The 53,080-nt window shown below is 75.9% G+C and carries 49 protein-coding genes and 1 pseudogene; 28 read left to right on the top strand and 22 right to left on the bottom strand.

Going from position 1 to position 53,080, the window contains the following annotated elements:
* Positions 1–361: 361 nt before the first annotated feature.
* Complete coding sequence (locus ACFVHB_RS30595) at positions 362–679, bottom strand: chaplin (protein WP_380328699.1); 318 nt, start codon at positions 677–679, stop codon at positions 362–364.
* Positions 680–861: 182 nt separating this feature from the next.
* Between ACFVHB_RS30595 and ACFVHB_RS30590 the strand changes: the two genes are divergently transcribed.
* From ACFVHB_RS30590 to yidD, 8 genes are all read left to right on the top strand, one after another.
* Complete coding sequence (locus tag ACFVHB_RS30590) at positions 862–2,310, top strand: PLP-dependent aminotransferase family protein (protein WP_380328697.1); 1,449 nt, start codon at positions 862–864, stop codon at positions 2,308–2,310.
* 298 nt (positions 2,311–2,608) lie between these two features.
* Positions 2,609–3,118, top strand: coding sequence for a hypothetical protein (locus ACFVHB_RS30585; RefSeq protein WP_380328695.1), 510 nt, complete (start codon positions 2,609–2,611; stop codon positions 3,116–3,118).
* 156 nt (positions 3,119–3,274) lie between these two features.
* Positions 3,275–4,189 (top strand): DUF1963 domain-containing protein, encoded by a 915-nt coding sequence (locus tag ACFVHB_RS30580; RefSeq protein ID WP_380328693.1) that lies wholly within the window; start codon positions 3,275–3,277, stop codon positions 4,187–4,189.
* A 236-nt stretch (positions 4,190–4,425) separates the two neighbouring features.
* On the top strand, positions 4,426–5,280 hold the full coding sequence (locus tag ACFVHB_RS30575) for a hypothetical protein (RefSeq protein WP_380328691.1): 855 nt from the start codon (positions 4,426–4,428) through the stop codon (positions 5,278–5,280).
* A 1,119-nt stretch (positions 5,281–6,399) separates the two neighbouring features.
* Positions 6,400–7,809 carry a family 2B encapsulin nanocompartment shell protein gene (locus ACFVHB_RS30570; RefSeq protein WP_380328689.1) on the top strand — a complete coding sequence of 470 codons (1,410 nt, stop codon included), beginning with the start codon at positions 6,400–6,402 and terminating at the stop codon, positions 7,807–7,809.
* Positions 7,810–8,195: 386 nt separating this feature from the next.
* On the top strand, positions 8,196–9,065 hold the full coding sequence (locus tag ACFVHB_RS30565) for a hypothetical protein (RefSeq protein WP_380328687.1): 870 nt from the start codon (positions 8,196–8,198) through the stop codon (positions 9,063–9,065).
* Positions 9,066–9,369: 304 nt separating this feature from the next.
* Complete coding sequence (locus ACFVHB_RS30560) at positions 9,370–10,143, top strand: hypothetical protein (protein ID WP_380328685.1); 774 nt, start codon at positions 9,370–9,372, stop codon at positions 10,141–10,143.
* A gap of 334 nt (positions 10,144–10,477) precedes the next feature.
* Positions 10,478–10,795, top strand: coding sequence for a membrane protein insertion efficiency factor YidD (gene yidD, locus ACFVHB_RS30555; RefSeq protein WP_380328703.1), 318 nt, complete (start codon positions 10,478–10,480; stop codon positions 10,793–10,795).
* Positions 10,796–11,004: 209 nt separating this feature from the next.
* Here yidD and ACFVHB_RS30550 read toward each other — a convergent pair.
* Positions 11,005–11,466 (bottom strand): annotated as a pseudogene (locus tag ACFVHB_RS30550) (glycosyl hydrolase family 18 protein); the annotation flags it as partial.
* Positions 11,467–11,682: 216 nt separating this feature from the next.
* Between ACFVHB_RS30550 and ACFVHB_RS30545 the strand changes: the two are divergent.
* Positions 11,683–12,357 carry a class I SAM-dependent methyltransferase gene (locus ACFVHB_RS30545; protein ID WP_380328683.1) on the top strand — a complete coding sequence of 225 codons (675 nt, stop codon included), beginning with the start codon at positions 11,683–11,685 and terminating at the stop codon, positions 12,355–12,357.
* 176 nt (positions 12,358–12,533) lie between these two features.
* Positions 12,534–13,118: a TerD family protein gene (locus tag ACFVHB_RS30540; protein WP_380328681.1), complete on the top strand. Its 585-nt coding sequence runs from the start codon at positions 12,534–12,536 to the stop codon at positions 13,116–13,118.
* 231 nt (positions 13,119–13,349) lie between these two features.
* Here ACFVHB_RS30540 and ACFVHB_RS30535 read toward each other — a convergent pair whose 3' ends face one another.
* From ACFVHB_RS30535 to ACFVHB_RS30500, 8 genes are all read right to left on the bottom strand, one after another.
* Entirely contained in the window at positions 13,350–13,496 is a 147-nt protein-coding gene (locus tag ACFVHB_RS30535; RefSeq protein WP_380328680.1) for a hypothetical protein, read from the bottom strand.
* A gap of 390 nt (positions 13,497–13,886) precedes the next feature.
* On the bottom strand, positions 13,887–15,251 hold the full coding sequence (locus ACFVHB_RS30530; RefSeq protein WP_380328678.1) for a lytic murein transglycosylase: 1,365 nt from the start codon (positions 15,249–15,251) through the stop codon (positions 13,887–13,889).
* 216 nt (positions 15,252–15,467) lie between these two features.
* A complete protein-coding gene (gene pqqB / locus ACFVHB_RS30525) occupies positions 15,468–16,337 on the bottom strand; it encodes a pyrroloquinoline quinone biosynthesis protein PqqB (RefSeq protein WP_380328701.1) in 870 nt (289 codons plus the stop codon).
* Between the two features lie 35 nt (positions 16,338–16,372).
* Positions 16,373–17,767, bottom strand: coding sequence for a pyrroloquinoline quinone biosynthesis protein PqqE (pqqE, locus tag ACFVHB_RS30520; RefSeq protein ID WP_380328677.1), 1,395 nt, complete (start codon positions 17,765–17,767; stop codon positions 16,373–16,375).
* Positions 17,764–18,453 (bottom strand): pyrroloquinoline-quinone synthase PqqC, encoded by a 690-nt coding sequence (pqqC, locus tag ACFVHB_RS30515; RefSeq protein ID WP_380328675.1) that lies wholly within the window; start codon positions 18,451–18,453, stop codon positions 17,764–17,766. The genes pqqE and pqqC overlap by 4 nt, the downstream gene beginning before the upstream one ends.
* Positions 18,450–18,602 carry a pyrroloquinoline quinone precursor peptide PqqA gene (pqqA, locus tag ACFVHB_RS30510; protein WP_380328673.1) on the bottom strand — a complete coding sequence of 51 codons (153 nt, stop codon included), beginning with the start codon at positions 18,600–18,602 and terminating at the stop codon, positions 18,450–18,452. Before pqqA ends, pqqC begins: the two co-directional genes overlap by 4 nt.
* A 294-nt stretch (positions 18,603–18,896) precedes the next feature.
* Entirely contained in the window at positions 18,897–20,453 is a 1,557-nt protein-coding gene (locus ACFVHB_RS30505; RefSeq protein ID WP_380328671.1) for a PQQ-binding-like beta-propeller repeat protein, read from the bottom strand.
* A 254-nt stretch (positions 20,454–20,707) separates the two neighbouring features.
* The gene (locus ACFVHB_RS30500; protein WP_380328669.1) at positions 20,708–21,388 is read right to left on the bottom strand and encodes a hypothetical protein; all 681 of its coding nucleotides are present in this window, start codon (positions 21,386–21,388) and stop codon (positions 20,708–20,710) included.
* A gap of 531 nt (positions 21,389–21,919) precedes the next feature.
* On the opposite strand from ACFVHB_RS30500, the gene ACFVHB_RS30495 reads away from it, so the two are divergent.
* Both ACFVHB_RS30495 and ACFVHB_RS30490 read left to right on the top strand, forming a co-directional pair.
* Positions 21,920–22,303 carry a hypothetical protein gene (locus ACFVHB_RS30495; protein WP_380328667.1) on the top strand — a complete coding sequence of 128 codons (384 nt, stop codon included), beginning with the start codon at positions 21,920–21,922 and terminating at the stop codon, positions 22,301–22,303.
* Positions 22,304–22,324: 21 nt separating this feature from the next.
* Complete coding sequence (locus ACFVHB_RS30490) at positions 22,325–22,636, top strand: hypothetical protein (RefSeq protein ID WP_380328665.1); 312 nt, start codon at positions 22,325–22,327, stop codon at positions 22,634–22,636.
* 151 nt (positions 22,637–22,787) lie between these two features.
* On the opposite strand, the gene ACFVHB_RS30485 is transcribed toward ACFVHB_RS30490, so the two are convergent.
* Entirely contained in the window at positions 22,788–23,723 is a 936-nt protein-coding gene (locus ACFVHB_RS30485) for an NADP-dependent oxidoreductase (RefSeq protein ID WP_380328663.1), read from the bottom strand.
* Positions 23,724–23,894: 171 nt separating this feature from the next.
* Between ACFVHB_RS30485 and ACFVHB_RS30480 the strand changes: the two genes are divergently transcribed.
* Positions 23,895–24,308: a winged helix-turn-helix transcriptional regulator gene (locus ACFVHB_RS30480; protein ID WP_380328661.1), complete on the top strand. Its 414-nt coding sequence runs from the start codon at positions 23,895–23,897 to the stop codon at positions 24,306–24,308.
* 338 nt (positions 24,309–24,646) lie between these two features.
* Here ACFVHB_RS30480 and ACFVHB_RS30475 read toward each other — a convergent pair whose 3' ends face one another.
* A complete protein-coding gene (locus tag ACFVHB_RS30475) occupies positions 24,647–25,366 on the bottom strand; it encodes a hypothetical protein (protein ID WP_380328659.1) in 720 nt (239 codons plus the stop codon).
* Between the two features lie 119 nt (positions 25,367–25,485).
* A complete protein-coding gene (locus ACFVHB_RS30470) occupies positions 25,486–25,983 on the bottom strand; it encodes a MarR family winged helix-turn-helix transcriptional regulator (RefSeq protein ID WP_380328657.1) in 498 nt (165 codons plus the stop codon).
* Positions 25,984–26,134: 151 nt separating this feature from the next.
* Here ACFVHB_RS30470 and ACFVHB_RS30465 point away from each other — a divergent pair, with 151 nt between their 5' ends.
* The 4 genes from ACFVHB_RS30465 to ACFVHB_RS30450 all read left to right on the top strand — a co-directional run bounded on the left by ACFVHB_RS30465 (position 26,135) and on the right by ACFVHB_RS30450 (position 30,701).
* The gene (locus ACFVHB_RS30465; protein ID WP_380328655.1) at positions 26,135–27,160 is read left to right on the top strand and encodes a DMT family transporter; all 1,026 of its coding nucleotides are present in this window, start codon (positions 26,135–26,137) and stop codon (positions 27,158–27,160) included.
* 346 nt (positions 27,161–27,506) lie between these two features.
* Positions 27,507–29,624, top strand: a complete 2,118-nt coding sequence (gene fusA / locus ACFVHB_RS30460) for an elongation factor G (protein WP_380328653.1) — start codon at positions 27,507–27,509, stop codon at positions 29,622–29,624.
* Between the two features lie 167 nt (positions 29,625–29,791).
* Complete coding sequence (locus ACFVHB_RS30455) at positions 29,792–30,187, top strand: hypothetical protein (RefSeq protein WP_380328651.1); 396 nt, start codon at positions 29,792–29,794, stop codon at positions 30,185–30,187.
* 148 nt (positions 30,188–30,335) lie between these two features.
* The gene (locus tag ACFVHB_RS30450; RefSeq protein WP_380328649.1) at positions 30,336–30,701 is read left to right on the top strand and encodes a hypothetical protein; all 366 of its coding nucleotides are present in this window, start codon (positions 30,336–30,338) and stop codon (positions 30,699–30,701) included.
* A 156-nt stretch (positions 30,702–30,857) separates the two neighbouring features.
* On the opposite strand, the gene ACFVHB_RS30445 is transcribed toward ACFVHB_RS30450, so the two are convergent.
* From ACFVHB_RS30445 to ACFVHB_RS30430, 4 genes are all read right to left on the bottom strand, one after another.
* Positions 30,858–32,417, bottom strand: a complete 1,560-nt coding sequence (locus ACFVHB_RS30445; protein WP_380328647.1) for an alpha/beta hydrolase — start codon at positions 32,415–32,417, stop codon at positions 30,858–30,860.
* A 227-nt stretch (positions 32,418–32,644) separates the two neighbouring features.
* Positions 32,645–33,625, bottom strand: a complete 981-nt coding sequence (locus ACFVHB_RS30440) for a helix-turn-helix domain-containing protein (RefSeq protein WP_380328645.1) — start codon at positions 33,623–33,625, stop codon at positions 32,645–32,647.
* 205 nt (positions 33,626–33,830) lie between these two features.
* Positions 33,831–34,469 (bottom strand): NAD(P)-dependent oxidoreductase, encoded by a 639-nt coding sequence (locus ACFVHB_RS30435; protein WP_380328643.1) that lies wholly within the window; start codon positions 34,467–34,469, stop codon positions 33,831–33,833.
* Positions 34,470–34,566: 97 nt separating this feature from the next.
* Complete coding sequence (locus tag ACFVHB_RS30430) at positions 34,567–35,520, bottom strand: EamA family transporter (protein ID WP_380328641.1); 954 nt, start codon at positions 35,518–35,520, stop codon at positions 34,567–34,569.
* Positions 35,521–35,619: 99 nt separating this feature from the next.
* On the opposite strand from ACFVHB_RS30430, the gene ACFVHB_RS30425 reads away from it, so the two are divergent.
* Positions 35,620–36,123, top strand: a complete 504-nt coding sequence (locus tag ACFVHB_RS30425; protein ID WP_380328639.1) for a MarR family winged helix-turn-helix transcriptional regulator — start codon at positions 35,620–35,622, stop codon at positions 36,121–36,123.
* Positions 36,124–36,219: 96 nt separating this feature from the next.
* On the opposite strand, the gene ACFVHB_RS30420 is transcribed toward ACFVHB_RS30425, so the two are convergent.
* Positions 36,220–37,464 (bottom strand): alpha/beta hydrolase family protein, encoded by a 1,245-nt coding sequence (locus tag ACFVHB_RS30420; protein WP_380328637.1) that lies wholly within the window; start codon positions 37,462–37,464, stop codon positions 36,220–36,222.
* Between the two features lie 127 nt (positions 37,465–37,591).
* Here ACFVHB_RS30420 and ACFVHB_RS30415 point away from each other — a divergent pair, with 127 nt between their 5' ends.
* Entirely contained in the window at positions 37,592–38,557 is a 966-nt protein-coding gene (locus ACFVHB_RS30415; RefSeq protein WP_380328635.1) for an ArsR/SmtB family transcription factor, read from the top strand.
* Positions 38,558–38,588: 31 nt separating this feature from the next.
* On the opposite strand, the gene ACFVHB_RS30410 is transcribed toward ACFVHB_RS30415, so the two are convergent.
* A complete protein-coding gene (locus tag ACFVHB_RS30410) occupies positions 38,589–39,521 on the bottom strand; it encodes a methyltransferase domain-containing protein (RefSeq protein ID WP_380328633.1) in 933 nt (310 codons plus the stop codon).
* A 29-nt stretch (positions 39,522–39,550) separates the two neighbouring features.
* Between ACFVHB_RS30410 and ACFVHB_RS30405 the strand changes: the two genes are divergently transcribed.
* Together ACFVHB_RS30405 and ACFVHB_RS30400 are read left to right on the top strand one after the other, a co-directional pair.
* Positions 39,551–41,035, top strand: coding sequence for a PLP-dependent aminotransferase family protein (locus ACFVHB_RS30405; protein ID WP_380328631.1), 1,485 nt, complete (start codon positions 39,551–39,553; stop codon positions 41,033–41,035).
* A gap of 136 nt (positions 41,036–41,171) precedes the next feature.
* Positions 41,172–42,356, top strand: a complete 1,185-nt coding sequence (locus tag ACFVHB_RS30400) for a glycoside hydrolase family 3 N-terminal domain-containing protein (protein WP_380328629.1) — start codon at positions 41,172–41,174, stop codon at positions 42,354–42,356.
* Positions 42,357–42,642: 286 nt separating this feature from the next.
* Here ACFVHB_RS30400 and ACFVHB_RS30395 read toward each other — a convergent pair whose 3' ends face one another.
* Positions 42,643–43,386 carry a polysaccharide deacetylase family protein gene (locus ACFVHB_RS30395; RefSeq protein ID WP_380328627.1) on the bottom strand — a complete coding sequence of 248 codons (744 nt, stop codon included), beginning with the start codon at positions 43,384–43,386 and terminating at the stop codon, positions 42,643–42,645.
* 237 nt (positions 43,387–43,623) lie between these two features.
* Here ACFVHB_RS30395 and ACFVHB_RS30390 point away from each other — a divergent pair, with 237 nt between their 5' ends.
* Entirely contained in the window at positions 43,624–44,067 is a 444-nt protein-coding gene (locus tag ACFVHB_RS30390; protein WP_380328625.1) for a hypothetical protein, read from the top strand.
* Positions 44,068–44,126: 59 nt separating this feature from the next.
* Here ACFVHB_RS30390 and ACFVHB_RS30385 read toward each other — a convergent pair whose 3' ends face one another.
* Complete coding sequence (locus ACFVHB_RS30385) at positions 44,127–44,618, bottom strand: hypothetical protein (RefSeq protein ID WP_380328623.1); 492 nt, start codon at positions 44,616–44,618, stop codon at positions 44,127–44,129.
* 5 nt (positions 44,619–44,623) lie between these two features.
* On the opposite strand from ACFVHB_RS30385, the gene ACFVHB_RS30380 reads away from it, so the two are divergent.
* From ACFVHB_RS30380 to ACFVHB_RS30370, 3 genes are all read left to right on the top strand, one after another.
* Positions 44,624–44,812, top strand: coding sequence for a hypothetical protein (locus tag ACFVHB_RS30380; protein WP_380328621.1), 189 nt, complete (start codon positions 44,624–44,626; stop codon positions 44,810–44,812).
* A 196-nt stretch (positions 44,813–45,008) separates the two neighbouring features.
* Positions 45,009–45,383, top strand: a complete 375-nt coding sequence (locus ACFVHB_RS30375; protein ID WP_380328619.1) for an ArsR/SmtB family transcription factor — start codon at positions 45,009–45,011, stop codon at positions 45,381–45,383.
* An 80-nt stretch (positions 45,384–45,463) separates the two neighbouring features.
* Entirely contained in the window at positions 45,464–45,595 is a 132-nt protein-coding gene (locus tag ACFVHB_RS30370; protein ID WP_380328617.1) for a DUF6126 family protein, read from the top strand.
* On the opposite strand, the gene ACFVHB_RS30365 is transcribed toward ACFVHB_RS30370, so the two are convergent.
* Positions 45,573–48,182 carry a cytochrome P450 gene (locus ACFVHB_RS30365; protein ID WP_380328616.1) on the bottom strand — a complete coding sequence of 870 codons (2,610 nt, stop codon included), beginning with the start codon at positions 48,180–48,182 and terminating at the stop codon, positions 45,573–45,575. The genes ACFVHB_RS30370 and ACFVHB_RS30365 overlap by 23 nt on opposite strands.
* A 429-nt stretch (positions 48,183–48,611) precedes the next feature.
* On the opposite strand from ACFVHB_RS30365, the gene ACFVHB_RS30360 reads away from it, so the two are divergent.
* The 3 genes from ACFVHB_RS30360 to ACFVHB_RS30350 all read left to right on the top strand — a co-directional run bounded on the left by ACFVHB_RS30360 (position 48,612) and on the right by ACFVHB_RS30350 (position 52,906).
* Complete coding sequence (locus ACFVHB_RS30360) at positions 48,612–49,388, top strand: sigma 54 modulation/S30EA ribosomal C-terminal domain-containing protein (RefSeq protein ID WP_380328615.1); 777 nt, start codon at positions 48,612–48,614, stop codon at positions 49,386–49,388.
* A 167-nt stretch (positions 49,389–49,555) separates the two neighbouring features.
* On the top strand, positions 49,556–49,990 hold the full coding sequence (locus tag ACFVHB_RS30355; RefSeq protein WP_380328613.1) for a hypothetical protein: 435 nt from the start codon (positions 49,556–49,558) through the stop codon (positions 49,988–49,990).
* Between the two features lie 753 nt (positions 49,991–50,743).
* Positions 50,744–52,906, top strand: a complete 2,163-nt coding sequence (locus ACFVHB_RS30350; protein ID WP_380328612.1) for an RICIN domain-containing protein — start codon at positions 50,744–50,746, stop codon at positions 52,904–52,906.
* The last annotated feature ends 174 nt before the right edge of the window (positions 52,907–53,080 follow it).

The following is a 53,080-nucleotide window of genomic DNA, read 5'->3' as shown; positions in this document are numbered from 1 at the left end:
CCGGCTGTAAGGATCAAGGAAATGGGCGGTTTTGAAGGCAAATGCCCGTTTTTTCAAGATCGAAGACGGTGGGGAAGTGGCCCGCGCCACAGCATCGGTGCTGTGAGGCCGGGCACATCGTCGACGGCGGGTGACGGTCGGTCGGCGGCGTGTGCGGGGTGGGTGGGGTGGCGGGCGGCCTCGCGGTGGCCCGCGCCACAGCCCTCACCCGACGCGGCCCGCATCCTCACCCACCGTGTGCGGAACGGCCGGGCCGTGGCAGCGGAAAGGGCTGCGACCCCGGCCGGAAGCCGGGGTCGCAGCCCTTCCGCGATGCGCTGAGTATCGGACGGGGAGGTGCGCGAGGAACGCGCGGGCGCGGTCAGCCCAGGAGGGAGATGCTGTTGCCGCAGATGTTGATCTGCGCGTTGATCGGGATCTGGATCTGGTTGCCGGAGAGCACGCCCGGGGAGCCGGTCACGATGCCGCTCGCATAGGCGTTGCCGGTGTTGATGCAGACGGTGCCGGCGCCGTCGGCGAGGAGCGCCGCGTCGCCGGGGGCGGCCACGAAGGCCGCGGGCGCGCTGTGGGCCGAGGAGGCGGAGGAGCCGCAGTCGGCCGCGAGGGCGGGACCGGCGGCGATGACGGCCAGCGCGGCGCTGAGGCCGGCGGCGATCAGGTACTTCCTGGTGTTGGTCATGCCGGAAGGAATAGCCAGCCGACACGCAGGACACGACACAATCCGACCGAACTACCACTCGAACGCAGGCACGATCGCCCCCCGATGCAGCAGCCCCGCCACCCGGGCGGCGTACGACGGCACCCACCGGTCCCGGGGCCGCCGCCGGAACGGGCGGCCGTCCGACGATAAAGTTCGTGACCATGACGGAGACCCCGGCCGGCACCGCCACCACCACGACGTCCGGAAGCGACCTGCACCTCGAGCTGCCCACCACCGGGGGCCGTCGTGCGGCGCTGATGGCGGCCCTGCGAGAGGCGATCCGCAGCGGCCGCCTCGCGCCCGGCACCCGGCTGCCGCCCTACCGCACCCTCGCCGCCGACCTCGGCATCGCCCGGAACACGGCCGCCGACGCCTACGCCGAGCTGGTCGCCGAGGGCTGGCTCACCGCACGGCAGGGGTCGGGCACCACCGTGGCGGACCGCGCCGCGCCGGTCGCGCCCACCCGCGCCCGCCGGGCGGCGCCGCCGCGCCGGCCCGCGCACGACCTGCGGCAGGGGCAGCCCGACGCCTCCTCCTTCCCGCGGGTCGGCTGGCTGGCCGCCGGCCGCCGGGCCCTCACCGCCGCACCCAGTGAGGCGTTCGGGCCGGGCGATCCGCAGGGCCGGCGCGAGCTGCGCGCCGTGCTCGCCGACTACCTGGCCCGCGCCCGCGGCGTGCGCACCGACCCGGAGCGGATCGTCATCTGCTCCGGGTTCGCCCACGCGCTGCGGCTGCTGTTCGACGGGGCGTCCGCCGTCCTGCCCGCCCGCGACAGCGGCCCGCTGGCCGTGGAGGCGTACGGGCTGGCCTTCCACCGCGGGCTGCTGGCCCGCGCCGGCGTGACCACCGTGCCGCTGCCGCTGGACGAGGACGGCGCCCAGGTCGGCAGACTGTCCGGGCACCCGGACGTCCGGACGGCGCTGCTCACCCCCGCCCACCAGTTCCCGACCGGCGGGCCGCTGCACGCCGCCCGGCGCGCGGCGGTGATCGACTGGGCGCGGGGGAACGGCGGGCTGGTGCTGGAGGACGACTACGACGGGGAGTTCCGCTACGACCGCCAGCCGATCGGGGCGGTCCAGGGGCTCGACCCGGAGCGGGTGGTCTACCTCGGGACGGTCAGCAAGAGCCTCTCGCCGGCGCTGCGCATCGGCTGGATGGTGCTGCCGGACGACCTGGTGGACCGGGTGCTGGCGGCCAAGGGCGAGCGCGAGGGCTGGTCCAGCGCGCTCGACCAGCTGACGCTCGCCGAGTTCATCGACTCGGGCGGCTACGACAAGCACGTCCGGCGGATGCGCCGCCGCTACCGGGAGCGCCGCGACCACCTGGTGGAGGCCCTGGCCGCGCGGGCGCCGCACATCGAGGTGTCCGGCATCGCGGCCGGTCTGCACGCGGTGCTCCGGCTCGCGCCGGGCACCGAGCGGTCGGTGCTCAAGGCGGCCGCGTACCGGGGGCTGGCCGTGGACGGGCTGGCGGACTACCGGCACCCGCAGACGGGACCGGACGCGATGCCGCCGACGGACGGTCTGGTGGTCGGGTACGCCACCCCGCCGGACCACGCCTACCAGGCGGCGGTCACCGCCCTCTGCGACATCCTCCCGCCGTCGGCCTGAGGGCCGGGGGGCGACCGCTCGCGGCGGCGGGGCGGCGGGGCGGCGGGCGCGGCGGCGAGGGCGCGCCCGAGGGGCCGGGGGCCGGCCGGCCGGTGGGCCGGCGGGCCGGACGGACGCGAAAGGGCGCCGTCCGGAGAGCGCCGGCCGGAGGGTAAGGGAGACCGCCGCGTCCCGGGGCGGTCCGGGGGAGGCCGAGCGTAGGCAATGACCCGCCGCGTCCGCTCCGCTGTCATGTGCCGGTACGGGCCGGGGCGGAGCGCGGCCTCCGAGGCGGCGGCGGCTCCTACGCTTCCTGGTCATGCGCAGAACACATGTGAGCCGCTTCGGCCTTAGCGCGATCCTGGCCCTCGTCGTCGGTCTGCTCCTCTCGGCCGCTCCCGCCCACGCCGACACCCCGCTGCTCGCCGTCAGCGCCGACAGGGCGACGGCGACGCCGGGCTCCTCGGTCACCCTGACCCTGACCCTGACCAACCCGCACGACACGCCCGTGCAGTTCGTCTACCAGTCCATCCAGCCGACCTACGGCACCACCCAGACCGCCGGGCTGAAGTACGCGTTCTCCGCCTGCGGCGGCAACGTCAGCGGCTGCGACACCGGTGCGACCAGCGGCCTGGTCCACCACACCGTGCCCGTCGCGGCCGGTGCCACCACCACCGTGACGCTCACCTACGACATCGCCGCCGACTCGGCCTGCGGCTCCGGCGCGCGGATCGACTTCTACACCTACGTCTACGACGAGTACCAGGCCGGCGCGGCCACCGACTCCGGCATCTTCGACGTCCCCGGCAGCGAGGTCACCTGCTCCTGAGCCGTCAATCCGGCTCCTGAACCGTCCCCCCGCCCGGAAGGCAGCCGGGAAACCCGCTGCCGCCCCCCGAATCCCCGTCAGGTGCCGGCCGCCCCCGTACCGGCACCTGACGGGCCGTCCGCGTGACTGTCGGTGCCGGATGGCAGGCTTGGCCCCATGGCCGAACCGCTGACCACCGACGCGCCCGGGCCCGCTCCCGCGAGCGGGTCCGCAAGCGCACCCGAAAGCGCACCCGACGCCCCCGCCCGGGCGTGGATCGCCACGACGAGCGAGACCGCCGGCGAAGTCGGGCTCCCGATGCCCTACGCCGTGCACGCGGCGATCCGTGCCCGGGCCGACGCGGAGACCGCGCCGCTCGTCGACGCGTTGCTCCGCCCCTCGCTCGCCCTCGAACCACTTCTCCCCGACGCGGACGCCGGCGCCGCCCCCGACGGCCCCGCCGCCGCCCCGTCGGCCGGGCGGCTGGGCGGCCTGCCCGCGCTGCCCGAGGGCACCGAGTGGCCGGAGTTCGCCGGCCGCCCGATGCAGTTCGTCGCCCAGCTCGACTGCGCCGGACTGGCGGAGGCCTTCCGCACCACCGGCGACGGCGGCGACTGGCCGTTGCCCGGCGAGGGTCTGCTGCTCTTCTTCCACGACGAGTGGATCTCCGACTTCAGCGGCCGTGGCTGCCGCGTCCTGCACGTCCCCGCCGGCGCGCCGCTCCGGCCCGCGCCGGAGACCGAGCTGAGCACGCCCGTCGTTCCGGCCGTCCCGGTCCGCGCCCGGTGGCAGCTCTCGGCGCCGTCGTACCAGGACCGGGAGCTGGAGAACGTCTTCCCGGACGACTTCATGATCGCCCTCGACCTCGCCTCGGACTTCCGCGAGCTCCTGCCCGATCCGGACGTCCGGGTGCTGGGCTGGTGCGACACCGACTCCGGGCGGCCCGCCGGCCACCGCCCGCTGCTCCAGATCGAGAACCGGGCGCTGGACGTGGACTGGGGCGAGTGCGTCAACGTCTCCTTCTGGATCACCGATGAGGATCTGGCGGCGGGCCGCTTCGACGAGGTCCGGCAGGGCTTCGAGGTGGCCTGAGCGGTGGTCCGGAGGCCGCGCGGGGCCTCGGGGCCCCGCTCCGTCCGGGCGGGGGCGGGGAGCCCGAACTAGTCTGCTAGGAGGGAGGCGGACCCAGGTCGCGGGGCGGTGAGGCGGACGTGGCAGCAGCAGAGGAAGCAGACGCACCGGACACACCGGACGCGCCGGATGAACCGGACGAACCGGAACCCCCGGTGGCGGAACTGCTGCGCTCACTCCGGGCCCATCCCTCCCGGATGCCGGAAGAGCTCGCCGTCTTCGGCGTCCGCCACCGCGGGCCGCGCGCCGCCCGCCGGGTCGCCGCGCTGCGGGCGGCGCACCCGGACGCGCCGCCGGGCGAGCTGGTCCGGCGGGTCGTCGACCGTGCGCGGCGGGTGAGCCAGAGCGAGGGCGCCTTCATCGGCGGACCGTTCCTCTGGATGGCCCCGTTCGCGTTCTGCACCGCCCTGCTCACCCAGGGGCAGCTGATGCTCGAACTCGCCGCCCTCGCCGGAAAGGACCCGACCGCCCCCGCCCGGACGGCCGAGCTGCTGGTGCTCCAGGGCGCCTACCCGGACCTCGCCGCCGCCGAGCGAGCGCTCGCGGCCGGCCCGCCCGCCCCCGAGGGCGGCGGTCGGTGGCGCGGGTTCATGTCACTCGTCTGGCGGATGGCCCGGCTGCTCGGTCTGACCACGGAGGACGAGGAACCGCCGCCCTCGCGCTGGCGGACGGCCGCCGAGTGGGGGTTGGTCGTCCTGGTCTTCCTGATCGGGACGATCGCGCCGCTGGTGTGGCTGCCGTACATGGGGTTCTCCTACCACCGGGCCACCAACAAGCTCGCGGCCCGGGCCGTCGCCTTCAACTTCGGCGGCGACCCCTCCGAATGGTCCGAGGCGCACCGTGACCGGACCGACCCGGGCATCGTCGCGGCCGCCGCCCGGGCCGTGTACTCGCTGCTCGTCCCGGTGGCGGCGGTGGTCCTGATCGCGCTCACCGACATCCGGCTGGCGGGGAGCCGCTGGCCGGTGCTCGCGCTCGCCCTGCTCGCGCTCTCCGGTGTGGTCGGCGTGCTCTGGTACCGGCGCCACCGCCGCCACCGGAGCGACGACTGAGCAGGGGGTCGCACCGCCGGACCGGGTGCTGGGAGGCCCGGGGTGATCCTCGGGCGACCATCCCGCCCCCTCCGCGCCCGGGCCGTCGGCCGGTTCGTCGCCGACCGAGGTCAGGCTGCCCCGGGGGCCGTGGGGGCCGTGGGGGCCGTGGGGTGCGGCCGGGGCGGAGGGCGACAGTCGTGCGAACGGGCCGTGAACACAAGAGAGTTGACCGTACGGAGGGGAGGCCGGGGCCCGAAGCTGCGGGCGGTGCCCGGGCACCGGCTGGCCGGGCTGCCGCGGCTCGCCGACGCGCCGGCCGGGCTGCGGCACGAGACCGCGGTGGTCGCCGCCGTCCTGCCCTTCGAGGTCGACGACCACGTGCTGGGGGCTGATCGACTGGCGCCGCGTGCCGGACGACCCGATGTACCGGCTGGCCCTCCCGCACCGGGACATGCTCCCGCCCGAGATCCTCGACCGGATCTCCCGGTTGATCTCCCACGGCGCCCCGCGCGAGCGGTTCGCCGCGGCGGTCGCGGCCGCGCGGCGCGCGCAATCCGCACCCGGGCGGGCAGTTGGAGGAGAACGTCCCGGAGTTGGACGGCCGGCCGGTGCCCGGGCTCCAGCACGAGTACCGGGAGACCGTGCTGCGCTTCCCTCGCCCAGGGCCAGAGCTGCCACGCCTCCTGCGGCTACTGCTCCCGCTGGGCGCGGTCCGGGCGGCGGTGGCCCGGATCCGCTCCACCGGTGCCGTCCGTTCGACGGTCGAACGCGTGTGCCGGAGGCCCGCCGTCCGGGGCCCGGGCCGCGGGTCTTCGCGCAGCTCCGTTCGGATGGAGGGGATCGTTCCAAGGGGCGGGCGATTCGCATGCACAGGAGACTCGAAGCTCCGTCTAGGGACGGTCGCCGGATTCCAATCGCCGCATGCGCGAGATTCACCCTATCGGGGGGCACTCGGCGTTCGGTCGCGGCTGCTCGGCCGTCGGTGATCTAGGGTTCCCGGTGGGCCGTCCGAGAGGGCGGAGAGCAGAGCGCTGCCATCGCCAACACCCCCACCATGACGCCTATCTGACGATCCGACACAGCTCGTGTGTCGGGCACTTCGGCGTGACCTGACCAGATGAGAAGGAGACCCTGCCGATGCCGGTGGACACCAGCCCGGAGACACAGCAGGTTCAGCAGCAGTCCAGCCTCACCACAGCCGCTGCCCGCAATCTCGCCACCACGACCAAGTCCGCGCCGCAGATGCAGGAGATCACCTCCCGCTGGCTGCTCAAGGTGCTGCCCTGGGTGCAGGCCGCCGGTGGCGCCTACCGCGTGAACCGCCGCCTCACCTACACCGTGGGCGACGGCCGGATCGAGTTCATCAAGACCGGTTCGGAGGTCCGGGTCATCCCTCGCGAGCTGGGTGAACTCGCCCTGCTGCGCGGCTTCGACGACGACGACGTGCTGATCGCCCTGGCCGACCGCTGCGAGCAGCGGGACTTCGGCCCGGGGGAGGTCCTGGCCGAGCGCGGCGAGGCCGCCGACCGGATCTTCCTGATCGCCCACGGTAAGATCAACCAGATCGGCACCGGCAAGTACGGTGACGAGACCGTGGTCGGCGTCCTCGGTGACGGCGACCGCTTCGGCGAGCAGGCGGTGCTCGACGCCGACGCCGTCTGGGAGTTCACCGCCAAGACCGCCACCGCCGGTACCGTGCTCTCGCTGCCGCGTCGCGAGTTCCAGGCCATCCGGGACGGCTCCGCCGCCCTCCAGGACCACATCCGCGAGTTCCTCGCGCTGCCGCTCCAGCGACAGAACGAGCGCGGTGAGGCCGAGATCGCCATGTCGGCCGGCCACCGGGGCGAGTACGAGCTGCCCGGCGCCTTCGTGGACTACGAGTTGAAGCCGCGCGAGTACGAGCTGAGCGTCGCCCAGACCGTGCTCAAGGTGCACACCCGGGTCGCCGACCTCTACAACCAGCCGATGAACCAGACCGAGCACCAGCTCCGGCTGACCATCGAGGCGCTGCGCGAGCGCCAGGAGTACGAGCTCATCAACAACCCGGAGTTCGGCCTGCTCAACAACGCCGACTTCGACCAGCGCATCCAGACCCACTCCGGCCCGCCCACCCCGGACGACCTGGACGAGCTGCTCAACCGGCGCCGCGACCCCGACTACCTGCTCGCCCACCCGCGCACCATCGCGGCCATCGGCCGCGAGCTGAACGCGCGCGGGCTCTACCCCCACCATGTCGACCTCGGCGGGCAGCAGGTGCCGGCCTGGCGCGGGGTGCCGATCCTGCCGTGCAGCAAGATCCCGATCACCAAGGAGAACACCAGCTCCATCCTGGTGATCCGGACCGGCGAGGACAACCAGGGCGTCATCGGCCTGCACCAGACCGGGATCCCGGACGAGTACCAGCCGAGCCTCTCGGTCCGCTTCATGGGCATCAACGAGAAGGCGATCATCTCCTACCTGGTCAGCGCCTACTACTCGGCCGCGATCCTGGTGCCGGACGCGGTCGGCGTCCTGGAGAACGTCGAGATCGCGCACGGCCGCCACTGACGGTCGCGTCCGGTCGTCGGCGGGCGATGCCGTCGGCCGGGGCCGGGGCGCACCCGGCACAACCGAGGGCGGTCCGGCCGTAACCCGGCCCACCGCAAGATCGTTTCACCTGATGTCGGACGGCCCGCCCTTCGAGGCGGGCCGTCCGGTGTCGGCCCTCCCGCGCCGACCGATCCCCTGACGACGATCCCGACGATCTGACCATCCGACGAGTCGACAGGTCGACGAGTCGATGAACGGGTGAGCCGATGAATCGGCGAGCCGACGACGCGGCTGACCGACGACGCGACGATGTGACGATCCCGACGATGCGAGAGGTGCATGGAGCCCGTGTTGCAGCGACAGCGGCCCCAGCAGCCGCCACGGATACCGGCGGGCGGGCAGCCGTGACCGCAGACCTGATCAGGGTGACCGGCGAGGACGGCGGCGCCGCGCGCGGCCGGCGGGCCCGGCTGGCCGGTGCGGCGGCCGGAGTGGCCGCGCTCTGCGCGCTGCTCAGCGGCGCGGCCGGTGCCAGGGCCGCGGAACACGGCGGCGGGGGCAAGCCGCACGGCCCGGTGGTGGAGACCTGTGTCGACACGGAGACGGACGTCTCGGTCTCGGTGGGCAAGGGGGGCGTGGACGTCGAGGTCGACGTCGAGGTGGGGGTCGGCGTGACGGTCGACCTGTCCGGCGTGCTGAACCCCAAGCCCGGCGACAAGCCCGGGGACGGCCACGGTGGGAAGCCCGGGGAGAAGCCCCGGCCCGAGCCGCACCCGCACCCCAAGCCCGGGCACCCGCACGAGCACCACCACCCGTGCCCGAAGCCCACTCCGACGCCCACCTGCCCACCCACACCCACCCCGACCCCGACGCCGAAACCCACCCCCGCGCCCACCCCGCCACCGGCTCCCGCGCCGGCACCGCCGGCCGCGCCCACCCCGACGCCACGGCCCACCCCGCCGCCCGCGTCCCCCCGGCCGACGCCGCGACCCGCGCCGAAGCCGACCGCGCAGCCGGTCGTCCCGCCGCCCGCCCCCGAGCCGCCGGCTCCGTCGGCCACGCCCGGCCCGCCGGCTCCCAGTCCGGTCCGGCCGAGGCCGGTGGCCAAGCCGGTCAGGCTCCCGCAGGCCGCGCCGGCACCCGAACCGGAGCGCCACCACGGCACCTCGCCGACCAGGACGATGCTGCTGGTCACGGTTCCCGCCGTGCTCGCCGCGGCGGCCCTGCGTCCGCGCGGCGGTCGAGGTGGCCGCGGCGGCGCCGGCCGGTCCTGACGGCCTCGACCGCGGCGCTCCGCCACGGCGGATCGTTTCGCCGCCCGAGTACCCGGCCCGGTCCGAGCACCCGCCCGGTCCGAGGTCCCGGTCCGGTCCGGGTACCAGCCCGGTCGCCGTCCCTGATCCGGTCCGCGGCCCGGTCCCGGGCGATGAACCCGGCGCCGGACCGGAACCCGCCCCCCCCCGATCAGGAAGCCGCCCTGCCCCGGAACCGCCGGGCCCGGACAGCCCGGGCCCCGGCGGGTCCGGCGCCGAGCGGTCCCTCCGACACCCAACAACCAAGTAGCAGAAGGGAGTTCCCATGTCCGAATGGTTGGCGCTGGCCATCGCCATGTCGGCGGCCTGCGCCGTCGTGGTGGCGGTGGTGCTGCTGAGGCACCGCCGGGCCAGCGAGGACGAGGACACCGACGAGACGCCCGACGTCATCGAGTACATGACGATGATGATCGGCGTGGTCTACGCGATCGTGCTCGGCCTCGCCATCGCCGGCGTCTGGGAGGCGCGCGGCGCGGCCCAGGACGACGTGCTGCGCGAGGCACAGGCGCTGCACGAGGTGAGCGAGCGCGCCCAGGTCTACCCGGTCGAGTTCCGCGACAAGGTCCGGGCCGATGTGGACGCCTACGTCTCGTACGTGGTCGACGTCGAGTGGGCGTACATGCGCGAGCACGGCGAGATCTCCGAGAAGGGCACCGAGCTGCTGGGGAAGTTGCGCGAGGACGTCGCGACCCGTACCCCGGCCGGCGACCTGGAGGCCCAGGCCTACCAGCCGATCATGGACCGGATCAGCACCACCGACGAGGCCCGCAACGCCCGCGGCCAGAACGCCGGGCCGACCATGCCGGGCGTGGTCTGGTTCGGCCTGATCGTCGGCGCCCTGGTGACCGTGGGCATGGTGTTCGCGCTCCAGATCCGGCGCTCGACCCGGGAGTTGTTGCTCGCGGGGGCGTTCAGTGCGCTGATCGCGTTCCTGCTCTTCCTGATCTGGGACTTCGACGACCCGTTCGGCCGGAGCGTCTCGGTCACCACCCAGCCGTTCACCGACCTGTTCCCCAGCCTCGGCGGTGGTCAGGACTGACCGTCCGCGGGGGTGTCCGCAGGGGCCGTGACCTTCGATAATCTGATCGAGCCGTCGGGGGCCGGCCCCGTCGGCCGTCGTACCGAAGGGACCGTGAACCGTGGTCTTCCCGCCGCCCCAGCCACCCGCCGCCCATCCGCCGTCACGGCCCGCGCGGGCCTGGTGGTGGCTGCCGGAGAAGGAACGCCGGCGGCGGCAGCTGCGGCGCAAGGAGTGGCTGGCCCACAAGCGGCGGAACCGCAAGAAGAAGGACCGCGACTGGTCGGACGGGTGTGACGCCTGCGACTGCTGCGGCGACGTCGCCGACCCCTGCCTGATCGCGCTCGTCCCGGTGATGACGGTCGCCGGCGTCCGGTTCGCCCTGGGCGGCGGCCGCCGGGCGGGGCGCGGCGCGGCCGACCCGGCGGCGCCGGCTCCGGGCGGCTTCGCGGCCGGCGTGCTGTACGGCGCGGTGCGGTACTACCGGACCGAGATCAGCCCGAAGCGCCCGGCCTGCTGCCCGTACACGCCGAGCTGTTCGACGTACGCCGTCCAGGCGCTGCACCGGCACGGTGCGGTGCGGGGCGCGCGGCTGACGGCCGGCCGGCTGCTGCGCTGCCGCCCGGGTGCGGCCCGCCGCGGCAACGGGGTGGACCCGGTGCCGGAGCGCTGACGGCGGACCCGAGGACGTCGGGTGGCCGGCGTCCCGACGCGGCGACCGGGGGCCGCACGGATCACCGCGATCCGTGCGGCCCCCGCGCTGCGGGCGGTGCCTCGGCGCAGGCCGCTGTCCAGCGCGTCGAGCAGGGTGCCGGAGGCGTCGTCGTTCTCCAGCGAGAAGGCGAACATCCCGGCCGGGCCCCTGTTCCTGGCGTACGCCCCGCGCGCCCGGACGGCCTGCGGGGTGTCACCCGTCCAGAAGTCGGTGCCGTCGTAGCTCCACGAGCTCTCGGTGACCTGGTCCCAGTGGGTGTTGGCGGCGGTGGGGTTGAGCTCCTTCCAGGCCGCCAGGCCGGCCTCGGCGCTGAGCGGCCTGGCCGGGGTCGGGCCGGTCGCGCCCTGGTAGCGGCCGAAGTCGGTGCCGGCCGGGACGCCCGTCCAGCCGCGCCAGTAGAACGGGACGCCCAGCACCAGCCTGGCGGTGGGGAACCCGCCCGCGATCCCGTACTCGGGCAGGCCGGTGGTGTACGCGGTGAGCGTGGTGTCCACGTTGTACTTGCGGGTGCCCGGGGTGCCCGGGGTGCCCGGGGTGCCCGGGGTGATCGGCGTGGTCGGGTGCTCCGGGCTGTCGTGCAGCGGGTCCTGGTGGTTGGTCGGGCCCTTGGCGTCCCAGGCGCCGTGCATGTCGTAGGTCATGACGTCGGCGTAGTCCAGGTACGCGCCGATCCGGTCGGTCTCCAGCTGCGCGATCTTCCTGGCCGCTCGGCAGCGCCGCGGACTGGACCGATATTCGCCGTCAAGGGGTCCGCCCGTCGGCCGGCCGGGAGTCGCCGCGCCGGTACGGTGGCGTGCGGGGCGGCCCGCCGGACGGTGCGGTCCGCCCGGACGGAGGAGGAGCGGATGGACCACCAGGACTGGGACGAGCGCTATGCCGCGAGCGAGCTGGTCTGGGGTGCCGAGCCGAACCGCTGGGTGGTCCGGGAGCTCGCCGGCCTCACCCCCGGCCGGGCCCTGGACCTTGCCGCCGGAGAGGGTCGTCACGCCATCTGGCTGGCCCGGCAGGGCTGGCGGGTCACCGGCCTCGACTTCTCCGCCGTCGCCCTCCGGCGCGCCGCCCGGCTCGCGGCCGGGCTGCCCGCCGACGTGGCCGGCCGGCTCACCTGGCGCCAGGACGACGCCCGCACCTTCACCGCCCCGCCCGAGGGCTACGACCTCGTCGTCGTCGCCTACCTCCAGCTCCCCGCCGACGACCGGCGGGCCGCGCTGCGCCGGGCCGCCGCCGCACTCGCCCCCGGCGGCACCCTGCTGGTGGTCGGCCACGACACCACCAACTTGACGGAGGGCGTCGGCGGCCCGCAGGACCCGCGCGTCCTGTTCACCCCGGACGACGTCCTCGCCGACCTCGCCGACCTCATCGACCCCGCCGGCGCCGCCTTGCACGCCGTGCGCGCCGAGCGGGTCCGCCGGCCGGTCGGCGTGGAGGCCGGCCACCGCCGCGCCACCGAGGAGGCCGGGGGCGGTGGAGGCCGGACCGAGGCGGTCGACGCGCTGGTGCGGCTGGAGCGGGCCGGCTGACGCGACCCTCCTCCGTGTGCTCGGATGATGTGGTGTCGATCCTGTGAACGGGGTACGGGGTCTTCCAGGAACGGGCGTCGCGTGCGGAGGAGTCGACTGCCGGGGTGACCGCTACGAGGCCACCTCTACAGTGCTGTAGATTCAAGCGCGCAGGTGCAGGAACGAGGAGGGCACGAATGAGCGTTTCGCTGGCCAAGGGTCAGAAACTGAGCCTGGAGAAGCCGGGCGGCGGGCGGTTGGGCCTGGTCCGGATGGGCCTCGGCTGGCGGGCGGCGCAGAAGAAGGGGTTCTTCGCCAAGCTGCTGGCCTCGCAGGAGATCGACCTGGACGCCTCGGCGGTGATGTTCGCCGAGGGCAAGCCGGTCGACGTGGTCTTCTTCCAGCACCTGCAGAGCAACGACGGCTCGGTCCGGCACAGCGGCGACAACCTGACCGGCGGAGCCGGCGACGCCACCGACGACGAGTCGATCACGGTGGACCTCACCCGGGTGCCGGCCGAGGTCGACCAGATCGTCTTCACCGTCAACTCCTTCACCGGCCAGACCTTCCAGGAGGTCGAGAACGCCTTCTGCCGCCTGGTCGACGAGCAGACCGGCGCCGAGCTGGCCCGCTACACGCTCACCGGCGGCGGCCCGTACACCGCGCAGATCATGGCCAAGGTGCAGCGCACCGCCGGAGGCTGGCAGATGGCCGCGATCGGCCAGCCGGCCAGCGGCCGGACCTTCCAGGACCTCATGCCGGAGCTCGTCAAGCACCTCTGACGGCCCACCACCGGCCCGGCACCGCCCCACCGCCCCACCGCCCGCCGGGTACGGCCGCGGCCCCGGATCAGCGGCGCGGGGCCCGTCCGATCTCCCCCGGACGGACCCCGCGCCCGCCCCGGCCCCGCCATACACCTCCGGTCCCACCCCCGGGCCGGCCCCTCGGCCGTCCCCGGCCGCGCCAGACGCGTTCGCGGTCGCCCGTTTCTTCCCGGTCCCGGCCTCGAACGATCAGGTGAGCGCCACCGCCAGGACGCTCTCGGGGAGCGCGACGCAGACCTGGCCCCCCGGGGTGACCGCGAGGTCGCGCACCGGGCGACCGAGGCGCAGGTCCGCGTGCTCGGCGGTGACGGGACCGTGCAGGCGGAGGCGGATCAACCCGTCGGACCAGGCGGCGGCGGTGAGCAGGCCCTTCGGTGTGCCGGCGGATGGCCCAGTTGTTCAGGAGCTCGTCGGCGAAGCCGGCCAGCGACGCGGCACAGGCGGGGCGCGCGGGGGTCAGTCGAGCAGGGCCCGGCCCGCCGGGCGGCGGCCCGCCTGCAGCGGCGGGACGTGCGCGGTGGCGGCGCGTTCGGCCTCCGGTTCGGACGGCTGCCGGTAGGTGGGGTTGTGCCAGAACCGCAGGGCGCGGTCGTGGGTGTCGGTCTGCCAGGCGCCGGCGACGGCGTGCGCGGGGACGCGCCCGGCGGGGTGGAGATTCGGGGAGGGCTGGTGAGCGGGCGGCGGCCGTGGGGATCCGGGAGGTCCGGATCCCCACGGCCGGTGGCCTCAGCGCGCGGAGGGCGAGGGGGCCGCTGCCGACGGGGAGAGGGTCGCCGACGGCGAGGGCGCCGCCGACGGGGTGGCCGAGACGGTGGCGGTGGGCGCCGGGGTCGGGCAGCCGGGGCCGGTCGGCGTGGCGGTGGCGGTGGCGGTGGCGGTGGGCGTGGCGGAGGGGGAAGCCGTCGGGGACGGCGTGGAGGTGGGTACCGGGCAGCCGGTGGGCGTCGCGGTGGGCGTGCCGGTCGGCGTCGCGCTTGGCGTCGTGCTCGGGGTGCCGCTCGGCGTGGCCGTGGGCGTCGGGGTGGCCGAGGGGGACGGCGCGGAGGTGGGGGTCGGCGTCGCACCGGGCGTGCCGCTCGGGGTCGCTGACGGTGTGCCGGAGGGGACCGGCGCGGGCGTCGGTGCGCTCGACGTGGCGGTCGGCGTCGTCGGCGTCGTCGGCGCGGTCGTGGCCGCGGGGGCCGGCCGGTTCGGGGTGGTGGTCGTGGTACCGGAGCCGAAGTGGGCCATCCAGTTCCTGACGGTCCGCAGGTACTCGCCCGAGTTGTTGTAGCCGAGGACGGCGCGGTCCAGCTGGGCCGGGTCGGCGAGGTCGCGGCCGCCCGCGCAGAGGTAGCGGCCGGCGGCCTCCGCGGCGTCGAAGACGTTGTTCGGGTCGGCCTGGCCGTCGCCGTTGGCGTCGACGCCCCAGGAGGCCCAGGTGGAGGGGATGAACTGCATCGGGCCGACCGCCCGGTCCCAGACGCGGTCGCCGTCGTACCGGCCGCCGTCGGTGTCGGCGATCGCGGCGAAGCCCTTGCCGTCCAGCACCGGGCCGAGGATCGGCCGGTACGTCGTCCCGGCGGCGTCCACCGCGCCGCGGCCGGCCTGGCCGGACTCGACCTCGCCGATCGCGGCGAGCAGCTGCCACGGCAGGTGGCAGCCGGGCGAGCGCTGGGCCAGCGCCGTCTCGGCCTTGCGGTAGGCGGCGAAGACGGTCTCGGGCAGGGCGGGCCCGGTGCGGAACGGCCCCGCGGACGGGTCGCCGGGCAGGCCGCCGGCGGGCGGCTGCGGCAGCTGGACGGGGCCGCCGCCGTCCACCGGGGTGCCGGTGGCGCCGGGCGTGTTGGCGAGCGTCGGCTGGGTGCCGCCCGGCAGGGTGACGCCGGGCAGCGTGGCGGGGACGGAGACGGGCACGACCGGGTCGGTGGCCGGTTGCAGCGGGCCGGCCGCCGCGACCTGGGAGAGTCCGAGGCCGGTGACCTGGGAGCCGGTCAGCGCGGCGAGCGCGGTGAACGCGGCGGCCGTGCCGGTGACCCGCTTGCCCAGCCGTATCCGGCGCGTGGTCCGCCCCGCGTCGCGCCGTCCGGCGTTGCCCTGCCCTGCCGTCATGCCGTGCCCCTCCCCGTGACCGTCCCGGACCCTCGGGGAACGGACTGGCCGTCAGCATCGTGCCCGCCGGTGCATGACACGTCCCGTTCCCGGGACGATTAGTATCACGACGATCTGACGGGACGGCGGTGAGCGGTGGGTGTCCCGGGCGCCACGGGTGGAGGAACGCGCAGGTCACGGCGGTCCCGGGGGCCGGCGGTGGGCGGGGTGCGGGCGTCAGAGCGCGATCAGCATGCCGTCCTCGGCGACGGCCGCGCCCGCCGCCGCCAGGGCCCGGGTGAGGGCCTCGGTGCCGGGGGAGCCGGGGTGGGCCAGCGGGTTGGTGTTGTTGAGGTGGGTGTAGAGGTAGCGCGGGCCGGGGTGGCGGGCCAGGTGCGGGAGCGAGTCCCGGACGGCGAGGTGGCCCATGCCGCGGGAGGAGCGGGCACCGCCGGTGTGCCCGGCGAGTTCGTCCTCGGTGCTGAAGGTGCCGTCCAGGATCACCACGTCGGCGCCGGCCACCGCCCGGTCCAGCTCCGGCGTCCACGCGGCCAGCCCGGGCGCGTACACCGCGCTCGCCCGGCCGTCGGCCGTGCTGAACCGGAAGCCGGAGACCCAGTCCGTCCGGCCCTCCCAGCCCTCGCCGGGAAGGTCGGCCGCGTAGCGGGGGAGTTTGCCGCCGAGCGCCAGCGGCTCGGCACGCAGCCCGCCGGCCAGGTCGACGGTGCGGCCCGGGGTGAGGGTCTGCCAGCCGGCCTTGGTGTACGGCGCGAGCAGCGGGCCGGCCGGGAAGGCCGAGTGGAGCGCGTAGCGGACCGGCAGGGTGGCGTGCACGGTGAGCTCGGCGGCCTCCCGCAGGGTCAGCAGGCCCAGGGTGTGGTCGAGTTCCCCGCTGGTCAGCAGGACGCCGCGGAGCGGGGTGTCCCGGGTGCCCGGCGCCGGGGCGAGTTCGGGGGTGGCGAGCAGTTGGCCGCGCAGGTCGGGCGAGGCGTTGACCAGGTACCAGGCGGCGCCGTCCGCGCTGACCGCCAGGCAGTCCTGGGTGCGGGCGGCGCCGGTGCGGCGCGCGGTGGCGCAGCCCGCGCAGCCGCAGTTCCACTGGGGCAGCCCGCCGCCGGCGGCGGTGCCGAGGATCCGGATCTTCAGCGCATCCTCCGTGGGACGGGGGCCGGGTCGTCCACGGGGTGCGGCCCGGTGACCAGGTGGTGGTGCGGGGAGAGCCGGCAGGCCGGGTCGGTGGCGCCGGCGTCGCCGGTGAGCTGGTACGCCTGGCACCGGCAGCCGCCGTGGTCCAGCTCGCGCAGCGCGCAGCCGCGGCAGGGCTCCGGCATCCAGTCGGTGCCCCGGTACCGGTTGAACGCCGGCGAGTCGTGCCAGCTCGCGGCAAGGCCGTCGGTGACCGCGTTCGGCAGCCGCAGGCCGGGCAGTTGGGCCGCGGCCAGGCAGGGCAGCACGGTGCCGTCGGGCGCGACCACCAGTTGGCGCCGCCCCCAGCCGTCCATGCAGGGCTTGGCGGTGCCGCTGTGGTGGTCGGCGGCGACGTGCACGATCTCGATCCGGTCGCCGTGCCGCTCGCGGGCGGCGGCCACGTCCCGTTCGGCCTGCCGGACCTGCGCCTCGCCGGGGGCGAGGTGGGCCCGGTTGCGCCAGGCCCAGCCGTAGTACTGGGTGTGCGCGAGCTCGACCCGGTCGGCGCCCAGCGCGACGGCCAGGTCGGCGAGCGCGCCGAGCCGGGCCACGTTGCCGCGGTGCAGCACGGCGTTGACGGTCAGCGGCAGGCCCGCGCCGGTCAGCAGCGCCGCGGCGGCGAGCTTGCGCTCGTGCGCGGCGAGGCCGGCCACCGTGTCGGCGCGGCGCGGGTCGGCGTCCTGGACGGAGAGCTGGACGTGGTCCAGCCCGGCGTCGGCGAGTTCGGCGACGCGGGCGGCGTCCAGCGGCAGGCCGCTGGTGATCAGGTTGGTGTAGAGGCCCAGCCGGTGGGCGTGGCCGACGACGGCGGCGAGGTCCCGGCGGAGCAGCGGCTCGCCGCCGGTGAGATGCACCTGCAGGACGCCGAGCCCGCGCGCCTGGTCGAGCAGGCGCAGCCACTGGTCGGTGTCCAACTCGTCCCGGTGGCGGGTGAGTTCGAGCGGGTTGGCGCAGTAGGTGCACTGCAGCGGGCAGCGGTGGGTGAGTTCGGCGACCAGGCCGAGCGGTGCGGGCGTGCGGACCGGGGCGCCGGGCAGTCCGGCGGCCGGCCGCGCGAGGGCCGGGGCGCCGGTGCCGTCCAGGGCGAGCAGCCGGCGCCCGGCGAGGTCGGCGAGCAGCTCCCGGACCTGGCCGGCGTCCACCCCGTCGTACTCGGCGGCGAGTTGGGCGGTGATGCCGTCCGCGCCGCGCCGGCCGTCGCAGTGGCGCAGCACGGCGGCCGCCGTGTCGTTGAGCAGCAGGACGCCCTCGGGGTAGAGCAGCGCCGAGCGGTCGCGGACCGGGTCGTGCACCAGCCGCACCCCGCGCCGCAGCCCGGGCACCAGATCGGTCCGGGCGGGGGCGCTCACCGGTCGGCGCCGTAGTCGACGGCGTCCAGCATGGCGCGCAGCACCTCGCACTTGAACGCCAGCGCGTCCAGCGCGGCCTGCTGCTGGGCGGGGGTGACGCAGTGGTCCAGGACGAGTTCGAGGGTGCGGGCGCTGTCCTTGCGGGCGGTGGGGATGCGGTGCTCGAAGTAGGCGTACCCGGCCGGGTCGATCCAGTCGTAGTGGGTGCGCCAGGCGGTGACCCGCTCGGCCATGTGGTCCGGCGAGAACATCTCGGTGAGCGCCGCCGCCACGCCCTCGGTCCACGGCCTGGTCTGGCAGAAGTGCAGGTAGCCGTCGACGGCGAAGCGCACCCCGCGGGCGACGTGCCGCTCGTCGAGGACCTCGGCGCGGTCCAGGCCGACGGCCTCGGCGAGCACCAGCCAGTCCGCCAGCCCGCCCTCGTGGTCGCTCGGCCCGTCCTGGTACGGGAGCCGCTCGACCCAGGCCCGACGGACGTCCGCCAGCGGGCAGTTGGCGATGATGGCGGCGTTCTTGCGGGTCAGGCACAGCTGGTAGTACCACCGGTTGGCGACCCAGCGCCGCAACTCCGGTGGCGTGCAGCCACCGGAGTGCAGGCGCAGGTGGAACGGGTGGGTGTCCCAGTACCGTCCGCGCAGGTCGTACAGCCTGGCCGCGAACCGCTCGCGGGTCAGGGGCTGGGTCACCGAGTGGTCCGCGCGGCGTAGGCGGTGACCTCGGCGCCGGTGCGGTGGCACTCGACCGCGGGTGCGGTCCAGGCCGGCTTGGCGGTGCCGGCACCCGCCGGGCGCGCGGGCGGCGTGGCGGTGGCGGGGCGGGGTGTGGTGGCGTGCATGGGGTCCTCCTCGGTACGAGGCCGGGTTGGGGTGGGGCGGCGCGTGCGGCCCCGTGGGTCAGGACGCTACGAGCCGCCGGGCCCGGCCGCCGGTCCAACCCGCGCGATCCGCGGACAAACGCGCTCGAACGGGTGACGGACGGGGCCGGGCCGTGGACGGGAGCGGGACGGTCAGCTGCCCGCGCGGCGCCGAGGGCCGGACGGGGCCGGGCCGCCGTGGGCCGGAGCGGGACGGTCAACTGCCCGCGCGGCCGAAGGCTGAACGGCGCCGGGCCCTGGGCCGGAGCGGGACGGTCAGCTGCCCGCGCGGCCGAAGGCGATCAGGTGGCCGTCCTTGGTGCCGACGAACACCCGCCCGTTGTCCGTCGCCGGGACGGAGAACCTGCTGACCGTGCCGAGGGGGAAGCTGCGCCGCATCTTGAGCGTGCCGTTGACCGGCACCGGGTCGTAGACCCGCAGTTCGCCGTTCTGCCCGCCCGGGCCGGTGCCGGAGTAGATCAGCCAGACCAGCGCCGAGCCGGAGGCCGTCCCGTCGGAGGTCACCACCGGCGAGCCGGACGCGTAGCCGAAGCCCTCGGCGCTCGTCCCGGCGCTGGTCAGCTGCGGATCGCCGGAGCCGTTCACCGCGTACTTGAGCGCGCGCAGCGACCCGTAGTTCTCGATCAGGTAGACGTAGCCGCCGTCACCGCCCCACACCCCGGGGTGGCCCCAGACGCCCTTGTACGGGCCGGTGGTGCCGACCACGGCGTCGGTGCCGTTCGGGCCCTGGCCCATGCCGCCCAGGTTGTCGCGGTCCAGCAGGAAGATCCGGCCGTCCTTGCCGACCTGCACCAGCAGGCGCGGGTGGGAGGACGTGCCGAAGCCCGCGGGGAGCGCGGCGGGGCCGCCGGAGCCGAGGTCCAGGTCGTTGTGGGCGAGGTCCCGGTTGTTGCTCGGGCTGAAGAAGTCCTTGGGGGCGAGGCTGCCGTCGGCGTTGACGCCGAGCCGGACCACCGAGTCGGCGAAGTGCCCCTGCGGCTTGTTGCCCGGGCCCTTGGGCGGTGAGGACTCCGTGCCCGCGCCGTTGCCGGTGGCGATGAAGATCCGGCCGGCGCCGTCCGAGACCAGGCCGCCGCCGCTCATCCAGACGCCGCCGTTCTGCGACTTCGACCCGGACTCGGTGGACCAGAGGGTGAGCTTGCGGCTGCCGGTGTTGACGCCCGCGACGTGGCCGACGTAGGTGCCGGTTCCGCAGTCCGAGGCGAAGCCGAAGTACACCGCGCCGTCCAGCAGCAGCAGTCCGGCGCGCTGGGCGGAGGTGTCCGGGTTGAACGGGACGCCGGGGCTGTTCACCGGGTCGCCCTGGACGGTCACCGGCCAGCCGCCGCGCTCGGCACCCGAGGCGACGTCCAGGGCGTGCACGGAGAAGTGCGCGCCGCCCTCGGCGGACTTCGCCACCAGGTAGACGGTGCCGGTCGCCTTGTCGTACACGGGCGTCGAGGTGATCCCGGTGCCCGGGGAGAGACAGGCGGTGTTCGACGGCACGGGGGTGCCGAGCGCGCGCTCCCAGAGGATCTTCCCGTCGGTGGCGCTCACGCCGTACACGTGGTTGGTCTCGGAGGCGACCACCACGGTCGAACCGGCCACCAGCGGCTGCGCGTACACCGCGCCGTCGACGGCCGTGGACCAGCGCCGGCCGAAGTCCGCGGCCGAGACCTGCGCCGGGCTCAGGTTCGGCTCGGCCGCGTCCCAGCCGGTGCGCTTGCTGTTGACGGAGACGGTCGGGTTGTCGGCCCGCGCGGGTATCGCGGCGGCCAGCGAGCCGGCAGCGGCCGCCGGGGCGAGCAGCGCGAGCCCGGAGAGCAGGGACACGGCCCTGCGGCGGCCCCTCGGGCGCGGGGGTGGGTGGAGTCGGCTCATTCGATCCGCCTTGGCTGTCGGGGGAGGAGGGGTAGGGCGCTGTGGCGTCATTCTGTGAACGCCCGCGCCGTACCGCATCCGCCCGCCGTGCCCGCCCGGCCCCGTTCACGCCCCGGAGGGAACCGGCTGCGCCGCCCGGCGTCCTCGGGCGGCGCCCGGACGGCTCAGGACCCCCGGGAGCTCAGGGGCTCAGGGGCGCAGGGGGCTCAGGAGGTGAGCGACTTCGCCAGCACCAGGGCGAGCGCGCCCTCGGCCAGCGCCTCCGCCGGGGCGTTGACGCCGTCGTTCGGGCCCCGGTCCTTCCGCACCTCGACGGAGTAGACGTGGCCGTCGGCCAGGAAGTAGACGATCGGCTGGGAGCCGTCCTTGCGCTTCGCCAGCACCGCCTCCTGGCCGACACCCGGCACGGGGGCGACGTCGGCCTGCGGGTCCGCCTTGACGGTGGCGAGGACGGTGGGCTTCACCTCGTGGATCGACGCGTACGACTGGCGCGAGCCCCAGGTGCAGCCCCAGACCGGGCTGCCGTCGCTCGCCGGGTCGGGGTGGGTGCCCGTGAACGGGCCGGTCGTCCCCACGGCGGCGATCACCTGGGGGGAGGTGAGCAGGGTGCAGGCGTCCGCGGGCCGCTTGGCCGGCGCCCCGGTGGGTGCGCCGGTGGGTGCCGCGCCCGACGGGGCCGGGGCGGAGGCCGGGGCCGAACTCGCCGGCGGGGCGGCCGGGGTGGACGCGCCCGCGCCGGCCGTGGCGGCGGTGCCGGCGGGGGAGGAGGCCGCGCTCGACCCGCCCCCGCCGCCGGAGGAACACCCGGCCAGCGCGGCGCCCGCGAGCGCCAGTGCGGGCAGCCAGAGATGCCGACGGCCGGTCCGGAACGGTGACGTGAGCTGCATGGGAACCCCCTCCGCTGGCGTCCGCCGCGGCTGCGTCGGACTGCGACGGGCAGGAGCATAGTGGCCGCGGCTGCCCGTTATCTCCGCTTTCCGCAACGGGAGTTGTACGGTTTCGTCACGGGCGCGACGAGGGTCGGAGGTCCCCGGGACCGCGGCTCGGGTGAGCCGGCGCCACCGGCGCCGAACGGGCGGTCCGGGCACCGGGGTGGTGCGCGCACGCGCGGTCGGGCTCCGGTCGGCGCCGCCGTGGGCCGGCCTGACCTGCCCCGATGCACCGCCGCCCCATACCAGGACGGGTCGCGCGGCGCCCGGCCCTACACCATCGGCTCCCCGGACGGGTGATGTTCGGGTGAAAGTGGTCATGCCAGGAACGGCGGACCGGCATCCTTGGGCCGTGGCCGGGCGCACCGGGGCGTGCCGGCACAGCAGCCGCAGCAGGCGGACCGGGCGGGTCCCAGTGACGAGCGGACCCCACACCAGCGGATCTCCTGACAGGCGGATCTCGCGACCAGGCGGACGGAGGCCCAGACATTGAGCACGAACCTGCCGGAGACCGTGGCGGACGGCCGGGCCGTCCTGCCGGCGCCGTCCCGGGTGGTCGACGACCTCGCGCGTGACCTGACCCAGGCCGCGGCTGCGGTCCGGGCGGTCTCCCGGGGCGCACGCGGCGGCGGGGACGTGGCGGTCGCCGCCTACACCGCGGTGGTCTGCACCGGCCGTTCGACGGCGCGGGCGCTGGAGGAGGCCGCCGCCTGGTGCCGGCAGGCGCCCGAGGCGGAGGTGCACTCACTGGCCTGGGCCCGGGTCCCCGGCCATCGCGACGACGTCTTCGAGTACCGCGTCACGCTCGCCGTCAGCTTCCCCGACCACGAGACCGGCGAGCACGCCGGGGACACCCACCACGCGCCGCGCTGACACCGGGTTAGGATCCCCTTCATGGATTCTGGGGGTACGAACGACATGCGCGACGCGGTACCGGGAGAGCGCCCGGAGGACCAGCCGGGGCAGGGCCCAGCGCGGCACTCGGGGGAGCGTGAACTCTCCACCGGTGTGGCCGTGCTGGCCGCCGTCGTCGCGGCGCTGGGTGCGGCAGCGGTGCTGCTGGCCGTCTTCCACTGGCTGGGCTGGACGGTCCCCGGCCTCGGCTGGCTGCTCGCCAAGGGCGCGGTCAAGCTCTGCGCCGGCGGAGCCTTCGGCCTGGTGGCCGGGCTCGCCTGGCTGCGCCAACGGCGTTCCGGCCGGGAGTAGTTCCAGGAGTGGTTCGCCGGCGGGAGGCCCCGCGGCCGGGGGGGCGTGCCGGAGGGCCGGTGACCGAGGTGGTCACCGGCCCTCGTGGCGACCGGCGGCAGGGGCGGGTCCGGCCGGCCGTGCCACCCGGTGCGCCCGGCGCGCGGGCGGCTCAGGGCACCAGGACCAGCCGTCCGCGCAGGCCGCCACGGTCGAGCCGGCGGTGCGCCTCGGCGGCCCGCTCCAGCGGGTGGGTCGCCGCCACCCGCAGGGTGAGGCACCCGCGGGCGGCGAGACCGGACAGTTCGGCGAGCTGCGGGCCGTCGGCGGCCACCCAGACGGTGGCGACCCGGATGCCGCGCAGGCCCACCGGCGCCCCGCCGGAGACGGCGACGAACGCCCCCCGGTTGCGGACCGCGCCCAGCGCCAGGACGCCCAGCAGGGCCGCGTCCAGCGCGCCGTCCACCCCGCCCGGGACCAGCGCCCGGACGTCGGCGGCCAGGTCGCCGGTGCCGCGCGGGACGAACCACTCGGCTCCCAACTCCCGTACCAGCGCCTCGTCCTCGCGACCGGCCACGGCGACCACCCGCAGCCCGCGCCGTGCGGCCAGCTCGAGCGCGAAGCCGCCCACCCCGCCCGCCGCGCCGGTCACCAGCAGGGTGGCGCCCGCCGGCAGGTCGAGCAGGTCCAGCGCCTGCATCGCGGTCAGCCCGTTCAGCGGCAGCGTCGCCGCCTCGGGTGCCGGCACCCCGGCCGGCGCCGGGGCCAGCGCCGAGGCGTCCAGCACCAGGTATTCGGCGTAGGCGCCCAACGGGACGTCCAGGCGGTCGCGCAGGCCGATCACCCGCTCACCCGGGGCGAAGCCGGCCACCCCGGGACCGACCCGGTCGACCACCCCGGCGACGTCCCAGCCGATCCCGACCACCTCGCGCGGCCGCATCAGCCCGGCCTCCGCCAGGACTCCGGCCCGGGTCACCGCGTCCACCGGGTTCACCCCGGCGGCCTCGACCCGCACCCGCACCTGGCCGGGGCCGGGTACGGGCACCGGGACGTCCACCAGTTCGAGGGCCTCGGGGCCGGCAAAGGCACGGACGACGACGGCACGCATGGGCGCACTCCTTCGGAAGGGCTCGTGAACGGAACGGCTCGCAGCGGAACGGCTCGCGGGCGGAAGGCCCGGCGAGCGGAAGGGCTTGCGAACAGTGCCCACGCTAGGGAGAGTTGCTCTCCAGGAGGAAGTACGCACCGGGAAGTGCGTACCGTACGGGGAGGAGAGCCCATGGCCACCATGACCGCCGCCCAGCGCCGCGCGGCCGAGCGGGCCGGCTTCGACGCCTATCTGGCCGAGTGCCCGGCCCGGCAGCTGCTCGACCGGATCGGTGACAAGTGGGTCAGCCTGGTCGTCAACGCGCTCGCCGACGGCCCGCAGCGCTACAGCGACCTGCGCCGGCGGTTGGCCGGGGTCAGCGAGAAGATGCTCACGCAGACCCTGCGCGCACTGGAACGCGACGGCCTGCTCACCCGCACCGTGACCCCGTCCGTCCCGGCCCGGGTCGACTACGCGCTGACGCCGCTGGGGGCCGGGCTGCTGCCGCTGATGCGGTCGATCAAGACCTGGGCCGAGCAGAACATGCCCGAGGTGCTCGCCGCCCGCGACGCCTACGACACCCGGCAGGCCACACCAACAGGATGACGGACCGTCAGCTCGCCTTCACCGCGTGCCGGGCAGTCGCCGCAGCTCGCCGACCTTCATCAGCCGGGCGAGGACGAGGTGCCCCGGCGCCGTCGTGAACGCCACGGCGGCCAGCGCGCCGGCGGTGGACCACGTTCCGCTTCCCGGCCCGGCGCAGCCGCGCGCTGCGGTCCAGCCCGGCGCTGCGGCCGGACCGGCGGCACGCAGCAGCTCCCGTAGGCGCGGCGCAGGTCTCCGTCGTCGATGCGGCCTCCGAGCCGCCTGCGCGGCAGGGGTGCGGTTCCGCGCCGGCCGCGGCACCGGCGGGAGTCGCGGACGCCCGGGAGCGTCCGGGCGGGTCAGCCGTGGAGTTCGTGGGCGCCGGCGTTCTTGGTGACGGCCTCCCGCAGCGGGTCGAGGCGGTCGACCAGCTTCTGGAAGTCGCCCGTCCGGCCGTCCGACCACTGGCCGACACCCACCACCACCGCGCGTCCGACGGCGCCGAACGACTGGACCTTTCCGCTGTCGGCGGGAAGTGCCGGCAGCCCCCAGCCCAGCGGCGCGTCCTGGGCCGGCACCTGGAACTCGGTGAAGTTCCGCGACAGTTGCATGACCAGGTGCATGGTGTCCACCGGATCCTGCAGGGTCAGGACGGCGAGGCTGAACCGGTTGTCCCGGTCGTCCTTGTAGAGCGCGACCTGCTGGCCGAGGCAGCCCTTGCTCTGCTTGACCAGCGCGCTCAGCCGCGGGCCGACCGAGCCGTCCGGGGTGCAGGAGGTCAGCGCCTTCGCGGTCACCCTGGTGTAGACGGTGCCGGAGGCGCCCTTCACCTCGGCGGGGAAGGCCTGGTCGAGCGGCACCGCCGGGCGGGCCGAGGCGGCGGCCGACGGCGCGGCGGACGCCCGGGCCGGTCCGGCCGCCTTCCCGCCCCCGCCGTCCTCGGCCGGTTCGAGCGTCTTCACCACGCCGAAGGCCACCGCGGCCGCGGCGAGCGAGAGCGCCAGGTTGCGCGGCCACACCGCCTTCTGCTTCGGCGGCGTCGGGCGGTCCGGATCTGGGAGGTTGTCACTGCTGGTCACGACGGAACACTAGCGATCACGTCGGACGAACTGAAGTTCGGCCCGGTGGCGTGCCCGGCGCCCGGCTCCCGCCGGTGCCCCGCCGCGGCCGGGCCGGGCGCGTCCGGCCCGGCCAACGGTCAGCCTCCGGTGGGTGGTTGGGTGTGGTCCAGGCGGTGCTGCCAGGCGGTGAGCAGCGTCTCCAGGGTGGCCGCCTCCTCCGGGGTGAGCAGGTCGAGCAGGCGGTGCTCGTTGCGCATGTGCGCGGTGAACGCCTCGTCGATCAGCCGGCGGCCCGCGTCGGTGAGGGCGACCACGCGGCCGCGGCCGTCGTCCTCACTGCGCCGGCGGGTGACCAGGCCGGCCCGCTCCAGGCGGTCGATCCGCTTGGTCATCGCGCCGGTGGTGACCATCGTGTGGGCGGCCAGCTCGCCGGGGGCCCGCTCGAACGGGGTGCCCGCGCGGCGCAGTGCGGCGAGCACGTCGAACTCGCCCTCGCCGAGGCCGTAGCGCCCGTACACCAGGCAGAGCTCGTCGGTGAGGCGGTCCGCGAGCCGGTGCAGCCGGCCGATCACGGCCTGCGGGGAGACGTCCAGGTCGGGGCGTTCGCGGCGCCACTCGGTCTGGATGGCGGCCACGTGGTCCGTCGGGCCGGGCGCTGGTGCGGCTGGCGGCCCGGCGGTCGGTCCGGTCGCGGGTGCGGTCGTCGGCCCGGCTCCGGTCGGTGGCTGGTGCGGCTCCATGGGGCCATCCTAGCGCGATAGCTTCCGGGGAAGTTATATTGCTTCCGTGGAAGCCAATCTGCGCTGGGTGCTGCTGACCGCCGTCGCGCCGGTGGCCTGGGGTGCCAACTACTACGTCACCCGCGAGTTCCTCGCGGCCGACCGCCCGCTCTGGGGCGCCGCGCTGCGGGCCCTGCCGGCCGGGCTGCTGCTGCTCGCCCTCTGCCGGAGGCGGCCGCACGGCGCCTGGTGGTGGCGCTCGGCGGTGCTCGGGCTGCTCAACACGGGCGTGTTCTTCGTCCTGCTCTACGTCGCCTCCCAGCTGCTCGCGACCAGCGTCGCGTCGACCGTGATGGCGGCCTCCCCGCTGGCGATGATGCTGATCGCCTGGGCGCTGGTGGCCGAGCGTCCCGCCCGCGCCCACCTGGCCGGCGCGGTCGTCGGCCTGGGCGGCGTCGCGTTGATGCTGCTCACCCGGGCCGGCGCGGTGAGCCTGCCCGGGCTGGCCGCCTCGGTCGCGGCGATGCTGGTCTCCTCCTGCGGCTACGTGCTCGCCGGGCGGTGGCGGGACGGCGCCGACGCCCTCGCATCGACCTCCTGGCAGCTGACCGCCGGCGGTCTCCTCCTGCTCCCGCTCGCCGCGGCCGTGGAGGGCGCACCGCCGACGCCCGGGCCCTCCGCGCTGCTCGCCTTCGGTTACGTCACCCTGGTGGCCACCGCGCTGGCCTTCGCCGCCTGGTTCGCGGGCCTGCGGCACCTGCCGGCCGGAACGGTCGGCCTGCTCGGGCTGCTCAACCCGCTGACCGGCGTCCTGCTCGGCACCGCGGTGGCAGGGGAGGAGCTCGGCCCCCTGCAGGTGGCCGGACTGCTCCTGGTGCTGGCCGGCGTCCTGCTCGGCCGCCCGCGCTCGCGGCCGCGCCCGGCCCGGCCGTCCCGCCCGGAGCCCCGGCCCGGCCGTCCCGCCCGGAGCCCCGGCCCGGCCGTCCCGCCCGGAGCCCCGGCCCGGCCGTCCCGCCCGGAGCCCCGGCCGGCCGCCGCACCGACGGCGGGAGGCGGGGAAAACCCGGTGACCGGTGCGGGCCGGCGTGCCTAGACTCGGCTCGCAGCCGCAAGCCGCCACCGTTCGGGGGGCGGTGCCACCGTGACGAGTTGAGGGAGGGTCAGTCGTGCGCTACCGCACCGCTGTCGTCGTTCCCTCCTCGCGGTACGAGGTGATCCTGGTGTCCTCGTGCGTCCGGTGCCCGCTGCGCGGCCGGCACCGGATGCCCGCGACGAACGCCTGACCGGCTGATCACCTGAACCCACCGCCGGGCCGCCCCTGTTGACCCGGGGCGGTCGCCCGGTTCCGTGGCGGCCCCGGGCCGCCCGGCGAGCCGAGGAGGTTCCGTCGCCGCAATCGCGCAGCCCCTTCTCCGGAACACCCCGAAAGGCACCGGGCCGTGCGCACCGACCCCTTCACCACCACCGTCCAGACCATCGCCGCCGTCCGCAACCTCGGCATCCTCGCCCACGTGGACGCGGGCAAGACCACCGTCACCGAGCGGATCCTCTACCTCACCGGTGAGACCCACAAGCGCGGCGAGGTCCACGACGGCACCACCGTCACCGACTTCGACCCGCAGGAGCGCGCCCGCGGCATCACGATCTTCGCCGCGGCCGTCAGCTGCGGCTGGGACGGGCACCGGATCAACCTGATCGACACCCCGGGACACGTGGACTTCGCCGACGAGGTGGAGCGCTCGCTGCGGGTGCTCGACGGCGCGGTGGCGGTCTTCGACGCCGTCGCGGGCGTGGAGCCGCAGAGCGAGTCGGTCTGGCGGCAGGCCGACCGGCACGGCGTGCCCCGGATCGCGTTCGTCAACAAGCTCGACCGGGCCGGCGCCGACCTGGACGCCGCCGTCGACTCCATCCGCGAGCGGCTGCACCCGGCCCCGCTGGCCGTCCAGCTGCCGATCGGGCGCGAGGACGGGTTCACCGGCGTGGTGGACCTGGTGCGGATGCGCGCCCTGACGTGGGTGGACCTCTCCTGGCCGGACGGCTACCGCGAGGGGCCGGTGCCCGAGGAGCTGCGCGAGGAGGCCGAGCGCCGCCGGCACGCGCTGGACGAGGCGGTGGCCGGGCTCCACCCCGGCGCGCTGGAGGAGTTCTGCGCGCAGGGGTCGCTGACCCCGGGCACGCTGGCCGCAGCCCTGCGCGAACTCACCCTCACGGGCGAGGCCGTGGTCGTGCTCTGCGGCTCCGCCTACCGCAACCGGGGCATCGAACCGCTGATGGACGCCGTGGTGGCCTACCTGCCCTCGCCGCTGGACGTGCCCGCCGTGCGCGGCACGCTCGGCGGCGCCGAGCGGGGGCCGGGGGAGGAGCAGGAGCGGGCCGCCGACCCGGCCGGCCCGTTCGCGGCACTGGTCTTCAAGGTGAACGCCACCCCCACCGGTCGGCTCACCAGTCTGCGCGTCTACTCGGGAACACTGCGGAAGGGGGACACGGTGCTGGACGCCGGCACGGGACGCACCGAGCGGATCGCGCGCATCCTGCGGGTGCAGGCCGACCGGCACGCCGAGACCGAGGCGGCGGTGGCCGGGGACATCGTCGCGGTGGTCGGGGTCAAGACCGCCCGCGCGGGCGCCACGCTGTGCGCGCCCGGCGCGCCGCTGGTCCTGGAGCCGGCCGTCCCGGCCGACCCGGTCGTCACGGTGGCCGTGGAGGCCCGGCGGGCCACCGACACCGACCGGCTGGCCGCGGCCCTGGCCCGGCTCGCCGAGGAGGACCCGTCGCTGGTGGTCCGCACCGACCCGGAGACGGGCCAGCGGGTGCTGTCCGGCATGGGCGAGCTGCACCTGGAGGTCGCGGTGGAGAAGATCCGCCGCGAGCAGGGGCTGGAGGTCACCGTCGGACGGCCGCAGGTGGCCTACCGGGAGACCATCGGCGGTGGCGTCTCCGGTCTCGTCCACCGGCACGTCAAACAGGACGGCGGCGCCGGCCAGTTCGCCCACGTCGTCCTCGACGTGGCGCCGCTGGGCGGCGGCGAGGGCGCCGAGGGAGGCGAGGGGATCGAGGGACCGGACGTGGCCGAGGGGTTCGTGTTCCGTTCCACCGTCACCGGTGGACGGGTCCCGAAGGAGTACGTGCAGGCGGTCGAGGCCGGCTGCCGGGACGCCCTCGCCGAGGGCCCGCTGGGCGGCCACCGCGTCACCGGCGTGCTGGTCACGCTGACCGACGGGGCGACCCACCCCAAGGACTCCTCGGACCTCGCCTTCCGCACCGCCGGACGGCTCGCCCTGCGCGAGGCGCTGCGCCGGTGCGACCCGCTGCTCCTGGAGCCGGTCGCCGAGGTGACGGTGACGGTGCCCGAGGACGCGGTCGGCGGCGTGCTCGGTGATCTGGCCGCCCGCCGCGGCCGGGTCCAGGGCTCGGCACCCCGCGGCGGCACCGCGGTGCTGACGGCGACCGTCCCGCTGGCCGAACTCTTCGGCTACGCGACCGGGTTGCGCAGCCGCACCCAGGGCCGGGGCACCTTCACCACCCGGCCCGCCGGCTACGCCCCGGCACCGCGGTAACGGCCTCCGGCCGGGCCTCGCCTCCCCGAGGGGGTGGGGCCCGGCGCGGTCCGCCGTCGCGCATGGTGGTGTTCGTGGACGATGCGGCCTTCGGGGAACGGGAACCGAACGCGGGTTCATGATCGTCTCCGGTTCGGTACGGACGGACGACCGAGCGGGGGCGGGGCATGGCGAAGGCGGCGAGGGTGACGGGCGTGGTGCTCTGTCTGCTGGTGGCGGGCGTCGTCTGGCTGCTCGGCATGATGTCCGGCTTCGAGACCCGCCCGACCCGGGCGTGCGTCACCGAGCTCGAAGGCTGGGACCCGGTGGAGTACCGGGCGCCCGAGCACAAGGACATCCGGATCGAGGAGTCGCTCTTCCCGCCCTCGCACGTCTGCCGCTGGCCGGACGGCCGCTCCGTCGACCTGGTGCCGTGGTGGAACGCCCCGCTGCTGTTCGGCGCGCTGGGCGGGGCGGTCGCGCTGCCGGCGTACCCGCTGGTCCGGCGCGCCGTCGCCCGGCGGCGGGCCGGCCGGCCGGACCACGTCGCTCCGGCGTCGCGTGCCGTCCGCACCGAGCGGTAGCCCGGCCGCCGGACCGACCCCCTCCCGGAGGATCGTCGCCGGTTCCCCCGCCCCGGCACCCTGTCAGTCGTCAGGGACCGCCGGGGCCGGACCCCTCCTACGCTGCTGACCACTGGCCAGCTCAGCCACATCAGAGGGAGATCCACCCATGCGCAAGATCCTCCACGCCGCCGCCGCGCTCGCCCTGGCGGCCGCCGCCGTGACCACCCTGGGCACCACCGGCGCGCAGGCCGCCGACGGCTCCTGGGACGGCTGCCCGTACGGGGCGGTCTGCATCTACGGTGAGGGCGCGCCCACCTCCACCCCGCCGACCGACGTGTTCTGGAGCTACGGCGCCCACAACCTGCAGAACAAGCACGGCTGGCACTGGGTCCTCAACAACCAGTCCGGCGGCGCCCACGCCCACCTGTGCCTCGGCTACAACGGCACCAACTGCAACTACGACATGCCCGCCCAGAACGGCGTCTGGGCCGACCTGGGCCCGGTCAACTCCATCACCCTCGACCGCCCCTGAGGAACCGCCCCGGGGGAACCATCCCCGAAGAACCTCGAACCTGACGGACCGTCACCGAGGAGGCGCCCCTGACCGACCCGCTCCCGAACTCCGCCCGTGGCCGCCGGATGCCCCCCGGCGGCCACGCCGCTGTCCGCCCCGGAAGCACCCCGGGGATCAACTCGCCCGGGGGGACGGGCAGGTGAGGTCCTGCTCGGGTGCCCGGCCGGCCAGCAGGTAGGACTCGACCGCGTCCCGGACGCAGGTGTTCGGCCCGGGGTACTGGCCGTGGTCGCCGTTGCCGGTGACCGTCACCAGGCGGGAGCCGCGCAGCGCGCGGTGGGCGGAGAGCGCGGCCTCGTAGTAGGTGGCCGGGTCGTGCACCGAGTTGAGCATCAGGGTGGGCGGCAGCCCGGCTCCGGTCACCCGGACCTTGGGCGCGGCCGGGGCCGGCCAGGAGGCGCACACGGCGGCGAAGGCCAGGGTCCGGGCGCCCACCAGCGGATACCGGGCGGTGTTCTCGGCACCCCGGGCGGCCCAGACGGACAGGTCGCGCGTCCACGCGGTGTCGTTGCACGTCACGGCGAAGAACTCGGCGAGGAAGTCCGCATCGAGGTACTGGCCGAAGACCAGCTGCGCCGTGGCCCGGGCGGTCCGGTCGGCGCCCGGCCAGTCCTCCAGGGCGGCCAGGGCGGCGGCCAGGGCGGGGAAGCCGTCCCGCTCCCGGTAGAGGGCCTTGATCGTGCCGTTGTCCAGCTGGTTGGGCCCGACGGTCAACGTGCCGTCGACGAGCGGCGCGTCGTGCAGGGCGGCGCGCCGCCGCTCCCAGCGGGCCCCGGCCTCGGCCGGGGTGGTGCCGTAGTGGTACGTGCTGTCGTGCGCGGCGAGCCAGGGCAGGAAGTCCTCCTCGAAGCGGCGCTGGAAGCTCATCGGCTGGCCGAGCTGGAACCGCTCCCAGCTGCCGTCGAAGCCGACGTTGCTGTCCAGTACCATCCGCTCGACCCGGTGCGGGAACAACGAGGCGTAGTACGCCCCGATCATGGTGGCGTAGGACGGGCCGTAGTAGCTGATCTTCCGTTCGCCGAGCAGCGCGCGGAAGAGGTCGAGGTCGCGGACGGTCTGCTCGGTGGTCAGGTAGGGCAGGAGTCCGCCGCTGCGCTGCTCGCAATCGGCCGCCAGCTTCCGGGAGTCGGCGATGACGCGGTCCTGGGCGGCGGGTGAGGCGTCGCGGAAGTCCCCGGCGAAGAAGGCCTGGACCTCCTCGGGCGTCTCGCAGACGGCCGCGGTGCTGCGGCCCACCCCGCGCTGGTCGAAGCCGACCACGTCGTACGCGGCGCCGACGGCCGGTGCGTCGCGGACGAAGTCGGCGGGCCGCAGCAGGCCCTTGCCGCCGGGACCGCCCGCGGCCATCAGCAGTGTGCCGCGCCGCTGTGCCGGGTCGGCCGCGCGGTGCCGGGACACCGCGATGCTGAGGTCCGGGCCGGCGGCCGGGTGGTGCCAGTCGCGCGGGACGGCCATGGTGGCGCACTCCAGCGAGGGCGCCCCGGCACAGGGCTGCCAGGCGAGTTGCTGCTGGGCGTACCGGGCGGGCACGGCGGGCGCGGCCGAGGCGGTCCCGGCGCCGGCGGTGGCGGGCAGGGCGACGGCGGCGAGCAGCACGGCCGCCATCCCGGCGAGCGACGGCCGGCGCCGGCGCCCGAGGGACGAGGCGGACGGGGCAGGAGTGGTGACGTTCATGCCATTGATCATCGGCGCGCGGGGCGGGCCGATCGATGGTGCGCGCATCCGTCTTCGGGGTGGTGCCAGGGACACCCCGGGACCGGTGGCCGGCACCCGGTCCGGCGCGCCCGACGGCACCCGGCCGGGGGCCACCGCGGCCCCGCGCCCCGGTCGGGCCCGGGCGCGGGGGCGCCGGATCGCTGGAGTCGGTGACGGGATCGGCAATCCCCCTGTGGGGCCGGCGCTCACATCGGCAGGTCGTCTCCAGCGCCATGAAGTCCGGGCCCGAGCGGCGCGCTCTGGGACGGGTCACGTGCAGGGCCTGTCGACACCGCGCGCCGTGCGGACCGGAGGGCGGTCGCGCGGTGCTCGGTGGGCGTGACGCCGTACGCTTCGCGGAACGCGCGGCTGAAGGCGGTGGCGTTGGAGAAGCCCCAGCGGCCCGCGATGGCCTGAACGGGGTGGTTCCTCAGCTCGTGGCGCGCGAGGTCGGCGTGGCAGCGTTCGAGCCGTTTTCGGCGGATGGACGCCGCGACGCTGAGGGGTTGCCCCTGGAAGAGCGCGTAGAGGCCGCGCAGGGAGAGGTGGTGCCGGTCGGCGACGGTCCGGGGCGTCAGGTCCGGGTCACCGAGGTTGTGCTCGATGAAGGTGACGATCCGTTGCCGCATGACCCGGGCGCGGGCCTCGGCCGGTGTCTCGCCCAGGCCTCCGAGACGCTGGGCCAGGTACACGGTGGCCAGATCCAGGACGATGGATCCCAGGCGGCCGGCCTCCTCGGCCGGACACTCCGGACCGTGCCGGACGAGTGCGCCGAGGAAGTCGGCGAGTATCGCTCCTGCTCCCCCGGTCACGGGGACGGGCCGCGCGAGGAGGCGGTCCAGTCCGGTCGACTCCAGCGGCAGGACGGACCGGGGCATCCGCAGCACGATCGCCCGGGCCTCCCCACGACCGGAGGCGCCGTTGTCCGCCACGGCGCCTGAGGTGTCCGTCCATGCCGTGTCCCCCGCCGTGGCCCCCTCATGGCCGGGTCTGGAGACGGGGAAGGCGCCTCTTGTCACCAGCGCCAGCCGTAACTGTTCGGGATCATCCCGGCGGACCCGGGCCGGAGCAGGACGTGGCCGGGCCGGCGGGAGGGCGAAGGTCGACAGCCGTACGGGCCCCAGCCCCAGGCCGGTGATCTCGGCGCGGAAGTCGGCCAGGTGTTCCGTGCCGAGTGCGAGGAGCATCACGTCACCCGGCCCCGTCCCACTGGACGACGTGGACCTGTCGGCCGACGACACGGCCGTGGCCGGCGCACTCGGACATCCCACGAAAACCTCCCCATGCTCACGGTGTGACGGGACCCGGTCCTCCCGCCGGCGGCGGGGGAGGCGCTGCCGGTGGAAGGAGCGGTCGGTGGCCGGGTGTGGCCGGCCTCAGTACGCGACGGCCTCAGTACGCGACGGTGAAGCGGCTGCGGTGGTGGGCGGGCCGCTCGGCCTCGTCGAGCAGGGCGACGGCGAGGTCCTCCATCGAGATGGCGGAGGTGCCGTCGGCGTCGACCAGCAGTTCGTCCCGGCCGAGGCGGTAGCGGCCGGTGCGCTCGCCCGGGGCGAGGAGGGCGGCGGGGCTGAGGTAGGCCCAGTCGACCTCGGTGTCGGCGCGGCAGAGGGCGAGCTGCTCCCCGCAGGCCTGGGCGATGGGCAGCCAGGACGGCGGGAAGTCGGGGTCGTCCACGACGGTGGCGCCGTCGCCCCCGGGCAGGGTGAGGCTGCCGGCGCCGCCGACGAGCAGCAGGCGCACGCCCGTCCCGGCCAGGCCGGCGAGCAGACCCTTGGTGGCGGTGGCGAGTTCGGACTCGCTGCCGGGGGCCGGGCGGGTGGCGCTGATCACCACGTCCTGGCCGGCGGCCAGCCGGGTGACGTCCTCGGCGGTGCGGGCGTCGCCGGTGGCGATGGTGGCGGCGACGGGCAGGCTGTGCGGCCGCGCCGGGTCGCGGAGGACGGCGGTGACCTCGTGGCCGCGGGCGACGGCCTCGGCCACCACCCGGCTGCCGACGTTGCCGGTGGCGCCGAACACGGTGATGCGCATGGGGTTCTCCATAAGGTGTTGATTGGCCGGGGAGGGAAGGGGTCGTACGGTCCCGGGCGGCGTGCGCCTTCGGGTGGTGCGGGTGCTCAGCGGGTGCTCAGCGGGTGCACTCGGGGACGGGCGGCTGCGCCACCCCGGGCCCGGCCGGCGTGGGCTGTCCGGCCGGGGCGAGCGGGCCCTTCGGGGCGGCCGGGCCGGTGCGCCGCTGGGTCTGCGCGACGACCAGCGAACCGAGCACGATCACCGCGCCGAGCGCCTGGACGGGGCTGAGGTCCTGTCCGAGGGCGAGCCAGCCGAGGGCGGTGGCGACCACCGGGCTGAGCAGCCCGAGGAAGGTGACGGAGGTCGGCGGCAGCGCGCGGATCCCGCGGAACCACAGCGCGTACGCGACGGCGGCGCCGATCAGGCAGAGGTAGCCGTAGCCGAGCAGGTTGGCGCCGGTGAGGTGGGACGGCGGTGCGCCCTCCACCAGGAGTGCGACCGGGAGCAGCAGCAGGCCGCCCGCGGTGAGCTGCCAACCGGTGGTGGCGAGCAGCGGGGCCGGCGAGGTCCACCGCTTGGAGAGGACGACGCCGGTGGCCATCACGACCGCGCCGCCGAGCGCGGCGGCCACCCCGAGGGCGTCGAGCTGTGCGTCGGCGCGCAGGACCAGCAGGCTGACCCCGGCCACGCCGGCGATGCCGGAGAGGAGGGTGCGCGGGGAGAGCCGGTCGCCGAGGAGGCCGACGGAGAGTCCGGCGGCGATCAGCGGCTGGAGCGAGCCGAGGGTGGCGGCGACCCCGCCGGGCAGCCGGTAGGCGGCGATGAACAGGAGCGCGAAGAACGCGCCGATGTTGAGCGCGCCCAGCACCAGGGAGCGCCACCACCAACTGCCCTTCGGCAGGCGGCGGGTGACGGCGATGAGGAGCAGCCCGGCGGGCAGGGCGCGGATCACTCCGGCCAGCAGCGGCCGGCCGGGCGGGAGCAGTTCCGTGGTGACGAGGTAGGTCGAGCCCCAGATGGCGGGGGCGAGAGCGGTCACCAGCACGATTCCGAGTCGATTCCTTAGCACTAAGCCAATGTATCTCAGCGCTAAGACACCTGGACACCGATCGACGGTGATCTCCGGTGTGAGGTATCTCACCGCTAAGGCATCGTTTAGGCTGGAGCGGTGGCAGATCACGTGGACCGAGTGGTGCGGCAGTGGGGTGCGGAGCGCCCCGACCTCGACGTCTCCCCGATGGAGGTGCTCGGCCGGCTCAAACGGCTCGCCCGCCTCGTCGACGCCGAACTGAAGCGGAACTTCGCCGAGCACGACCTGGACGCCGCCTCCTTCGACGTCCTCGCCACCCTGCGCCGCAGCGGCCCGCCCTACCTCCTCACCCCCACCGGCCTGATGCAGTCCGCGATGGTCACCTCGGGGGCGATCAGCCAGCGCCTCGACCGGCTGGAGGCCCGCGGCCTGGTCACCCGCACGCCCAGCGGGACCGACGGCCGCAGCCGCTACGTGGCCCTCACCCCCGAGGGCCACGCGCTGATCGACCGTGCCCTCCCGGCCCACCTCGCCGTCGAGCGGCGCATCCTCGCCGGCCTCGACGCACCGCAGGCCGAGGCCCTGGTGGCGGCCCTGCGCACCATGCTCACCGGCCTCGGCGACGGCGACGCGCCCGAGTGACGGCCGGCGGCAGGTGGCCGGCGACCGCGCCGCCCCGCCACCCGCTGCGGTCGCCACCCTTGCCGCCCTCGCCGCCCGGCCGGAGTGGTGGCCGCCTCAGCGCAGGTGGCGTGCGAAGAACCCGCGTACCGTCCGGTGGATCTCCGGGAGGGCGACCGCCGGATCGGCGGTGCCGATCAGCGCCTCCTGCCCCGCCGCGGTCATCAGCCCGGCGGCCCGGAGCTGCGGGAGCACCGCGGCGAAGTCGGTGAAGGTCCAGTGGCCGGCGTCGGCGACGCACCGCCGGTGCACCCACCGGCCGGACCGTGCGGCCAGCGCGGACCAGGACCGTTCCAGCTCCGCCCGACGGTCGAACCGCTCACTGCCCAGCAGGAGCAGTGGCCGGTCCACGCCGTTCGCCGTGACCGCGAACGGTTCGGCCGCACCACCGGGCACGGCGGGCGGGTGGTCGAGGAAGCCCTCCAGATTGATCCCGGCGCGCACCCGCCGGTCCTCGTGCAGCGCCTCCGTGACGGCGCTCCCGCCCGCCGAGTGCCCGTACACGCCGACCCGGCGCAGGTCGAGCACGTCGGCGAGCCCGTCCGGCAAGGGCAGTTCGGCCGCCCGCCCGAGCCGTTCGAGGACGAAGCGCAGGTCGGCCACCCGGGCGTCGATCATCCTGCGGAAGACGGACGGCTCGTCCCGCGGGTCCCGGCGCAGTTCCGTCGCCCGCACCGGCTCCCTCCGGTCGTCGGTCACGTCCGGGAACTCGACCCCGGCGGCGTCGCCGGGATGGTCGACCGAGACGACGACGGCGCCGTGGCTGGCCAGCTCCTCGGCCAGCAGCGTGCCCAGGCCGCGGGGGTCGCCGCCGCCGGGGCTGTGCAGCAGCACCGGGCGCCGGCCGGGCAGCGGTGCGGCCCCGGAGAAGGAGTGGGAGCGGGTGGCGGCCCAGTCCACGCCGGCGGCGGGCAGCTGGGGGCGGGAGCGCGGTGCGATCTGTCCGAACAGGCGCGCGGCCAGCGGCGGCAGTTGCGGCAGCGGGGAGCACCCGGTGATGTCACGCGCCGGGTAGAAGACCGTCAGCATCAACTCCCGGACCGGGATCGCGGGCAGCCACGGATCGCGCCGGGAGGCGTCGACGAGGTGGACCGGGTGGGCGCCCACGGCGTGGGGGCCGGTCGGCGCGGGAAGCGTCGGCACGACCTCGCCCGGGGCGGACGGGGCGGGAGCAGCCGAGGCCGGCGGCGTGGGAACGGAGTCCGCGCGGGCGCGGCCGGCGACCCCCAGCAGGAGCGCGGCGGAACCGAGCACGGCGGACCTGGTGACGGCACGGCGACCGATCGGAAGGCGGTGAGTCATGCCGGGCATGCTGCCGCGCCCCGCCGGGCCCCGGCGATCGTTTAGGCTCAGGCCTCAAGGCTGGCGCCCTGGCCGGGAGCAGGGCCGGGAGCAGGGCCGGGAGCAGGGCCGGGACACGGGGGCGACGTTGATCCGGATCCACCTCACCCCGGACGACTTCGCCCGGGTCACGCTGGCACCCCGGCCCGCGCCGCTGCTGGAGCTCAACGCCGCGCTGATGACGATGTGTCGGCCGGACGGCGGTTCCCTCCTGTACGGCCCGTGGCGGCGCCGCGCGCTGCGCGCCCTGCCCGGGACGGTCGAGCCGCTCGCGGACCTGGTCCCGGCCGGGCGGGCACCGAGGTTCCTGGACGTGGTGGCGGACTCCCTCCCCGAAGCGCTGGAACAGGTCCGCGCGGCCCCGGTGGCGTTGGTCGCCGCCGAACTCGAGCGGGTCTACCGGCCCGCGGGCAGGCCCGCGCCGGCCTGGGTCCGGGACCTGTCCCGAGGCGACGCCGACTCCCGGCGCCTGGTCCAGCGCGCGCAGCACGCGGCGTTCGAGGCCCTGCTCGCCCCGGTCTGGGAGCAGGTGCGGGACCTCCACCACGCCGAGTTCGTGCGCCGGGCCGTGCAACTCGCCTCGGACGGCGTCGGCGCACTGCTCACCGGACTGCTGCCCGGTGCCCGGCTGCGCGGGAGCGTCTGGGAGCTGCCCGGCCGTCCGCAGGAGCTGCACCTCGGCGGGCGGGGGCTGCTCCTGCTGCCCGGCTTCCACTGGTCCGGCGGCCCGCTGCTCGGCGACGTCCCGGGCCGCCCGCTCGCCGTCACCTACCCGGCCGGTCCCGGACACCCGCCGCAGCCGGACGGCTCCACCGGCCCGGAGGCGCTGGCCCGGGTGATCGGTGCCAGCCGCACCGAGCTGCTGCACCTGCTGGCCGAGGAGCACAGCACGAGCGGGCTCGCCCGTCGCCTCGGCGTCAGCGCCGCGACGGTCTCCGCCCACACCGCGGCCCTCCGCGGCGCCGGCCTGATCTCCACCACCCGCGCGGGCCGGGCGGTCCGCCACCGGCGCACCGCCCTCGGTGACCTGCTGATGAGGCCGGGAGCGGAGTGACCGCCGGTCGCCGGGCCGGGGCCGGACAGCCCTAAGGGTTGACGGCCACCGCCTTGAAGAAGGTGTAGTGGAACGTCCCGCCCTCCTCGGCCGTGCGGCGGAGGTCGGCGATGCCCCGGTCGAACGCGTCCGGCGTGGTGAGGCCGGCGGCGAGGGCGTCGGACCGCACGGACTCGACCATGGCGACGAAGGTGCGGCGGGTGAACCCCTCCACCAGGGCCGGGCGGCTGCCGTCGGCGTAGACGGTGCGGGGGCGGACCGTGACGTCGGCGAAGCCCGCCTCCGTCAGCAGCGGGTGCAGCCGACGGCCGATCAGGGCGTCCCCGCCCGCGCCGGACTGCAGCCGGACCAGGTGGTCCACCGTCGCCCGGGCGGCCGCGCTCTCCGGGTGGAAGAACGCCGAGCCGTGGTCCCCCTCGATCACGGTGACCGTGCCGCCCGGCCTCAGCACCCGCCGCAGCGCGGCCAGTGCCGCCGCCGGGTCGGCCAGGTGTTCCAGCACGAAGCAGACGAAGAGGTGGTCGAAGGCGCCGTCGGCGAACGGCAGCCGGTGCAGGTCCCCGTGGTGCCACGTCACCTGCGCGCCGGGCGCGTGCGCCGCCACCCGGGCGCGCGCCTGGGCGAGCGAGTCGGCCGAGATGTCGGCGGCGGTCAGGTGGATGCCGGGGCTGGCCGCCAGCAGGTGCACCGTCTGCGCCCCGACGCCGCAGCCCGCCTCCAGCACCCGGCTGCCCGCCCGGTACGCCGTGCCCGCGTGCAGCAGTTCCGCGAGCGTGTTCGCCTGGTCGCCGAGGCGCTGCGCCTCGGTCGTCGAATAGCCGTGCACGTAGCCCGGGCCGTCCGTCTGCGTGCCGCTCCGCGCGGCCGTCCGAGCGGTCGTCGGCGTGCCGCTCCGCGCGGTCGTCAGGGCAGCGGTCTGCGTGCCGCTCCGTGTGGTGTCCCGAGTGGTCGTCTCCGTGGTCATGCCCCCACCCTGGCCCGCACAATGGACCGGTGAACAGGTCCAAAGGAGCGGCTGTTGACAGGTCCAGAACCGCGAGCGCCGACTTCCTCCAGCTCGACACCGCCGACGCCCCGCCCGGCGGACTCGCCGCCTGGCTCGCCCGGCGGCTGCGCCGGGCGATCGCGGACGGCCGCCTCCCCACCGGCAGCCGGCTGCCCGCCACCCGGGTGCTCGCCGCCGAGCTGGGGGTCTCCCGAGGCGTCGTCACCGACGCCTACCGGCGCCTCACCGAGGAGGGCCAGATCGCCGGCCGGGGCAGGGGCGGCACCGTCGTCGTCGCCACCCCCGCACCGCCGCCGCCCCCGCCCGCCGGACCGCCCGCAGCGGCACCCGCCCTGTTCGACGCCGCGCCCGGCCCCGCGAGCTTCGACGCGCTGCGCGCCGCCCCCGCCCGGATCGACCTCGGGCCCGGCGTCCCCGACCTCGCCGCGTTCCCCCGCGCGGCCTGGCTCCGCGCCGAACGCGCCGTCCTCGACGGGCTCCCCGCCCACGAGTTCGGCTACGGCGACCCGCGCGGCACACCCGAACTGCGCCGGGCCGTCGCCCACTGGCTCGCCCGCAACCGGGGCATCCGAGCCGACCCCGACGAGGTGCTGATCGTCGCCGGCGCGGCCCAGGCCCTCACCCTGCTCGGCCAGGTCTTCGCCCAGGAGGGCATCACCGAGGTGGCCGTCGAGGACCCGGGCTCGCTCGGCACCCGCCAGCACCTCGGCCACTGGCTCACCGCCACCCCGCCCGTCCCGGTCGACGCCGACGGCATCCGGGTCGACGCCCTGCGCGCCACCGGCGCCCCCGCCGTCCTGCTCACCCCCGCCCACCAGTTCCCGACCGGCGTCGTGCTCGCCGGCGAACGACGCCGCGAACTCCTCCGCTGGGCCGGCGAGGGCGGCCTCGTCATCGAGGACGACTACGACGCCGAGCACCGTTACGACCGCGCCCCCGTCCCCGCGCTGCGCGGCGTCCGCCCCGAACAGGTCTGCTACACCGGCAGCGTCTCCAAACTGCTCGCGCCCGCCCTGCGCACCGGCTGGCTGATCGTCCCGCCCCGCCACCGCGAGGCCGTCCTCGACGCCAAGCGCTACGCCGACCTCGGCAACGCCGCCCTGCCGCAACTGGTCCTCGCCCGGCTGATGGAGAACGGCGACCTGGAACGCCACCTGCGGCTGCTGCGCCCGCGCCACCGGCGGCGCCGGGACGCGATGATCGCCGCGATCGGGAGTCACCTGCCGGGCGCCGTCGTGCACGGCGCCGCGGCCGGGCTGCACCTGACGGTCACCTTCCCGGCCGGCCTGGACTGCTCCGACGCCGAACTCGCCACGGCCGCGCTCGCGCACGGCGTCAAGGTGCAGCCGCTCTCCTGGCACGCCCGGCTGCCGCACCCGCCCGGGCTGGTGCTCGGCTACGCGGCCGGGGCACCGGGCGAGATCGCGGAGGGCGTCGCCGTCCTGGGCCGGCTGGTGCGGCGAATGGGGTGACGGCGGGCGCGTTGGAGGAGCGGTGGCGCGTCCGGCCCCGCTACGCTGGCGCCGCCCCGCGAGCCCGAACCCGGTGCCCGGCCTGCCTTCCTGCCCGCCCGTTCCGCCCGTACCCGTTCCCCACCCGGGAGGCCCGATGCCGTCGCTCCGGCGGACCGTCCACGTCGCGGTGCTGACGCTGCTGCTGGCCGCCCTGACCCCGCCCGCGGACGGCACGGCGCGCGGGTCCCGCCGGCCGCCGCCCACCACGGAGAGGACGACGCCCATGCCGACCGAGGAATCCCGCCTGCTCGCCGGCCGGCGGATCGTCTACTCGTACCACGGCCCGACCCCGCCGTCCGGGCTGCTCCGGATCATCCGCGAGGGCCGCGCGGCCGGGGTCATCCTGTTCGGCGAGAACGTCACTCCGGCCGCCGAGTTCCACGACGCGGTCGAGAAGTTGCGGCAGGCCGCCGCCGAGGCGCCGGGCGGCCGTCCGCTGCTGCTGATGACCGACCAGGAGGGCGGCAAGGTCCGCCGGCTATCCGGCGAACCCGTCCTGTCCGCCCGCAGCACCGGGCTGGCGGCGCACCCGGTCACCGCCGCGGCCGGCTCCGGCGCCGGCGCGGGCCGCAACCTCGCCACGGCCGGCCTGAACACCAACCTCGCCCCGGTCCTCGACGTCTACGACACCCCCGACAACTTCATCGACCACGCCGAGCGCTCCTACAGCCAGGACCCCGCCGTGGTGGCCGAGTTGGGCGCCGCCTTCGTCACCGCCCAGCAGGGCCTCGGGGTCGCGGCCACCGCCAAGCACTTCCCCGGCCTCGGTGCCGCCGCCCGGGACCGGAACACCGACGAGGGCCCCGTCACCCTCGACGTCGGGCTGGACGAGCTCCGAGCCCGCGGCGAGGCCCCCTACCGCGCCGCCATCGCCGCCGGGGTGCGCCTGGTGATGACCTCCTGGGCCGTCTACCCCGCCCTCGACGCGGCCCACCCGGCCGGGTTCTCCCGCACCGTCGTCCAGGGCGAACTCCGCGACCGGCTCGGCTTCGACGGCGTCACCATCACCGACGCCCTCGAAGCCGGCGCCCTCGCCTCCTACGGCGACACGCCCGGCCGGGCCCTCGCCGCCGCCGAGGCCGGCATGGACCTGCTGCTCTGCTCGGCCCGCGACGTCGGCCAGGGCGAGGCCGCCGCGGACGCCCTCGCCACCGCCCTCGACTCGGGTGACCTCCCCCGCCCCGCCTTCCTGGAGGCCACCACCCGGATCGACTCCCTCCGCGACTCCCTCCGAGCCCCCCTCGACGCCTCCTTCGGCGCTTCCCCCAGCCGCCCCTAGACCGGGCCCGGTCGTCGGTGGCGGGGGAGTCCGGGGCATGGGTTTCTCCGGATCTTTCGTGGTGGCGCGGGCCGAGCGGCCGCTCAGCGAGTTGTCGGCCCTGCGGGCGGTCGACGCCCCGCCCTGCTGGTCGGCCCGCGACGGCGCCTGGCGGATCCTGCGGCTGGCCTCGCGCGCGGAGAGGCCGGCCTCCGGCCCGATCCGGCGGCCCTGCGGTCCGTGCTGGAGGCGGACTGCGACCCGCTCGCCGAGGACCTGGTCATCGACCTGGTCCACGCCCTGGGCTTCAGGTTCGACGCGGGGGAGAGCCCGCCCGGTCCTCGGTGAGCAGCTCGCGCAGGTCGAGGATGCGGTAGCCGCGGTCGCGGACGGCGTCGATGATCCTGGGCAGCGCCTCGGCGTCGAGGCAGCGACGGCCCGGGGTCTCGTCGGGCGTGCCGACGTGGAGCTGGAGGACGGCTCCCGGGGTGAGGGCGGCGAGGGCGCGGTCGACGGCCTTGGCGGCCGTCATGCCGGCTGCGGGGCCGAGGTAGCCGTTGGTGTCGGCGGTGAATTCGAGATCGGCGAAACCCAGGGCGTTGACCTCGGCGATCCGCTGCGGCGTGGTCTCGCTGTAGGGGAAGCGGAAGAACGGCAGCGGCTCGGCGCCGCCGGCCCCGCGGATCGCCGCGTCGGCGCGCAGCACCTCGGCGCGGGCCTGCGGGGCGGTCAGCCCGGTGAAGTGCGGGTGGCTGTACGAGTGGTTGCCGAGCCCGTGCCCGGCGTCGGCCATCGCCCGGACGGCGGCCGGGTGCTGCTCGGCGAACTGCCCGGTCGGGAAGAAGGTCGCCGGCGCGCCGCGGCCCCGCAACTCGGCGAGCACGGCGTCCAGGCCGGTCTCGTCCCAGGCGGCGTTGAAGGTGAGCGCCACGACCCGCTCCTCGGTGGGCAGCCGCCGGACCTCGCCCCCGAGCAGCACGGCGGGGGGCGCGGCCCCGGTCACGGCGAGGACGGCGACCAGGGCAGCGGCAACGGCCAGCAGACGCTTCACGACTCCCCAACGCAGCCGGCCGGTTGAGGTCACGCGGCGTGCGGCCGACCGGGACGGGCGCTGGGATCGAGCCAGCGAAGGCGGTTTCCGGTCTGTCTGACGGGTTGACGGCCGGATTGGCGGCGGGGCGTTCGAATCGTGTGCGAGGGTTGCGGCGTGCCACATGTGAAATGTCACATGGGGCACTTGTGAAGTGAAGTACCCGTGCAGTGATTTCCAGAGAGAATGGAGTATCGAATGAACCGACTCGCTCTGCTCGCCGCCGGCGTCGCCGGGGCGGCGACCCTGCTGGCCGTTCCGGCCGAAGCCGGCGCGGCCACCGCGGCCACCACCGTCACCTGCGGGGCCTCCGGGCTGCAGGCCGGGCTGTCGACCAAGGTGTGTGCCGAGATCACCGGCAACAGCGTCCAGTTCTACGGGCAGATCAGCCTGGCGGGCCCGCCGAGCCCGGGCACCACGCTGCCGACGCGCGAGCTGCTGACCGGGCTGTCGGGCCAGGTCGTGGGCGGTGCCTCGCTCGGCACGGTGAACGGGTACACGAGGTTCACGGCCAGCACGGTGCAGGTGCGGGGCGTCGGCGGCACGGTGCCGTGCGGCTCCACCGTTCACGGCAGCTTCAGTGTGGCCGAGTTCCCGTGGAGCCCGGTGCCGGTGACCGTGGACGTCGTGGTGCCGTGCTGACGTAGCGTCGGTCGATGAGCCGGGCCCGGGAGTTGGCGGACTCCCGGGCCCGGCGTCGTTCAGCCGGCGAAGGTCAGGCTGCCGGGGATCGCCGCGAACGCGGTGCGCAGCTCCTCGGCCAGGGCGGCCCGGCTCGGGCCCGCGCCGGGGTGCGGCGGATGGCCGTCGGCGAGGACCCAGGCGGACAGGGCGGCGTGGAAGGCGGCCACCAGCAGGTCCAGGGCCAGTCGGAGCCGCAGCTCCCGCGCGCCGGCGGGCAGGCCGAGCCGCCCGTGCAGGACCTCCTCGGCGGTCGCGATGGTGCGGTCGCAGAAGCGCAGGCCGTGGGCGTCCATCGACGGAGTGTCCACCGCGAGGCGCCGGCTCCGCAGGGTCCGCCGCGCCCAGGTGTCCGTTGGGCCCCCCGCCTCCGTCGTGCGCTCCTCCTCCGCCATGCGGTCGAGGGCCGTGAACAGGGCCTCCTGGAGTGCGGCGAGCACCGGCCGGCCGTCGAGCGGGACGGTCCGCGCCTCTGCGACGAAGGTGTTCCAGAGCGCCTCGGTCGGGGCCATCGCGGATGGTCACCTTCAACCTGCTGTACTGCACCGGCCTCGGGCCGGACCTCGGGTGGCTCGCCGGGGAGGTCGCCGCCGGCCGGCTGGACCCGCAGATCGCCTGGCGCGGCGGCTGGGACGCCGCCGCGGAGGCGGTCGACGCGCTGCTCGGCCGGAAGCTGCACGGGAAGGCGGTGCTCGACCTGCGCTGACGAGCCGCGCCGACCGGGTGGCCCGAGGGCGTGCGGGCGTGCGGGCGGGCCGGCGCGATGACGACTTGAAGAATTCTTCATTCGCAGGGGATGATGCTCTCCGGCCGCACCCGGCCACCCGGGTACCCCGCCCGCCGCGTGCCACCGGGCGCGGCCGGACACCCGAGCACAGCGAGCACCAGGAGGAGAGCGGACGATGCCCGTCCCGCTGTACCAGGCCAAGGCGGAGTTCTTCCGCACCCTCGGGCACCCGGTCCGGATCCGCGTCCTGGAACTGCTGCAGGACGGGCCGCGGCCGGTGCGCGAGCTGCTGGCCGAGATCGAGGTCGAGCCGTCGAACCTCTCCCAGCAGCTCGCGGTGCTGCGCCGCACCCAGCTGGTCACGGCCACCCGCGAGGGCAACACCGTGGTGTACGCGCTGAGCACGCCGGACGTCGCCGAGCTGCTGCGCGCCGCCCGGCGCATCCTCACCGAGCTGATCACCGACCAGGGCGCGCTGCTCACCGAGCTCCGCGCGCCCGGCGCCCGCGCCCTCACGGCCCCGGATCCCGGGCGCTCGACCGGGGAATGAGCACCCGGCGGCGGGACCGGCACGGGCCCGCCGCCCGGGAGACAGACGGCAGTACCGCCCGACCGAAGGAGAACCCGGCCATGGCCGACGGCAACAGCGACGAGCAGAGCAGGCGCAGGGCCATGCTCATCCGCGCGGGCATCTACATCTTCGCCACGCACCTCTTCGCGGGCTTCGTCATCCTGCTGTTCACCCTCGGGGGTCGGCACTGAGCCGCGCGGAACGCGGCTGACCGCCACCGGTCCGGTCGGCGCCGAGGTACCGGCGGGTGGTGCTGGTCCAGATCTGGACGCCCTCGACCAGCTCCCGGGTGCCGTCGAGGTACCAGCGGCCGGCCGGGTGGCGGAGCAGCAGGCCCCGCCGCAGGGTGTCGCCCTCCTCCCGCAGGCGCGCGATCCGGGCGCGGACGGCCGCCGTGGCCTGGGCGCGGGTGCAGCCGCGGACGCGCTGCAGGGTCAGCACCGTGTTGAAGGCGGCGGCGGCCTGGCGCTCCTCCCGGTCCAGTGAGTAGAGGTCGTTGATCAGCGTCGCGGCGTCGGCGGTGTGTGCGCGCAGCCGGTGCAGCGCGGGCTCGGCGTGCAACCGGGCCGGGGCGTCGGCGCCGTGGACCCGCTCCAGTATGTTCATGAACGGGTAGAGGCAGCTGGCGTGGCGGCGGAGCCGCACGGTCTCGGGGAGGCCGGGGAAGGTGCGGCCGGCCCGGTGGGCGGACTCGGCGAGGAAGGTCTGCAGGCAGGCCCGCCACTCGGCGGCGCTCCGCTCGCGCCAGGCGGGCGACATGCCGTCGCACTGCCGCTGCCACAGCTCCCGCCAGGAACGCAGCAGCGCCGTGTCGCCCGGCGCGGGCGGCGGGGCGTCCCCGGCCAGGACGGCGAGCAGCGGGTGGACGACGGCGCGGGCCTCGGCGGGGTGACGGCCGGGCGGGCCGTCGAAGCGGTCGTCGAGGATGGTGAACCAGCCGAGGACGTCGACCAGCAGGCCGAGTTCGGCGTCCCGCGCCCGGGGGTAGGCGTGGCCGATCAGCTCGGGGAGCCCGTACGCCTGGTAGCGCGGCAGGGCGGTGGGGGTGAGCAGGCCGTGTCGCAGCGCCCAGTCGGCGTGCCGGGCGGTGGCGCCGCGCAGTTCGCCGGGGAGGCGGCGGGCGACGGTCCCCGGGGGCTGCGGCGCCGGCCCGGCGGCCGGATGCGCGGGAGGGGACGCGGGCGGGGCGGGCCGGGGGACGGTGGCCGTCCGGGTTCTCGCGGTGGTGGTGGCCGTCCGCGGGGCGGCGGCGGCGCCCGGTCGGCCGCCGTCGCGCGGGGTGAGCCGGACGCGCAGGCCCTGGGCCTGGACGGTGGTCCAGACGACCTCACGGGCCCGGGCGCCCGGGACGGCGGTCGGCCGCCACCGGCGCAGGACGGCGGCGGCGGCCACGGTCAGCTCCGCCCAGGCGAACGCCTCGCCGATGCACTTGTGCTTGCCCGCCCCGAAGGGCAGGAACGCCTGCCGCCCGGCGCTCGCCGCGCCGCCGCCCTCGCGCCAGCGGTCCGGGTGGAAGCGCAGCGGGTCCGGGTGGAGCAGCGGGTCGCGGTGCAGTGCGGTGAGGCTGTAGAGCAGCTCGGTGCCGGCCGGGATCCGGTACGGGCCGAGCTCGACCGGCACGCGCGCGGTCCGCATCAGGAAGGCGTTCGGCGCGTGCAGCCGGACCACTTCCTGGGTGACGCGGCGCGTGTACGTGAGCCGGGCGAGCGCCTCGGGGGTGGGAACGGTGCCCGCCGGGAGGTGCTCGTCCAGTTCCGCGAGGACGCGGGCTTCCACCCGGGGGTGCCGCAGCAGTTCGTCGATCAGCCAGGTGAGGGTGGTGGAGACGGTCTCGGTGCCCGCGCCGAACATGGTGATCGCCTCGGAGCGCACGTCCGCCTCGGTGAGCGGCCGGCCGGTGGCGGGGTCGGTCGCGGCGCGCAGCAGCTTGGGCAGCGTGCGGTCCCGGCCGGCCGGCGGGCCGGCCGCGGCGGCGCCACCGAACGGACAGCCACCCGACGGCGCCCCGCCCGTGGCCGGACCCGTGGCCGGACCCGTGGCCGGACCCGTGGCCGGACCGCCCGGCCGGGGGGCTCCGTTGACGGCCTGGTCGACCACCCGGTTCAGCACCCGCACGGCGGCGTCGAAGCGCCGGTTGACCGGCAGCGGCAGCCGGGCGAACGCCGGGTGCGGGTACAGCGACTGGACGATCTGCCCCTTCACCATGTCGGGCAGCGCCCGGTGGAAGGCGAGCGTGGCCTCCTCGCTCAGCCGCGCGTCGAACAGCGCGCGGGTGACGATCTCCAGCGCGAGGTGGTTCATCTCCTTGGCGACGTCGAGGACCTGGCCCGGCCGCCACCGTCCGGCCCGTTCCTCGGCGACCTGGTGCATCACCGCGAGGTACTCGGCCATCCGGTCCGCGCCGAAGGCGGGCTGGACGATCCGGCGGCGGTCCCGGTGCGCCTGGCCCTCGGACATCAGCAGCCCGTCGCCGAACGCCGTCCTGAGGGTGTCCTGGACGGCGCCGCGCGGACAGTCGTGGGCGAGCGCCACCAGCAGGGTGTGGACCAGGTGGGCGTCGGTGACCACGCAGACGGTGCGCGGCCCGAGCCGGATCCGCACCACGCCGCCGTGACGGGCGAGCGAGCCGAGGAAGCCCAGCGGGTCGCGCAGCAGGGCGGGGGCGTGGCCGAGGCCGGGGAGGGCGCCGGGCGCGAGCGGGGGAGTGGTCGTGGGAGCCGGCCGTCGGGCGCCTCTGGGGGGAGCGATCGTTCTGCGGAGCTCGGTCGTCAGGGACATGACATCACCTCTCACCAGTTGGACCGGCGCGGCGGGACCGCCGGAGCCGCCGCCGCGACAGGCGGAATCCGAGGGCCCCGACCAGCGCGTACCCCCGCGCGCGCCACAGGCAGCGGGGGCGCACGCCATAGCAAACGCGCCCGTTCGGCGAGCGTTGCGTCGGATGTCCGGGGATCACTCCATCGGCGGATCCCGCCGTCACCGGCCCGGCGTGCCGGGCGCGATGGGCGGACCGGCCGGCCGGAATGTGCTACACGCGCGCGTCCGTCCTCGGCCTCCCGCCTGCCGGGCGGCAGCACCTGGGCCGTTCCGGGCTGGGCGGACGGCCGACGCCGGGTCGGGCGTCGTCGCCGCGGCGGCAGGGTCTTTCGGCCCTCGGCCGGAGGGCCCGCGCGGGTCCAGCATGGTCCGGAACCGAGGAGGACCCTGATGACCCGTCTGCGCCACCGCCCCGCCCCCGACGTCCGGGTGGAGATCCGCGGTGAGCTGTCCCGTGAGGCCGCCGAGTACGCGCGGGCCCAGGCGCGGGACGTCTTCGCGACGCTCGGCCCGGGCACGCACGCGGCCCGGATCCGGCTCACCCGGCTCCGCGGTCGGGCGGTCAGCCGACCGGTCGTGGCGCAGGCCTCGGCGGAGCCGGACGGCGTCGGCCCGGTCCGGGTCCAACTGGCCGCCGCGACCGCGCACGAGGCGGTGGACGTCGTGCTCGGCACCCTCGCCGGCCGGGCCGCGCGGCTGCGCGAGCAGGGGGACATCGGGCTCGCCGCGGTGTACGAGAGCTCCTACCGCCCGCAGTACGTCCCCCGGCCGCTGGCGGAGCGGCGGATCGTCCGCCGGAAGACGGTCGTGCCCGCCCGCCGCACCCCCGACCAGGCCGCCCGCGACCTGCTCGCCCTGGACCACGGCTTCCACCTCTTCGTCGACGCGCTCACCGGCCAGGACAGCCTGGTCCACCGCCGGCCGGGCGGCGGGCTCCGGCTGGTCCGCGCGCACTCCGCCGCGCGGCTCGGCGGCTCCGACCTCCCGCTGACCGAGAGCCCGCACCCCGCCCCCCGCCTCGACGGGTCCGAGGCCGCCCGCCGACTCTGGCTCACCTGCTGGCCGTTCGTCTTCCACACCGATCCCGACGACGGCCGGGGCCGGGTCCTCTACCGCCGCTACGACGGCCACTACGGCTCGATCGCGCCGGTCGCGGAGGCCTTCTGACGGGCAGCAGAGGGGTAGGACACCGGGCAGGAGAACGGGCAGGAGACCCGGGCAGGAGGACGGGCGCGACCCGGACGACGGGTGCAGAGCACGGCCACACGACGACGCGACGACGCGACGACGCCACACGACGGGCACGCCCCGAGCGGAAGACGGGAACTGGGACCATGGACTGCGAAGACGTCATGCTGACCGTCCGGATCACCGCGGCCGAGCGGGCGCTGCTGCGCGAACTGGCGCGCGGCCACGGCAGCGACGTGTCGGAGGTGGCGGCGGACGGCCTGCTCGACGTCATCCCGGCCCTGTCCGGTGACGCCGCCGTGCGCCGACTGCTGCGCGTCCTGGCCCGGCCGGCGCCCTGCGCCGTCACGTTCTGGCTGCCGGCCCCCGTGGCGGACCTCCTGCCGCTGCTCGGCGAGCGGGTCGCCCGGGCCGGCGGGCTGCGGGCCTGCCCGGCGAGTGCCGCGCTCGCCGCCGCCCTGCGGCTCTGGCTGGCGGGCGACCCGGCTCGGCTGGCCGCCTCCCTCGCGACCCTGCACGCCCCCGGCACCCGTCGGAGCCCCGTCGCACCGTCCATCCCCGCGCTGCGCGCGGCGGCCTGACCGGGCGACAGGGGACGTAGGGCCCGTCCGGACGCCGGGCGTGCCCGCCGTGACCGGCGTCACCGGTGTGGCCGACGTGGCCGGCGCGGCGCGGTCCGGGTGACGCCGGTTCGGCCGGCGGCCGGAGCGGCCGTGCGGGGTGTCCCCAATGGCATGTCCCGGGCGGGAATTCGGCTGGTCAGAGCTCTGGTCACGGCCTCCCGGCAGGTCTAGCATTCCGGTCACGGCAGCCGGATCCCGAACCCCCGGGAGCAGCCGGCCAGGTGGCCGACGCCACCCTGCCGGGGAGCGCGTACCCCCCGAGCGCGCTCCCCGGCACCGCCGCCCACGGCGCCCCTCCCCTCCGGTGCCCACTGCCGCCTTTGGTGCCCACTGCCGCCCGGTGCTCGCTCCCGCCCGGAGGACCGCCGCCGACGCGCCGTCACCCCACCGCGGTCCGCGCCACGATCAGTGCTGCGATCAGCGCCGTCATCCCCTCCGTACCCCGCCGTGACCCCGCCCCGGCGCAGCCCGCGCGGACCCCGCCTGTCCCGCTTCCGGGCGCCGCAAACCCGTCTGAACGAATTTCGAAAGATGTTTCTGTTATCGCCCCCCGCCCCCTGCGCTCTCCAAGGTGTCGGAGGCCCGATCGCCACATCAGGTGGCACGGGCCGTCACACCGAGGACAGGAGAGTGAGCGCGATGGGACACCGGGGTTCGGAACACCGGCGCACGCGGCGCAAGAAGTCAGGGCGTCGGAAGGCGCTTCTGGCAGTGGCGGTCGCGGCCGGGTTGCTCGCGGGCGTGCTGGGCATCCAGACCGCGCTGGATCCGGCCGCCGACCGCAGCGGCACCACGGCGGCGGCGGGAGGTTCGGCCGACCGGGCGGAGGCGGGCACGGTCGGACTGGTCGTCGACGACGCCGGGGAGACCGGCACGGCCGAGGGCGGCACCAAGCCGCCCGCGCCGAAGCGGGACCAGAAGGCCGCGCCGATCAAGGAGATACCCAAGGACCAGCCCGACCGCGGCCTGGTCTACGCCGGTCTGACCCTGCCGACGGGCGACCGCTGCTCCGGTTCGCTGGAGGTCCCGGGCGGCGAGCTCTGCAGCCACGGCCCGGACGCGCCGCCGAAGGACGTGGACATCCGCAAGGACGTCGCGCCGGTGGCCGCCGCGGCCGCCGCCCCGCCGCTGACGCCGCCCGCCGACGCCCAGCCGCCCGCCGCCGCCGACCTGTTGAAGGGTGCGCCGGTCCTGGACGCGGGCCAGAAGGCCCTGCTGGGTGACTCCGGCGCTGCCGCCGCGGGCGCCTCGGCGCCGCAGCAGACGCCCGCCGCCGGCGGGTCCGCGGTGGTCTGCGAGGGTGACGGCAGCGCCGGCAACCGGGTCCAGGTGGTGTACGTCCACGGCCCAGGCAACGACCGCTTCGCCCAGTACCTGGCCTCCTTCAAGAAGTGGGCCGCGGACGTCGACGTCATCTACAACGCCAGCGCCCAGGAGACCGGCGGCGTCCGGCACGTCCGGTTCGTCACCGAGTCCGACTGCACCGCCTCGGTGCTGAACGTGCAGGTCTCGGACTCCGAGCTCCAGGACTTCAACGCGACGAACCGCGCGATCGCCGCGCAGGGGTTCAACCGCAAGGACCGCAAGTACATGATGTTCACCGACGCCAAGGTGTACTGCGGCATCGGCACCTTCGCGGGTGACGAGCGTCCGGGCCAGGACAACATGAGCAACTTCGGCCCCTCCTACGGCCGGACCGACTCCGGTTGCTGGGGCGGCCACACCGCGGCGCACGAACTCGGCCACAACCTCGGCGCGGTGAGCAACAGCGCGCCGAACTCCAGCAAGGGCGGCCACTGCGTCGACGAGTGGGACCTGATGTGCTACTCGGACACCCCGTACTACCCGCAGATGAAGACCGTCTGCCCTGACAACAACAGCGACATGCGGCTCGACTGCCGCCACGACGACTACTACAGCACCTCGCCCGCGGCCGGCAGCTACCTGGCCACGCACTGGAACGTCGCCAACAACCGGTTCCTGATCGCCGGCAACGGCACCGGCCCGAACCCCAGCCCGACGCCGACCGCGACGTCCACGCCGACCCGCACCGCGTCGCCGTCCCCGACCGGCACCACCACCCCGAGCCCGACCGGCACGCCGTCGCCCACCGGTACTCCGTCGCCGACCGGGACGCCGACCAAGACCGGCTCGCCCAGCCCGACCGCCTCGCCCACCGGCGGCAACACCGGCCCGGACATGACGGTCAGCCAGGTCACCCAGAACTCGGCCGTGCTGAGCTGGCCCGCCGTCCAGGGTGCCGCCGGCTACGACGTGCTGCTGAACGGCCAGGCCATCGGCACCGTCCGCGCCACCGTGGTCGGCCTGGTCCGGCTCGCCCCCGGCACCTCGTACACCGTGGCCGTCGCCGTGCGTGACGCCGCGGGCGCCGTCTCCAAGCCCGGCCGCGCGGTGACCTTCAAGACCACGGCCGACGGCGGCCAGCCGCAGCCCGGCAGCCGCTACACCATGGTCAACGGGCTCACGGGCCAGGCCGCCGACCTGTGGGGCAGCTCGATGAACGACGGCACCGTCGCCATCGCCTACCAGCGCACCGGCTACGCCAACCAGAAGTGGACCTTCGAGGACGCCGGCTCCGGCGCCGTCCGGATCAAGTCCGCCCGCTCCGACAAGTGCCTCCAGCTGGGCGGCAACGCGGTGGCCGGCCAGTACCTCGCCCAGCAGCCCTGCTCCGGCGCGGCCGCCCAGAAGTGGCGGCTCACCCCGTCGGGCGGCGGGTTCACCCTGAGCGCCGACGGCTCGGACCTGGTGCTCGGCGTCAGCAACCGCTGGTACTACGGCGGCTGGCTGCTGGAGCTGCAGAAGGCCAACGGCCAGGCCTACCAGTCCTGGACGCTGCAGAAGACCTCCTGACGCACTGATCAGCCGGCCGGCCGACGCGCCGGCCGGCTGACGAACGCCCCTGCCACTCCCACCGGGTGGGGGGGGCGCCCGCGGGGCCCCGCCGCGGGGGCCCCCCCCCGCGCCCCCCCCCCCCCCCCCCCCCCCCCCCGCGCCCCCCCCCCCCCCCCCCCCCGCCCCCCCCCC

Origin of the sequence: Kitasatospora sp. NPDC127111 (assembly GCF_042677465.1) — a bacterium.
Taxonomy (GTDB): domain Bacteria; phylum Actinomycetota; class Actinomycetes; order Streptomycetales; family Streptomycetaceae; genus Kitasatospora.
The sequence above is the reverse complement of the archived record's forward strand: the minus strand, read 5'-3'. Positions and strand labels throughout refer to the sequence as shown.

Excerpts from the sequence above, each read along its gene's own strand:
- ACFVHB_RS30375 (WP_380328619.1), top strand. The coding sequence starts at position 45,009 with ATGCCCGTCCCGCTGTACCAGGCCAAGGCGGAGTTCTTCCGCACCCTC.
- ACFVHB_RS30440 (WP_380328645.1), bottom strand. The coding sequence starts at position 33,625 with ATGCTCCTCGCACTCGGCACGGAACACCTGGCCGACTTCCGCGCCGAG.
- ACFVHB_RS30480 (WP_380328661.1), top strand. The coding sequence starts at position 23,895 with ATGGCCACCATGACCGCCGCCCAGCGCCGCGCGGCCGAGCGGGCCGGC.
- ACFVHB_RS30390 (WP_380328625.1), top strand. The coding sequence starts at position 43,624 with ATGAACCGACTCGCTCTGCTCGCCGCCGGCGTCGCCGGGGCGGCGACC.
- ACFVHB_RS30575 (WP_380328691.1), top strand. The coding sequence starts at position 4,426 with ATGCCGGAAGAGCTCGCCGTCTTCGGCGTCCGCCACCGCGGGCCGCGC.
- ACFVHB_RS30355 (WP_380328613.1), top strand. The coding sequence starts at position 49,556 with ATGGACTGCGAAGACGTCATGCTGACCGTCCGGATCACCGCGGCCGAG.
- ACFVHB_RS30410 (WP_380328633.1), bottom strand. The coding sequence starts at position 39,521 with ATGACCACGGAGACGACCACTCGGGACACCACACGGAGCGGCACGCAG.
- ACFVHB_RS30370 (WP_380328617.1), top strand. The coding sequence starts at position 45,464 with ATGGCCGACGGCAACAGCGACGAGCAGAGCAGGCGCAGGGCCATGCTC.
- ACFVHB_RS30560 (WP_380328685.1), top strand. The coding sequence starts at position 9,370 with ATGTCCGAATGGTTGGCGCTGGCCATCGCCATGTCGGCGGCCTGCGCC.
- ACFVHB_RS30360 (WP_380328615.1), top strand. The coding sequence starts at position 48,612 with ATGACCCGTCTGCGCCACCGCCCCGCCCCCGACGTCCGGGTGGAGATC.
- ACFVHB_RS30585 (WP_380328695.1), top strand. The coding sequence starts at position 2,609 with ATGCGCAGAACACATGTGAGCCGCTTCGGCCTTAGCGCGATCCTGGCC.
- ACFVHB_RS30420 (WP_380328637.1), bottom strand. The coding sequence starts at position 37,464 with ATGACTCACCGCCTTCCGATCGGTCGCCGTGCCGTCACCAGGTCCGCC.
- ACFVHB_RS30380 (WP_380328621.1), top strand. The coding sequence starts at position 44,624 with ATGGTCACCTTCAACCTGCTGTACTGCACCGGCCTCGGGCCGGACCTC.
- ACFVHB_RS30490 (WP_380328665.1), top strand. The coding sequence starts at position 22,325 with ATGGATTCTGGGGGTACGAACGACATGCGCGACGCGGTACCGGGAGAG.
- ACFVHB_RS30485 (WP_380328663.1), bottom strand. The coding sequence starts at position 23,723 with ATGCGTGCCGTCGTCGTCCGTGCCTTTGCCGGCCCCGAGGCCCTCGAA.
- ACFVHB_RS30455 (WP_380328651.1), top strand. The coding sequence starts at position 29,792 with ATGGCGAAGGCGGCGAGGGTGACGGGCGTGGTGCTCTGTCTGCTGGTG.
- ACFVHB_RS30450 (WP_380328649.1), top strand. The coding sequence starts at position 30,336 with ATGCGCAAGATCCTCCACGCCGCCGCCGCGCTCGCCCTGGCGGCCGCC.
- ACFVHB_RS30530 (WP_380328678.1), bottom strand. The coding sequence starts at position 15,251 with ATGACGGCAGGGCAGGGCAACGCCGGACGGCGCGACGCGGGGCGGACC.
- ACFVHB_RS30385 (WP_380328623.1), bottom strand. The coding sequence starts at position 44,618 with ATGGCCCCGACCGAGGCGCTCTGGAACACCTTCGTCGCAGAGGCGCGG.
- yidD (WP_380328703.1), top strand. The coding sequence starts at position 10,478 with ATGACGGTCGCCGGCGTCCGGTTCGCCCTGGGCGGCGGCCGCCGGGCG.
- ACFVHB_RS30590 (WP_380328697.1), top strand. The coding sequence starts at position 862 with ATGACGGAGACCCCGGCCGGCACCGCCACCACCACGACGTCCGGAAGC.
- ACFVHB_RS30400 (WP_380328629.1), top strand. The coding sequence starts at position 41,172 with ATGCCGTCGCTCCGGCGGACCGTCCACGTCGCGGTGCTGACGCTGCTG.
- ACFVHB_RS30570 (WP_380328689.1), top strand. The coding sequence starts at position 6,400 with ATGCCGGTGGACACCAGCCCGGAGACACAGCAGGTTCAGCAGCAGTCC.
- ACFVHB_RS30540 (WP_380328681.1), top strand. The coding sequence starts at position 12,534 with ATGAGCGTTTCGCTGGCCAAGGGTCAGAAACTGAGCCTGGAGAAGCCG.
- ACFVHB_RS30365 (WP_380328616.1), bottom strand. The coding sequence starts at position 48,182 with ATGTCCCTGACGACCGAGCTCCGCAGAACGATCGCTCCCCCCAGAGGC.
- ACFVHB_RS30445 (WP_380328647.1), bottom strand. The coding sequence starts at position 32,417 with ATGAACGTCACCACTCCTGCCCCGTCCGCCTCGTCCCTCGGGCGCCGG.
- pqqA (WP_380328673.1), bottom strand. The coding sequence starts at position 18,602 with ATGCACGCCACCACACCCCGCCCCGCCACCGCCACGCCGCCCGCGCGC.
- ACFVHB_RS30580 (WP_380328693.1), top strand. The coding sequence starts at position 3,275 with ATGGCCGAACCGCTGACCACCGACGCGCCCGGGCCCGCTCCCGCGAGC.
- ACFVHB_RS30545 (WP_380328683.1), top strand. The coding sequence starts at position 11,683 with ATGGACCACCAGGACTGGGACGAGCGCTATGCCGCGAGCGAGCTGGTC.
- ACFVHB_RS30595 (WP_380328699.1), bottom strand. The coding sequence starts at position 679 with ATGACCAACACCAGGAAGTACCTGATCGCCGCCGGCCTCAGCGCCGCG.
- ACFVHB_RS30500 (WP_380328669.1), bottom strand. The coding sequence starts at position 21,388 with ATGCAGCTCACGTCACCGTTCCGGACCGGCCGTCGGCATCTCTGGCTG.
- ACFVHB_RS30435 (WP_380328643.1), bottom strand. The coding sequence starts at position 34,469 with ATGCGCATCACCGTGTTCGGCGCCACCGGCAACGTCGGCAGCCGGGTG.